This is a genomic window from Sphingomonas sp. SP1 (genome assembly GCF_058313395.1).
In genome coordinates this window covers 2,097,882-2,153,737 of record NZ_JBZFLC010000001.1, presented here as the reverse complement: position 1 = coordinate 2,153,737, position 55,856 = coordinate 2,097,882, and the positions used below count along the sequence as shown (strand labels likewise).

Annotated in this window: 57 protein-coding genes (2 of these 57 cut by a window edge); 26 read left to right on the top strand and 31 right to left on the bottom strand. The window is 65.4% G+C overall.

Annotated elements, in window-relative coordinates:
• The 3 genes in view from lexA to AC4GYS_RS10875 are tightly spaced (at most 55 nt apart) and all read right to left on the bottom strand, a layout consistent with a single transcriptional unit that may run on beyond the window.
• Positions 1-112, bottom strand: the beginning of a protein-coding gene (gene lexA / locus AC4GYS_RS10885; protein ID WP_491109098.1) for a transcriptional repressor LexA. 545 nt of this gene lie to the left of the window's left edge; the window shows 112 of its 657 coding nt (coding positions 1-112); its start codon is at positions 110-112; its stop codon lies beyond the left edge, outside the window.
• 55 nt (positions 113-167) lie between these two features.
• Positions 168-728, bottom strand: coding sequence for an anthranilate synthase component II (locus tag AC4GYS_RS10880; protein WP_491109409.1), 561 nt, complete (start codon positions 726-728; stop codon positions 168-170).
• 11 nt (positions 729-739) lie between these two features.
• On the bottom strand, positions 740-2,674 hold the full coding sequence (locus AC4GYS_RS10875) for a peptidylprolyl isomerase (protein ID WP_491109097.1): 1,935 nt from the start codon (positions 2,672-2,674) through the stop codon (positions 740-742).
• 110 nt (positions 2,675-2,784) lie between these two features.
• Between AC4GYS_RS10875 and tpiA the strand changes: the two genes are divergently transcribed.
• From tpiA to trxB, 4 genes are all read left to right on the top strand, one after another.
• Positions 2,785-3,561: a triose-phosphate isomerase gene (gene tpiA, locus AC4GYS_RS10870; RefSeq protein ID WP_491109096.1), complete on the top strand. Its 777-nt coding sequence runs from the start codon at positions 2,785-2,787 to the stop codon at positions 3,559-3,561.
• 38 nt (positions 3,562-3,599) lie between these two features.
• Positions 3,600-4,010 carry a preprotein translocase subunit SecG gene (gene secG / locus AC4GYS_RS10865; RefSeq protein ID WP_491109095.1) on the top strand — a complete coding sequence of 137 codons (411 nt, stop codon included), beginning with the start codon at positions 3,600-3,602 and terminating at the stop codon, positions 4,008-4,010.
• Positions 4,011-4,090: 80 nt separating this feature from the next.
• The gene (pyrG, locus tag AC4GYS_RS10860; protein ID WP_491109094.1) at positions 4,091-5,722 is read left to right on the top strand and encodes a CTP synthase; all 1,632 of its coding nucleotides are present in this window, start codon (positions 4,091-4,093) and stop codon (positions 5,720-5,722) included.
• 121 nt (positions 5,723-5,843) lie between these two features.
• Positions 5,844-6,809, top strand: coding sequence for a thioredoxin-disulfide reductase (gene trxB / locus AC4GYS_RS10855; RefSeq protein ID WP_491109093.1), 966 nt, complete (start codon positions 5,844-5,846; stop codon positions 6,807-6,809).
• 6 nt (positions 6,810-6,815) lie between these two features.
• On the opposite strand, the gene truA is transcribed toward trxB, so the two are convergent.
• Positions 6,816-7,556 carry a tRNA pseudouridine(38-40) synthase TruA gene (gene truA, locus AC4GYS_RS10850; RefSeq protein ID WP_491109092.1) on the bottom strand — a complete coding sequence of 247 codons (741 nt, stop codon included), beginning with the start codon at positions 7,554-7,556 and terminating at the stop codon, positions 6,816-6,818.
• The gene (gene fmt / locus AC4GYS_RS10845) at positions 7,553-8,458 is read right to left on the bottom strand and encodes a methionyl-tRNA formyltransferase (RefSeq protein WP_491109091.1); all 906 of its coding nucleotides are present in this window, start codon (positions 8,456-8,458) and stop codon (positions 7,553-7,555) included. The genes truA and fmt overlap by 4 nt, the downstream gene beginning before the upstream one ends.
• Positions 8,459-8,505: 47 nt before the next feature.
• Between fmt and recR the strand changes: the two genes are divergently transcribed.
• Positions 8,506-9,102 carry a recombination mediator RecR gene (gene recR, locus AC4GYS_RS10840; RefSeq protein WP_491109090.1) on the top strand — a complete coding sequence of 199 codons (597 nt, stop codon included), beginning with the start codon at positions 8,506-8,508 and terminating at the stop codon, positions 9,100-9,102.
• 32 nt (positions 9,103-9,134) lie between these two features.
• Positions 9,135-9,692, top strand: a complete 558-nt coding sequence (gene def, locus AC4GYS_RS10835) for a peptide deformylase (RefSeq protein WP_491109089.1) — start codon at positions 9,135-9,137, stop codon at positions 9,690-9,692.
• Positions 9,693-9,715: 23 nt separating this feature from the next.
• Here the strand turns inward: def and AC4GYS_RS10830 are convergent, their stop codons facing one another.
• Positions 9,716-10,108, bottom strand: a complete 393-nt coding sequence (locus AC4GYS_RS10830; protein ID WP_491109088.1) for a four-helix bundle copper-binding protein — start codon at positions 10,106-10,108, stop codon at positions 9,716-9,718.
• A gap of 109 nt (positions 10,109-10,217) precedes the next feature.
• Here AC4GYS_RS10830 and AC4GYS_RS10825 point away from each other — a divergent pair, with 109 nt between their 5' ends.
• Positions 10,218-11,711 (top strand): DNA recombination protein RmuC, encoded by a 1,494-nt coding sequence (locus AC4GYS_RS10825; RefSeq protein ID WP_491109087.1) that lies wholly within the window; start codon positions 10,218-10,220, stop codon positions 11,709-11,711.
• Between the two features lie 6 nt (positions 11,712-11,717).
• Here AC4GYS_RS10825 and AC4GYS_RS10820 read toward each other — a convergent pair whose 3' ends face one another.
• The 10 genes from AC4GYS_RS10820 to AC4GYS_RS10775 form a co-directional block, all read right to left on the bottom strand.
• Positions 11,718-12,113, bottom strand: a complete 396-nt coding sequence (locus tag AC4GYS_RS10820) for an META domain-containing protein (protein WP_491109086.1) — start codon at positions 12,111-12,113, stop codon at positions 11,718-11,720.
• Positions 12,114-12,169: 56 nt separating this feature from the next.
• Entirely contained in the window at positions 12,170-12,853 is a 684-nt protein-coding gene (locus AC4GYS_RS10815; protein WP_491109085.1) for an META domain-containing protein, read from the bottom strand.
• The gene (locus AC4GYS_RS10810) at positions 12,850-13,653 is read right to left on the bottom strand and encodes an META domain-containing protein (protein WP_491109084.1); all 804 of its coding nucleotides are present in this window, start codon (positions 13,651-13,653) and stop codon (positions 12,850-12,852) included. The genes AC4GYS_RS10815 and AC4GYS_RS10810 overlap by 4 nt, the downstream gene beginning before the upstream one ends.
• A gap of 69 nt (positions 13,654-13,722) precedes the next feature.
• Positions 13,723-14,541 carry a TrmH family RNA methyltransferase gene (locus tag AC4GYS_RS10805; RefSeq protein ID WP_491109083.1) on the bottom strand — a complete coding sequence of 273 codons (819 nt, stop codon included), beginning with the start codon at positions 14,539-14,541 and terminating at the stop codon, positions 13,723-13,725.
• Positions 14,542-14,583: 42 nt separating this feature from the next.
• Positions 14,584-14,856, bottom strand: a complete 273-nt coding sequence (locus tag AC4GYS_RS10800) for an HPr family phosphocarrier protein (RefSeq protein WP_491109082.1) — start codon at positions 14,854-14,856, stop codon at positions 14,584-14,586.
• Positions 14,853-15,260, bottom strand: coding sequence for a PTS sugar transporter subunit IIA (locus tag AC4GYS_RS10795; RefSeq protein ID WP_491109081.1), 408 nt, complete (start codon positions 15,258-15,260; stop codon positions 14,853-14,855). The genes AC4GYS_RS10800 and AC4GYS_RS10795 overlap by 4 nt, the downstream gene beginning before the upstream one ends.
• Before the next feature lie 14 nt (positions 15,261-15,274).
• On the bottom strand, positions 15,275-16,207 hold the full coding sequence (gene rapZ / locus AC4GYS_RS10790; protein ID WP_491109080.1) for an RNase adapter RapZ: 933 nt from the start codon (positions 16,205-16,207) through the stop codon (positions 15,275-15,277).
• Complete coding sequence (locus AC4GYS_RS10785) at positions 16,204-16,641, bottom strand: HPr kinase/phosphorylase (protein WP_491109079.1); 438 nt, start codon at positions 16,639-16,641, stop codon at positions 16,204-16,206. Before AC4GYS_RS10785 ends, rapZ begins: the two co-directional genes overlap by 4 nt.
• Positions 16,638-18,260, bottom strand: coding sequence for a sensor histidine kinase (locus AC4GYS_RS10780; RefSeq protein WP_491109078.1), 1,623 nt, complete (start codon positions 18,258-18,260; stop codon positions 16,638-16,640). Before AC4GYS_RS10780 ends, AC4GYS_RS10785 begins: the two co-directional genes overlap by 4 nt.
• Positions 18,211-18,933: a response regulator transcription factor gene (locus AC4GYS_RS10775; RefSeq protein ID WP_491109077.1), complete on the bottom strand. Its 723-nt coding sequence runs from the start codon at positions 18,931-18,933 to the stop codon at positions 18,211-18,213. Before AC4GYS_RS10775 ends, AC4GYS_RS10780 begins: the two co-directional genes overlap by 50 nt.
• Before the next feature lie 189 nt (positions 18,934-19,122).
• On the opposite strand from AC4GYS_RS10775, the gene AC4GYS_RS10770 reads away from it, so the two are divergent.
• Positions 19,123-20,733, top strand: coding sequence for a phosphoenolpyruvate carboxykinase (locus AC4GYS_RS10770; protein ID WP_491109076.1), 1,611 nt, complete (start codon positions 19,123-19,125; stop codon positions 20,731-20,733).
• A 95-nt stretch (positions 20,734-20,828) separates the two neighbouring features.
• On the top strand, positions 20,829-21,356 hold the full coding sequence (locus tag AC4GYS_RS10765) for a DUF937 domain-containing protein (protein ID WP_491109075.1): 528 nt from the start codon (positions 20,829-20,831) through the stop codon (positions 21,354-21,356).
• A gap of 41 nt (positions 21,357-21,397) precedes the next feature.
• Here AC4GYS_RS10765 and AC4GYS_RS10760 read toward each other — a convergent pair whose 3' ends face one another.
• Genes AC4GYS_RS10760 through AC4GYS_RS10745 form a run of 4 tightly spaced genes read right to left on the bottom strand, consistent with a single transcriptional unit; the run spans position 21,398 to position 25,601 of the window.
• Positions 21,398-22,267, bottom strand: a complete 870-nt coding sequence (locus AC4GYS_RS10760; RefSeq protein ID WP_491109074.1) for an outer membrane protein — start codon at positions 22,265-22,267, stop codon at positions 21,398-21,400.
• A 16-nt stretch (positions 22,268-22,283) separates the two neighbouring features.
• Positions 22,284-24,131: a DUF885 domain-containing protein gene (locus AC4GYS_RS10755; RefSeq protein ID WP_491109073.1), complete on the bottom strand. Its 1,848-nt coding sequence runs from the start codon at positions 24,129-24,131 to the stop codon at positions 22,284-22,286.
• 16 nt (positions 24,132-24,147) lie between these two features.
• Positions 24,148-24,603 (bottom strand): NfeD family protein, encoded by a 456-nt coding sequence (locus AC4GYS_RS10750; RefSeq protein ID WP_491109072.1) that lies wholly within the window; start codon positions 24,601-24,603, stop codon positions 24,148-24,150.
• Positions 24,603-25,601 (bottom strand): SPFH domain-containing protein, encoded by a 999-nt coding sequence (locus AC4GYS_RS10745; RefSeq protein ID WP_491109071.1) that lies wholly within the window; start codon positions 25,599-25,601, stop codon positions 24,603-24,605. Before AC4GYS_RS10745 ends, AC4GYS_RS10750 begins: the two co-directional genes overlap by 1 nt.
• A gap of 66 nt (positions 25,602-25,667) precedes the next feature.
• On the opposite strand from AC4GYS_RS10745, the gene AC4GYS_RS10740 reads away from it, so the two are divergent.
• From AC4GYS_RS10740 to AC4GYS_RS10725, 4 genes are read left to right on the top strand one after another with little or no spacing between them, the layout of a single operon-like run.
• Positions 25,668-26,462, top strand: coding sequence for an HpcH/HpaI aldolase/citrate lyase family protein (locus AC4GYS_RS10740; RefSeq protein WP_491109070.1), 795 nt, complete (start codon positions 25,668-25,670; stop codon positions 26,460-26,462).
• Between the two features lie 37 nt (positions 26,463-26,499).
• A complete protein-coding gene (gene guaB, locus AC4GYS_RS10735; RefSeq protein WP_491109069.1) occupies positions 26,500-27,978 on the top strand; it encodes an IMP dehydrogenase in 1,479 nt (492 codons plus the stop codon).
• A 3-nt stretch (positions 27,979-27,981) separates the two neighbouring features.
• Positions 27,982-29,127, top strand: coding sequence for an RsmB/NOP family class I SAM-dependent RNA methyltransferase (locus AC4GYS_RS10730; RefSeq protein ID WP_491109068.1), 1,146 nt, complete (start codon positions 27,982-27,984; stop codon positions 29,125-29,127).
• Position 29,128: 1 nt separating this feature from the next.
• Entirely contained in the window at positions 29,129-29,653 is a 525-nt protein-coding gene (locus AC4GYS_RS10725) for a tetratricopeptide repeat protein (protein WP_491109067.1), read from the top strand.
• On the opposite strand, the gene rsmA is transcribed toward AC4GYS_RS10725, so the two are convergent.
• From rsmA to AC4GYS_RS10705, 4 genes are all read right to left on the bottom strand, one after another.
• Positions 29,650-30,465 carry a 16S rRNA (adenine(1518)-N(6)/adenine(1519)-N(6))-dimethyltransferase RsmA gene (gene rsmA, locus AC4GYS_RS10720; protein WP_491109066.1) on the bottom strand — a complete coding sequence of 272 codons (816 nt, stop codon included), beginning with the start codon at positions 30,463-30,465 and terminating at the stop codon, positions 29,650-29,652. The two genes, AC4GYS_RS10725 and rsmA, sit on opposite strands and share 4 nt — an antisense overlap.
• A complete protein-coding gene (gene pdxA, locus AC4GYS_RS10715) occupies positions 30,462-31,484 on the bottom strand; it encodes a 4-hydroxythreonine-4-phosphate dehydrogenase PdxA (RefSeq protein WP_491109065.1) in 1,023 nt (340 codons plus the stop codon). The genes rsmA and pdxA overlap by 4 nt, the downstream gene beginning before the upstream one ends.
• Before the next feature lie 25 nt (positions 31,485-31,509).
• Positions 31,510-32,865 (bottom strand): peptidylprolyl isomerase, encoded by a 1,356-nt coding sequence (locus AC4GYS_RS10710; RefSeq protein WP_491109064.1) that lies wholly within the window; start codon positions 32,863-32,865, stop codon positions 31,510-31,512.
• A 78-nt stretch (positions 32,866-32,943) separates the two neighbouring features.
• Positions 32,944-35,151, bottom strand: a complete 2,208-nt coding sequence (locus AC4GYS_RS10705; RefSeq protein ID WP_491109063.1) for an LPS-assembly protein LptD — start codon at positions 35,149-35,151, stop codon at positions 32,944-32,946.
• Positions 35,152-35,301: 150 nt separating this feature from the next.
• Here AC4GYS_RS10705 and AC4GYS_RS10700 point away from each other — a divergent pair, with 150 nt between their 5' ends.
• The 3 genes from AC4GYS_RS10700 to ndk all read left to right on the top strand — a co-directional run bounded on the left by AC4GYS_RS10700 (position 35,302) and on the right by ndk (position 37,718).
• A complete protein-coding gene (locus AC4GYS_RS10700) occupies positions 35,302-36,771 on the top strand; it encodes a leucyl aminopeptidase (protein ID WP_491109062.1) in 1,470 nt (489 codons plus the stop codon).
• Between the two features lie 10 nt (positions 36,772-36,781).
• Positions 36,782-37,219 carry a DNA polymerase III subunit chi gene (locus tag AC4GYS_RS10695; protein WP_491109061.1) on the top strand — a complete coding sequence of 146 codons (438 nt, stop codon included), beginning with the start codon at positions 36,782-36,784 and terminating at the stop codon, positions 37,217-37,219.
• Positions 37,220-37,295: 76 nt separating this feature from the next.
• Positions 37,296-37,718, top strand: a complete 423-nt coding sequence (gene ndk / locus AC4GYS_RS10690) for a nucleoside-diphosphate kinase (RefSeq protein ID WP_491109060.1) — start codon at positions 37,296-37,298, stop codon at positions 37,716-37,718.
• A gap of 65 nt (positions 37,719-37,783) precedes the next feature.
• On the opposite strand, the gene AC4GYS_RS10685 is transcribed toward ndk, so the two are convergent.
• From AC4GYS_RS10685 to purM, 3 genes are read right to left on the bottom strand one after another with little or no spacing between them, the layout of a single operon-like run.
• Complete coding sequence (locus tag AC4GYS_RS10685; RefSeq protein WP_491109059.1) at positions 37,784-39,169, bottom strand: hypothetical protein; 1,386 nt, start codon at positions 39,167-39,169, stop codon at positions 37,784-37,786.
• A 33-nt stretch (positions 39,170-39,202) separates the two neighbouring features.
• Positions 39,203-40,159 carry a phosphoribosylglycinamide formyltransferase gene (purN, locus tag AC4GYS_RS10680; protein ID WP_491109058.1) on the bottom strand — a complete coding sequence of 319 codons (957 nt, stop codon included), beginning with the start codon at positions 40,157-40,159 and terminating at the stop codon, positions 39,203-39,205.
• Positions 40,152-41,237 carry a phosphoribosylformylglycinamidine cyclo-ligase gene (gene purM, locus AC4GYS_RS10675; protein WP_491109057.1) on the bottom strand — a complete coding sequence of 362 codons (1,086 nt, stop codon included), beginning with the start codon at positions 41,235-41,237 and terminating at the stop codon, positions 40,152-40,154. Before purM ends, purN begins: the two co-directional genes overlap by 8 nt.
• Before the next feature lie 63 nt (positions 41,238-41,300).
• Between purM and AC4GYS_RS10670 the strand changes: the two genes are divergently transcribed.
• Genes AC4GYS_RS10670 through AC4GYS_RS10655 form a run of 4 tightly spaced genes read left to right on the top strand, consistent with a single transcriptional unit; the run spans position 41,301 to position 46,809 of the window.
• The gene (locus AC4GYS_RS10670; protein ID WP_491109055.1) at positions 41,301-42,572 is read left to right on the top strand and encodes a heavy-metal-associated domain-containing protein; all 1,272 of its coding nucleotides are present in this window, start codon (positions 41,301-41,303) and stop codon (positions 42,570-42,572) included.
• On the top strand, positions 42,572-43,192 hold the full coding sequence (locus AC4GYS_RS10665; protein WP_491109054.1) for an HdaA/DnaA family protein: 621 nt from the start codon (positions 42,572-42,574) through the stop codon (positions 43,190-43,192). The genes AC4GYS_RS10670 and AC4GYS_RS10665 overlap by 1 nt, the downstream gene beginning before the upstream one ends.
• Before the next feature lie 21 nt (positions 43,193-43,213).
• Positions 43,214-45,346: an RNA degradosome polyphosphate kinase gene (locus AC4GYS_RS10660; protein WP_491109408.1), complete on the top strand. Its 2,133-nt coding sequence runs from the start codon at positions 43,214-43,216 to the stop codon at positions 45,344-45,346.
• Positions 45,346-46,809 (top strand): Ppx/GppA phosphatase family protein, encoded by a 1,464-nt coding sequence (locus AC4GYS_RS10655; RefSeq protein WP_491109053.1) that lies wholly within the window; start codon positions 45,346-45,348, stop codon positions 46,807-46,809. Before AC4GYS_RS10660 ends, AC4GYS_RS10655 begins: the two co-directional genes overlap by 1 nt.
• Before the next feature lie 3 nt (positions 46,810-46,812).
• Here AC4GYS_RS10655 and AC4GYS_RS10650 read toward each other — a convergent pair whose 3' ends face one another.
• Positions 46,813-47,103 carry an I78 family peptidase inhibitor gene (locus tag AC4GYS_RS10650; protein ID WP_491109052.1) on the bottom strand — a complete coding sequence of 97 codons (291 nt, stop codon included), beginning with the start codon at positions 47,101-47,103 and terminating at the stop codon, positions 46,813-46,815.
• Positions 47,096-48,280, bottom strand: a complete 1,185-nt coding sequence (rnd, locus tag AC4GYS_RS10645; protein WP_491109051.1) for a ribonuclease D — start codon at positions 48,278-48,280, stop codon at positions 47,096-47,098. The genes AC4GYS_RS10650 and rnd overlap by 8 nt, the downstream gene beginning before the upstream one ends.
• A 98-nt stretch (positions 48,281-48,378) precedes the next feature.
• Between rnd and aspS the strand changes: the two genes are divergently transcribed.
• A complete protein-coding gene (aspS, locus tag AC4GYS_RS10640) occupies positions 48,379-50,169 on the top strand; it encodes an aspartate--tRNA ligase (RefSeq protein WP_491109407.1) in 1,791 nt (596 codons plus the stop codon).
• A gap of 7 nt (positions 50,170-50,176) precedes the next feature.
• Positions 50,177-50,797: a hypothetical protein gene (locus tag AC4GYS_RS10635; RefSeq protein WP_491109050.1), complete on the top strand. Its 621-nt coding sequence runs from the start codon at positions 50,177-50,179 to the stop codon at positions 50,795-50,797.
• Here AC4GYS_RS10635 and greB read toward each other — a convergent pair.
• Together greB and AC4GYS_RS10625 are read right to left on the bottom strand one after the other, a co-directional pair.
• Positions 50,785-51,261, bottom strand: a complete 477-nt coding sequence (greB, locus tag AC4GYS_RS10630) for a transcription elongation factor GreB (protein WP_491109049.1) — start codon at positions 51,259-51,261, stop codon at positions 50,785-50,787. The genes AC4GYS_RS10635 and greB overlap by 13 nt on opposite strands.
• Positions 51,262-51,271: 10 nt before the next feature.
• A complete protein-coding gene (locus tag AC4GYS_RS10625) occupies positions 51,272-53,236 on the bottom strand; it encodes a lytic transglycosylase domain-containing protein (RefSeq protein WP_491109048.1) in 1,965 nt (654 codons plus the stop codon).
• Positions 53,237-53,333: 97 nt separating this feature from the next.
• On the opposite strand from AC4GYS_RS10625, the gene dapA reads away from it, so the two are divergent.
• The 4 genes in view from dapA to AC4GYS_RS10605 are tightly spaced (at most 40 nt apart) and all read left to right on the top strand, a layout consistent with a single transcriptional unit that may run on beyond the window.
• Positions 53,334-54,212, top strand: a complete 879-nt coding sequence (gene dapA, locus AC4GYS_RS10620) for a 4-hydroxy-tetrahydrodipicolinate synthase (RefSeq protein ID WP_491109406.1) — start codon at positions 53,334-53,336, stop codon at positions 54,210-54,212.
• Between the two features lie 40 nt (positions 54,213-54,252).
• A complete protein-coding gene (gene smpB, locus AC4GYS_RS10615) occupies positions 54,253-54,735 on the top strand; it encodes an SsrA-binding protein SmpB (protein WP_491109047.1) in 483 nt (160 codons plus the stop codon).
• On the top strand, positions 54,728-55,294 hold the full coding sequence (locus AC4GYS_RS10610; protein WP_491109046.1) for a DUF2062 domain-containing protein: 567 nt from the start codon (positions 54,728-54,730) through the stop codon (positions 55,292-55,294). The genes smpB and AC4GYS_RS10610 overlap by 8 nt, the downstream gene beginning before the upstream one ends.
• Before the next feature lie 24 nt (positions 55,295-55,318).
• A protein-coding gene (locus tag AC4GYS_RS10605; protein WP_491109045.1) for a M13 family metallopeptidase crosses the window boundary here: on the top strand, positions 55,319-55,856 show its beginning. The gene runs 1,529 nt beyond the window's last position; 538 of the gene's 2,067 nt are visible here — the first part of the coding sequence; it begins with the start codon at positions 55,319-55,321; the stop codon falls past the right edge of the window.

Below are 55,856 nucleotides of genomic sequence, written 5' to 3'. Positions count from 1 at the left end.
TGGACTTCAGCTCGAGCGCTTCCCGCATCTCGTCGAAGCTTGGACTGACGCCCGTCGCACTGACGCGGTCGTTGATGAATTGCAGAAGCTCGCGCTGCTTGGCCGTGAGCATGATCGGGCTCCATCGTGAACAGACGGAGAACAACTACAGAACGTTCCCGGTTCCGTCAACAGCAGATGGACAGGAAGCGAGCGAGAAGATCGTGGCCACGTTCCGACGCAACGCTTTCCGGGTGGAACTGCACGCCGTGAACGGGCGCCTCACTGTGTCGTAAACCCTGAATTCCGGCCGCGTCCCAAGCATTCGCCTGTAGGGAAGCGGGAATCGTCGTCACCATCAGGCTGTTGTAACGGGCGGCTTTGAACGGGGAGGGGAGGCTCTCGAACAACCCGGTTCGGTCATGGTTTATCTCGACTGCCTTGCCGTGCACAGGGCGACCTTGATCCACTGTGCCACCGGCCGCCACCGCGATTGCCTGGTGGCCAAGACAGACCCCTAGAAGGGGGCGCCTCGCTGTAATGCAGGCCCGGGCGAGGGCTACTGAAACACCCGCTGATTCGGGACGGCCAGGGCCAGGCGACAGGACGAAACCGTCGACCGGTTGGCCCAGCGCGCGGTCAAGAGACAAAGCATCGGCCCGCGCGACTTCAACCTTGGCGCCGAGTGTCAGGAAATAGTCGGCCAGAGTGAACGTGAAGCTGTCGTTGTTGTCGACGACCAGCAGCAGCGGCACCCCAGCTAGCCGCCGGTTGTGAAGCGGGCGCGCGCGGCTTGGATTGCAGCGTCGTTGCGTTCGATGCCCAATTCCTTCTGAGCGGCGGAGAGGAACTGCAAGGCGAGTTCCTCTCCGGACGCCCGATTGAAATCGGTCTGGACCTGCGCGACGAGGGTCGGCTGCGTCGATGCGTCGCCCGGCGTGATCCGGTTGAGCTTGACCAGGAAATAGCCTTCATTGTTCGGGGCCGGCACCAGCCGCACCTTCCCCTGGGCAAGGCTGAAGAGCATTTGCAGCGGGGCCGGCACCTCGCCCTGCACTTGGGCAAGCTGAAGGCGACGGACCTTCAGCGGAGCCGGAGCCGGAGCGCCAGTAATTTGCGTTTCCCGCATCGCCTGAGCGATCGGCATGCCGGCTGAAACCTTCGTCACCACGCTATTGCCCGCGGCCCGGGCTCGGTCGAGCGCGCGCCTCGCAGCGAAGTCGGCCGCGACACGATCCCGGATCCGAGCCAGCGGCGCGGGTGCGGAGGGCGTGACGTCGCCGACCGCAAGCAGCGCGTACCCAGCGTCGTTGGGGAGGGTTTCCACAACCGGATCGTCGGAGGGCGACATCTGGAAACCGTCGCGCACTAACTGCGCGTATTCCGTCGGTAGTTTGAAGGACGGGTCAGCCGACGACTGGCCACCAGCGGTGATTGGCGGCGTCTGCGTCACCTGCAACCGATTGGCCTGCGCCACTTCGGCGAAGTTACGTCCGTCCGCGATCTGGTCCTCGATCCTGGTCACGAGGTCGGCCATCGCGTTCTTGCGCTTTTCCGCGGTCAGCTTCTCGACGATTTCGGCGCGCGCGGCCGCCAGCGTGCGACCGGCGGCCCGATTGACGCTTTCGACCTTGATGACGTCCCAGCCGGTGCTGGACTGGATCGGCCCGACAACGGCTCCCGCCGGCGCCCCGAACACCTGGGCGGCGACCTGCGCGCCGGCCAATCCGGACAACTCCGTACGATTCTGCGGCCCCAGACTTACATCGGCGGCGGAGAAGCCGGCTGGCGCGGCGGCGGCGGCGAAGCTGCCGCCGGCTTTCGCGCGGGCGGCGATCTGGGCGGCCTGGGCCTGGTCTCCGACCGAAGCCCGGCTGAGCACTCTGGTCTCGGTGCCACCATAGGTTGCCTGATTGGCGTTGTAGTAAGCGGTGATTTCCTGCTCGGTCGGAGCAATATTGCCAAGTTGCGCGTCGGAAATGCGGGCGATGCGCAGGACGCGTTGTTCCGGGACCATATAGCGCTGGCGATTCTGCCCATAGAAGCGCTGCAGGTCGGCATCGGTCGGCGCCGGACCGGCGGTGAAGGCTGCCGCGGGGATCAATGCGATTTCCCCTTCGCGCTCCTCGAGCAGCATGGAAGCGTAAGGACGCGCGACCCCGACTGGAATGCGCGTATTCGCGACCAGGGGCGATAGCACCAGGCGCTGCAACAACATGGTGGTAATCTCGTCGCGAACCTGCGCATCGGTCAGCCGCTGCGACTGCAGAAAGCTTTGGTAGGCCGCTTCGCTGAACCGTCCGTCGAGGCCGCGAACGCCCGGAATTTTTACGATCTCACTGTCGATTAACTTCTTGGAGGGCATCAGGCCGTGCTCGATCGCGTATGCCTTGAGCGTCTTCTGCTGGATGAGGCTGTCGACAATGGCGTTGAACTGCGGCGCCAGGTCCGCATAGGTCGCATCGGGCTTTTGTTCGCGCAGCCGCGCGAGCTCACGCTGCATCACGCTGGACAGTTCGGCCTCGGTCACCTGCTCGGAACCCACCTTCGCCAGCACGCCCTGGCTCAGGCTTCCACCCTGTCGAAAGTTGCTGAGATCGGCCAGTGCGAAGCTGGCAAGGATGGTCAGCAGAAACACGACCACGATCACGGTGCCGACCTTGGATTTCGAAAGGCGGCGGAAGGTTGCAAACATGGTCGTCGATGATCCTGCGAACTGTTGTGAGGAGCGCGTGTAGGGGCGCGAGCGCTTCCCATCAATATGCATGGGCGCTAGGCGGCTCTCCGCTAACTGGAGGTGAATGAATGACCAAGGCCGTGAAGCTCGTCGCTGGCAATTGGAAGATGCACGGCACCTCGGCCGACCTCGCCGAAGTGGAGGCCATTGCCGCCGCCGCGCAACAGCTGGCCGGGCGCGTGGACGTGGCCCTGTGCTTGCCGGCAACATTGATCCATCGAGCGGCCGAGCAGGTGCCCGGTTTCAAGGTCGGCGCGCAGGATATCCACATGGCCGACAAGGGCGCCCATACCGGAGACGTCTGTGCGGCCATGTTACACGACGCCGGGGCGTCACTGGTAATCGTCGGCCATAGCGAGCGACGCGAAGCTCATCGCGAGGACGACGCCACCGTTCGGGCGAAGGCCGAGGCGGCGCTTCGCTCCGGGCTCGATGTCATTCTGTGCATCGGGGAGAGCGATACGGAGCGGGAAGCGGGACGGGCGGTCGAGGTGGTCACGGCGCAGCTTCGCAAATCACTGCCGACGGAAGGCGGCTCCGCTCACAAACTCGCAATCGCTTATGAGCCGATATGGGCGATCGGAACGGGCAAGGTTCCCTCGACGGGCGACATCGGCGAAATGCACACTGCTCTTCGCCAGACGCTGATCGAAGAGCTGGGGCAGCCGGGCAGCGACCTGCGCATCCTTTATGGCGGCTCCGTCAAGGGCTCGAACGCTGCGGAAATCTTTGCGGTCTTGGATGTCGATGGCGCTCTTGTCGGCGGGGCAAGCCTCAAGGCGGCCGACTTCCTGCCGATCGTGGCGGCCGCGGCCGGCGTTGAAACGGACACGCTCGCCCGCTAAGTGCCTGCGCGAAACCTTATCCGAAAGCTTGCCGTCCCATGTTCACCTTCCTCCTGATCCTCGAAGCATTGGTGGCCTTCGCCCTGTGCGCGGTCATCCTGATGCAGCGTTCGGAAGGCGGCGGGCTTGGCGTCGGCGGCAGTTCGGCCGGCCTCATGACGGCACGCGGGGCGGCCGACTTCCTGACCCGCGCGACCTCCATCCTTGGTGCTGTATTCGTCATCTTGTGCATTGCACTCGCGGCAGTGGCGGGCACTCGCGGAGCCAGCCAGTCGGTTGATGCGTCGGTTGCCAACCAGGTCGCTCCGGCGGCGCCGATCAGCCCGCTCGAGCCTGGTGGCAATCCGTTGAGCGCGCCCCCCGCCGGCCCGAACACGGCGCCGCCAGACAACGCGGAGCCCGGGACTCAGCAGCCGGCCGACAACGGCGCCGTTCCGCTCGCCCAATAGGTCACAGGCGACGGAAATGTTCGCTTCGAGCGGGAAACCGCTTGCTTGTTCCTGCGCGTAACTCTTAAGGCCCGACTCCCATGGCGCGGTTTATTTTTGTTACCGGCGGCGTGGTCTCCAGCCTCGGCAAAGGTCTTCTCTCGGCATCGCTTGCAGCCTTGCTGCAGGCGCGCGGCTACAAGTGCCGCATCCGCAAATTCGACCCTTATCTGAATGTCGATCCGGGGACGATGAGCCCCTATCAGCACGGCGAGGTCTATGTGACCGACGACGGTGCGGAGACCGACCTTGACCTCGGTCACTACGAGCGCTTCAGCGGTGTGTCGGCGCGGCAGTCGGACAACATCACGACCGGTCGGATTTACCGCGACATTATCGCAAAGGAACGGCGCGGCGACTATCTCGGCGCCACGGTGCAGGTCGTGCCGCACGTCACCAATGCGATCAAGGAGTTCGCATTGGCGGAAACCGACGGCCTGGATTTCGTGATCTGCGAAATCGGCGGCACCGTCGGTGACATCGAGAGCCTGCCGTTCATCGAGGCGCTTCGCCAGCTTCGCAATGACCTCGGCCGGGGCAACACGGTCAGTGTCCACACCACATTGGTGCCATGGATCAAGGCCGCCGGCGAACTCAAGACCAAGCCGACCCAGCATTCGGTCCGCGAAATTTCCAGCCTCGGGGTTCAACCCGACGTGCTGCTGTGCCGCGCAGAGATGCCGATCCCGGACAGCGACAAGGCCAAGATCGCGCAGTTCTGCAACGTGCCCAAGTCCGCCGTCATCGAGGCGCTGGACGCCCGGTCGATCTACGACGTGCCGTTGCAATATCACCGCGAGGGCCTCGACGACGAGGTCCTTGCCGCTTTCGGAATCACCGACGCGCCCGCACCTGAGCTCACCCGCTGGGAGGAGATCATGGATCGCCTCGACCATCCGGAAGGGGAGGTCACGATCGGTGTGGTCGGCAAATATGTCGGCCTGCCCGACGCCTATAAATCGCTGCGTGAGGCACTGGTCCACGGAGGCATCGCCAACCGGGTCAAGGTCAACATCAAGTGGCTCGACGCCGAACTGTTCGAGAAGGGTGATGACCTCGCCGGCGAGCTTGAGCCCATGCACGCGATTCTCGTCCCCGGCGGCTTTGGCGAGCGCGGTTCCGAGGGCAAGATTGCATCCGTCAGGTTCGCCCGTGAGCGGAAGGTGCCTTTCTTTGGCATCTGCCTTGGTATGCAGATGGCCTGCATAGAGGGTGCCCGGAACACGGCCGGGATCGCCCAGGCATCAACCACCGAATTCGGGGATACGCCCGAACCGGTGGTCGGGCTCATTACCGAGTGGATGAGCAAGGAGGGGCTTGAGCAGCGGGCTGCTGACGGTGACTTGGGCGGCACCATGCGGCTGGGCGCCTATGAGGCGGTGCTTGGCGGCAACAGTCATGTCGCGGCCATCTATGGGACGACGGAAATCATCGAGCGCCACCGCCACCGCTACGAGGTTAACGCGCATTACAAGGACGCGCTGGAGCAGGGCGGCCTGGTTTTCAGCGGCATGTCCCCCGACGGGCGGTTGCCCGAAATCGTCGAGCGGCCAGATCACCCCTGGTTCGTCGGGGTCCAATTCCATCCCGAGCTCAAGAGCCGTCCGTTCGAGCCGCATCCGCTTTTCGCCAGCTTCATCGAAGCGGCGGTGAAGCAGAGCCGGCTCGTTTGAAATGCTTCGTCATTGCGAGCGCAGCGAAGCAATCCAGCAGCACAAGATGGATTGCTTCGCCTGCGGCTCGCAATGAGGAGGGAGGCTTGAAGCCCTTTTATCAAGAGACCACAACCAGACCATGAGCGACACTCTCCACACTCGCATGGCCGTGCTCGGCTCCGGCCCGGCCGGCCTGACCGCCGCCATCTATGCCGCGCGCGCCGGGCTTCAGCCGATCGTCATCCAGGGTATCCAGCCTGGCGGGCAGCTGACGACCACGACCGACGTGGAGAACTACCCGGGCTTCCGCGACGTCATCCAGGGCCCGTGGCTGATGGAGGAGATGCAGGCCCAGGCCGAGCATGTCGGAACCCGCATGGTGTGGGACCACATCAGCGAGGTCGACCTTTCCCGTCGCCCGTTCCGGCTGATCGGCGATAGCGGGACCGTCACCACCGCCGACACGCTGGTGATCGCCACCGGCGCCCAGGCAAAGTGGCTCGGCCTTCCGTCGGAAGAGCATATGAAGGGGAAGGGCGCGAGCGCCTGCGCGACCTGCGACGGCTTCTTCTATCGCGGCAAGAAGGTGGCAGTGATCGGCGGTGGCAACACCGCGGTGGAAGAGGCGCTCTACCTCACCAACCACTCCCAGGATGTTACCCTGATCCACCGCCGCGATTCGCTGCGGGCCGAGCGCATCCTGCAGGACCGACTGTTCGCCAACCCGCACATCAAGGTCATCTGGAACCACGAAGTGGAGGAGTTCCTTTCCGGTGGCGAGCCCGAGGCACTGACCGGTCTTCGTCTCAAGGACCGCCTTACTGGCGCGAGCCAGGATATCGAGGTTGATGGCGCCTTTGTCGCTATCGGCCACAAGCCAGCCACCGAGCTTTTCCAAGGCAAGCTCAAGCTCGACTTAGAAGGCTATATCGAAGTGGAGACCGGCACCACGCGAACCAGCGTCGATGGCGTGTTCGCCTGTGGTGACGTGATGGATAAGATCTATCGCCAAGCGGTCACGGCTGCCGGAACGGGCTGTATGGCAGCGCTGGACGCGGAGAAATATTTGGCCGCGCAGGAATATGAGGCAATCGCGGCGGAATAGCTTCGCTCAAGGGTAAACGGCCTCGACGAAGTACAAGCCGTCAGGCGGAGCGTTGAAGCCGAGAGCCGCCCGATCGCGTGCCTCTAGCGCCTGCCGCATCTGCTCCGGCCGCCACTGGCCTTGGCCGACCAGCGCCAGGCATCCCACCATGGAACGGACCTGATGGTGAAGGAAGCTCCGTGCCGCCGCATGGATGCGGATCTCTTCCCCGATGTGCTCTACGTCCAGCCGATCTAGCGTTTTCAACGGGCTGTCTGATTGGCAATGGACCGAGCGGAAGGTGGTGAAATCGTGCCTGCCGACCAGCATGGCGGCAGATTCCTGCATGGCGGCGATATTGAGGTCGGGTCCGATTCGCCATGCCTTGCCCCGCTCCAGCGTAAGCGGTGCGCGGCGGTTGACGATGCGATACAGGTAGCGTCGACCGACGCAGGAAAATCGCGCATGCCAGTCGGCCGCAACAGGGTGCGCGCTCAACACCGCCACTGGATCGGGCCGCAGGAGCGCATTGAGGCCCTCTCTCAAGCGGTGCGGAGTCATGTCTTTGGCGAGCTCAAGGTGCGCCGCCATGCCGAGGGCATGCACGCCGGCATCGGTCCTTCCTGCGGCGTGAGCGGTGATGTCTTCACCGCTAATGGCTTTGGCAGCGCGTTCCAGCGACGCCTGGACTGACGGGCCGTGGTCCTGCCGCTGCCAGCCCATGAACGGCGCGCCGTCCCACTCAAGGATCAGCTTCCAGCGCGTCACGCCAGCAGGGTACCCTTGGGCACCGGGAAACCGCGTAACAGTTCGGCGGGGTTCATCGGCCCCCGGCCGGCGCGTTGCACGAGCTCGGGGCGGATGGAGTCCTTGCCGCAGGCCACGGTCAACCGGTCATCCAGCACCTCGCCCGGGCTACCCGTTTCCGTTGCGATCTGCGCTGCGAGCAGCTTCACGCGTTCGCCATTTGCCTCGAACCAGGCACCTGGAACGGGCGCGAAGGCGCGCACCTGCCGCTCGATCTGCACGGCCGGCTGGCTCCAGTCGATCCGCGCCTCCGCCTTGTCGATCTTGGGGGCATAGGTGACGCCGTGCTGCGGCTGTAACTCGGGGGGCGAATTGGCCGGGTCTGCGAGATAGTCGAGCATCAGTCCGGCACCGAGTTTCGCAAGATCTTCCGTCAGTTCGCCGGCGTTCCTGCGACCTACTGAAAGTTCGGCGCGCATCAGCATGGGGCCGGTGTCCAGGCCGGCCTGCATCTGCATAATGGTGACGCCCGTGACCTCATCGCCGGCCAGGATCGCGCGGTGGATCGGCGCCGCCCCGCGCCATCTCGGCAGCAAGGATGCGTGCACGTTCACGCAACCCCTGGGTGGAGCGTCCAGAACCGGCTGCGGCAGGATCAAGCCATATGCCGCGACTACTGCGATGTCAGCGTTGAGAGCGGCAAAGGCCTCCTGTTCGGCGGCGTCGCGTAGCCGGGCGGGGGTCCGAACCGGCAGGCCCAGCTCTTCAGCCCGCTGCTGCACCGCGGTCGGCTGCAGTCTCTTGCCACGCTGGGCCGGGCGCGGCGGCTGGCAATATACCGCCAGCACGTCGTGGCCCGCCTCGACCAGAGCGTCCAATGTGGGCACGGCGAAGCCCGGCGATCCCATGAAAATCACCCGCATGGCGCGCCTATGGCCTAGCGCGCCGGAAATTCCTATCTGCCGTTCACATGGCTTCTCAGGAAATCGAGGCATTGGCCGGCGCGCTCGCCCGGCTCCCCGGACTTGGCCCCCGGTCGGCTCGGCGCGCGGTGCTGCACCTGATGAAGCGCCGGGAAAGCGCGCTCGAACCACTGCTGGCGGCACTGCAGACTGTCGCGGGCAAGCTTTCCACCTGTTCGACCTGCGGGAACGTCGACACCGCCGATCCCTGCACCATCTGCCGCGATCCCCGTCGCGACGAGCGTAGCCTTTGCGTGGTCGAGGAGGTGTCTGACCTGTGGGCCCTGGATCGGTCGCGGCTGTTTCCCGGAAGGTACCACGTCCTTGGCGGCCGGCTATCAGCGCTGGAAGGTGTCAGGCCCGAGGATCTCCACATCGACACCCTCATGCGGCGTGTTGCGGCCGGGGGCATCGACGAGGTGGTTCTGGCCATGAACGCCACGCTGGAAGGGCAGACCACCGCCCACTACCTGTCGGAGCGGCTGGAGAAATATCCGGTGCGGCTGACCCAATTGGCTCACGGACTCCCGGTTGGCGGCGAGCTCGATTATCTCGACGAGGGGACGCTGGCGCAGGCGCTCAGGGCGCGGCGGCCGATTGCTTGAACGGATGCCGCTAACGGCCTAACGCGCGCGCCATGTCCTTGCTGCCGATCATCGAAGTCCCAGATCCGATCCTCCGCGCGCCGTCCGCCCCTGTCGAGCGGGTGGACGATGAGCTGCAGCGCCTGATCGCCGACATGTTCGAGACCATGTACAGAGCGCCGGGCATTGGCTTGGCGGCCGTACAGGTTGCCGTTCCGCGCCGCTTGGTCGTGATCGACCTTCAGGACCCGGAACCAGCCGGAGAAGGCGAGGAGGAGGGGCCGCCCGTCAAGCGCCCCCATGTGTTCATCAATCCGGAAATCCTGCACCGCTCCGATGCACGCAAGATCTACAATGAGGGCTGCCTGTCGATCCCGGAGCAATATGCCGAGATCGAGCGGCCCGACAGCATCCGCCTCAAGTGGCTCGACGAGAAGGGCGCCACCCAGCAAGGCGAGTTCGACGGGTTGATGTCTGTTTGCCTGCAGCACGAGGTTGATCACCTCGATGGCGTGTTGTTCATCGACTACCTGTCCCGCCTGAAGCGCGACATGATCGTCAAGAAGGTAGTGAAAAGCCGCCGCGATCGCGAGAAGGCGGCCGTTCTTTAAGGGTCAGGCCGCCAGGCGCGTTCTCAGGCAAGGGATTGGGCTGCATTCCGGCAATCCGCCGCGCATTCGCGGCAGATCTGGGCGCACAGCTTGCAATGCTCGTGATCGTGCCGCTCGCATTCGGCCGCGCATTGATCGCACATGCGGGCGCACAGATCGAGCAGTTCGCGCAGAATCAGATTGTCCTCGCCGGTCCGCCGAGTTCCCAGACGCGCCGTCGCCTCGCAAATGTCGCTGCAGTCGGAGCAGAGGCGGATGCACTGGGTCATGTCATGCCCGCTTTCCGCCAGACAAGCGTCCGCACAGGACAGGCACATCTTGGCGCAATACATCAAGTGGTGAACGGCATCGCCCAGCGCCTGATTGTAGTGAGAAGCGCTGTTGGGATGCAGCGAGATCATCTTGCGGATGGACATGGAATCTCCTTGGGTCTTGTAGTGGGAGTGTGAGCGCAAGGAAGCGCTTGAGCAAGCCGGGAAGCACGTTTAAGGTTCGCACTTTGTTCCTGTGGGGTGCGTAACGGCGATGGATGCGATGCTGATGGTCGGGGCTGCGATCCTTGCACTGGTCGCCGGGGTCGTGCTCGGCTGGGTGCTGGGAAAACAGTCAAGCGCGCCACTTCGAACCGAAATCGGGGGACTTCGTGAGCGCTGCACGACGGCGGAGCAGGAGCTTGCCGTCACCGCCGAGCGTGCCCGGCGCCTGCAGCAGGCCGAGGAAATGTTGAAGGCGGTCACCGACGAGCGGGACGAGGTCCGTCAGCACCTCGCCGCGGCGAGCGAGCGAGCAGCGCGCGTCGATCAGCTTGGCGAGCGGCTGAACGCCGTGACGCTGGAGCGCGATGAAGCGCTGCGGGGAAAGGCGGCGCTGGAGGCGGACGTGCGCAACTTCGACAAGCAGTTGAGGCTGCTGCAGGACTCCAAGGAGCAGCTGGTCACGCAGTTTCGCGAGGTCGGAGACAAGCTGCTGGAAAAGGCGCAGTCCGAATTTCTCGCCAAGGCTGATGACCGGCTGGCCAAGGCCGATCAGGAACAAAGCGCCAAGCTCAAGCACCTGCTGCAGCCGGTCGAGACCACGCTGAAGCGTTATGAAGAAGGATTGCAGCGCGTCGAGAAAGAGCGGGTCGACCATTATGCTGGCCTTCGCGAGGCCGTCGAACTGGTCCGGGCGGGCCAGGGACAGGTTCGCGACGAGGCCCGGCGACTCGTGACGGCGCTTACGTCGTCGCCCAAGCAGCGCGGTCGGTGGGGCGAGAAGAGTCTCGAAAACGTGCTGACCCAAGCCGGCCTGGTGAAGGGCGTCGATTTCCGCATGGAAGTGTCGGTCGAGGCGGAAGAGGGGCGGCTCCGTCCCGACGCGGTCGTCAATCTGCCCGACGGACGCAAGCTGATCATTGACGCGAAATGCTCATTGAACGCCTATCTCGACGGCTGCGACGAGGTCGACGACGACAAGCGCACCGCCTGCTTTAAGGCGCATCTGGCTTCGATCGTGCGCCACGCGCAGCAGCTCGGTAGCAAGAATTACTGGGCGCAGTTCGGCGACTCGGCCGACTATGTCGTCATGTACATTCCCGGTGAGCACTTCCTCTCCGCTGCGCTGGAGCAGGATCCTGACCTGTGGGAAAAGGCGCACAAGGACCGGGTGCTGCTGGCAACCCCGACGAACCTAGTGGCGATCGCCCGCACGGTGGCCAGTATGTGGAAGCAGGAGAAGCTGGCTCGCGATCACCAGGAAATTGCTTCGCTCGGCAAGGAGTTGCACTCCCGCCTGGCGACGATGGCCGGGCACATCCAGCGAATGGGCAACAATCTTGCCACCGCCAATACGGCCTACAATCAGATGGTCGGCAGTTTCGAAAGCCAGGTGTTCACCCAGGCGCGGCGGTTCGAAGGACTGGGTGCCGGCAGCGCCAAGGAGATTGCAACTCCGCCGATGGTTGAAGTCAGCCCGCGTCCGATGACCAAGCTGCCCGCACCCGCGACATCGGAACAGCCGCCGCAGATCGCGGCCGAGTGAGCGTGCTCAGGGCAGGCGCCTCAGAGTTAGACTACCCGCACGATTGCTGAGGCTGAGCAGGTTGCCGACCATCTCCATTTTCATGGGTCGGCTCAGAATACGGAAGCCCCGTTCTTCGAATCGCATCGGGTCGGGCGCGCCGGGCCGCGGGTCGTAGCAGCCACGTTCGGTGTTCATGCTGCCGGTCAGGATGAGTTGGTCTGCTCGAACAACGTAGGTTCCCCGCAACTCGTTACACCCGAGGTTGGCGCGCAAGCCGTTCCCCTCGAAGCTGATAACGTAGTGCCCTCGTCCTCCAGTCCCCTCACCACCCACCGCCATTGCCTCCCAACTGGTGCCGTCGAGCGAAAACGCCACCTCGGGCGGCGGAACCGGTACGCTGGCCACCTCCGGGCTCGACACACCCCCGCAACCCGCCAGAGTAATCGCAAGCGCAACCGCAAGCCCGGCCGACCGCATCAATACTGCCGCCGCAAGGTGATGCTGCCCGCCGCATTGCTCATCGCCAGCGTGTCGCCCGGCAGCATGCTGAGCTGAACCGGTTGCTCCAGAATCCGCGCAGCTTGGGTTTCGAAGCTCATGTCCGGGCACGCCATGCGGGTCATGGCCAGGTTGCCGGCGGTCAGCGTCATGCCTGCCACATTGTAAGCGCCCGATACTCGGTTGCAGCCGAATTGCCCACTCATCCGCTCGGTCTCGAAGCGCAGCTGGAACCGCTCTCCGCCGCCGGTCGGGCGACCGTTGACGGCTTCCACCGTCCAACTGCTGTTCGCCAGGTTCGCAGGTGCTATCGGCTCCCCTCCGCATCCCTCGAATGCCCGATCGTCGATCCTCACCTGCACCTTGTCGGGGTAGATGCGATCACTCATGCCGTCGCTGCAGCGGGCGTGGACGATGTTCACGTTGATGCGAGCCGTCTGGTAGATTTCGCCGGCGATGCCGATGATCGGCCGCGGACGGGCCTGAACGATGCGAGCGCCAGGTGCATTCGCCTCCTCGAAGACCAGCGAGCGTTGGTCGATGGTCAGGCTCCAGAACGGTTCGGTCCCAAGGGCCCGATAGACGTCGTCGTTGGCCGGCGGCGGTGATACGGTCGTGCAACCGGCGAGCATCACGCCCAAGAGGGGAAGGAAGCGCTTCATGCCGTGGGAACCTCCTGTTGTGGCGGCGTTAATTCGATCACGCCGGCCTCGCTGACCAGCCGGACGACGCCGCCGACTTTCTCGATTCGTGGGCCCGAGCTTAGAACTCGCTGGGCCGCCCTTTCCCATGCCTCGGTTGCCGGGCAGCCCATAAGGTTTTGAGCAAAGTCGCCACCGGTCAACGAAAGATGGTCCCCGTTCCGGCTGTAACCGCTGGTGAAGACATTGCAGCCGAACTGGCCGGTCACCTGCCCATTGGCGAAGCCCAGCCACCAGTTGCCACGAGTTCGGATTGGCGCACCGTTGATTGCGCTGACGCGAAATCGGGTTCCTTCGATGGCATTGGGATCCTCGACTGCAAGCAGTCCGCCGCCGCACCCGCGCACCGTCGCTCCGCCGGCGACGGCCACCGTCACCCTGTCACGCCAGCGATGGTTGCTCATCCCGTCACTGCACGGACCGCGTGCGATGCTGACCGTCAGCCGGCCCGAGCGGATGGATCCGGGTCCGGGTGTGAAGCCGGGCGGACTGGCCTCAACGATTCGGAGCGCACCATAATTTCCCTGGTACAGCATCGCGCCTTGCCGGATGACGAGTGACCATCCCGGTTCGGTCCCAAGCGCCTTGTAAAGGATGTCGCCGATGTCCGAAGGAAGGTCGGCCGGAAGCTCCCCCCCGGATGGCGGCACGATCAGCTCATTGTCTCCCTGCGCGGCCCGGGCGGCAGCCTGCTCGTCGGTCAGGCGATCGCGATTCTCGCATCCGGCAAGCAGAACCAAGGCCAAAAGCGGAACCGCCACGCGTCTCATGATCGGCAATACCCCGGACCCATCGCGAATGTTCCTGCCGCGCAACGGATGAATATGAGCTTAGGCAGGGCAGGGCGCTGCACTGCGCCAATTCGCCTTGACCTGGAACGCCATGACGGCGGCCGCGATGGCGGCATTAAGGCTGTCGGCGCGGCCTGCCATCGGGATCTTCACCAGCAAATCGCATTCGGATTCATACTCGGCGGGCAAGCCGGCCTGTTCGTTGCCGATCAGCAGGAAGCAGGGACGGCGATAATCTGCCGCAAGATAGTCGGTCTGCGTACGCAGGCTGGTCCCGACCAGTTGGCCCGAGCCGCTGCGAAGCCATGGCAGCAATTCGCTCCAGGAAGCCTGGACAACCGACTGCGTGAACAGCGCACCCATCGAGGCCCGCACAGCCTCGACCGAATAAGGATCGGCGCAATCGTCGACCAGGATCAGTCCGCCCGCGCCGACTGCATCGCCCGTGCGCAGGATTGTGCCGATATTGCCGGGATCGCGCAGGCGTTCGGCCACGAACCAGAGGTCCGCCGTCGATCGGTCGAGATCAGCCAGGGTGCGCCGCGGCTGCCGGTAAGCGGCCAGCAGCATCTGCGGATTGTCCTTGCCGCTCATCTTCGAAAGGATGTCCGGCGTGGTTTCAATGGCGTCGCCGCCCGCAATCTCGGTCGCCTCGACGATTTCTGCCGCGAGGGGATGGAGGCCGGGGCCGGCCGCGTAAGCGATGATTTCCGGCAGCACGCCCGAATCACGAGCCTCCGCGATGATGCGCAGCCCCTCGGCCAGAAACAGGCCTTCGGCCCGGCGCGCTTTCTTGTCACGCAGGGCCCGAAGCCGCTTGACCGTGTCGTTCGAAAAGGAAGTGATCAGACGGGGCATGATCGCGCACTAGCGGAAGCCGACCGCGCTGAGTAGCGGGGCCTAATCCTCGCCGAACCGGTCTTCCACCAGCGCGACCAGCTGGGCGAGCGCATCGTCGGCGCCGTCGCCGCTGGCACGGATGACGATCAGGTCGCCCTTGGCGGCACCCAGCATCATCAGACCCATGATCGACGTGCCGCAGACCGCATTGCCGTCCTTCGCCACCTCGATCTCGGCGGAGAGCTGACTTGCCAGGTTGACGAATTTAGCGCTGGCGCGTGCGTGCAGTCCCCGCTTGTTGTCGATCCGGACTTCCTGCGCGAGCGGGCTCAAGCGGCGGCCTCGCCCAAAATCTCGCTGGCGACGGAGATGTATTTGCGGCCCGCCTCCCGGGCTGCGGCGACGGCGGCGCGAACGCTCATCACCTTGCGGGCGCCTTCCAGGCGGATCAGCATCGGCAGGTTCACGCCGGCGATCACCTCCACATTCTCGCTCTTCATCAGGCTGATGGCGAGGTTTGAGGGAGTGCCGCCGAAGAGGTCGGTCAGAACAATGACGCCCTGGCCGCGATCGACGTGCGCGATGGCGTCGGCGATATCCTTGCGCCGCCCTTCCATGTCGTCATCGGGTCCGATGCAGACGGCCTCGATCGCTTCCTGCGGGCCGACCACATGTTCCATCGCAACGACGAACTCCGCGGCCAGACGACCGTGGGTCACCAATACCAATCCGATCATTCAGTCACTCTGTTTCAGATCCGGGCGCCCGGTTCGAACGCCATATCGTCCTCGATGGAATCGCTGGGTCGCAGCGATAAGTCGCGGTGCCGGATATTCGGCGAAAAGCCGCGGGCGCGCAACCGTTCGCCCATTTCGGTGGCGGCGGCCACGGAACGGTGCCGCCCGCCCGTGCAGCCGAAGGCGACCCCGACATAGGCCTTACCGCCCCGCCAGTAGCGCGGAATGAGGTCCGCCAGCAATTCTTCGACGCGGTCCAGCGTGGACGACCACCCGTCCTGCGCAGCGACATATTCGCGTACCGGCCGATCCACCCCGGTCAATGGGCGCAGGTTATCCACCCAATGCGGATTGGGGATGAAGCGCAGGTCGAAGACAAGGTCGGCGGTGCGGCTGATCCCGCGCGCGAAGCCGAAGCTGGTGATGGTGATGACCGGTTCGTCGCGGTCTTCGCCGAAGCGGCGGCGGAGTTCGTCACGCAACTCGGCGGGCTTGAGGTCAGTCGTATCGAGCACAGAGTCGGCCGCAAGCCGAAGTGCGGACGTCAGGTTGCGCTCACGCGCGATCCCGTCTTCCGCCGGCCGATCAGGCGCCAGCGGGTGCCGGCGCCGCGTTTCGTCGTAGCGGCGCATCAGCTCGGCGCCCGATGCGTCCAGGTACAGGATCTCCGGCGTAACGCCTTCCACGCCCCGGATGATGTCGGGCAGGCGATGGGCGTCGAACCCGCGGCTGCGCGAATCCATTCCGATCGCGACATGGGCATCGGGCCGGCCGCGGTCGGCGCCGTGAACAAACTCCTGGAGAAGGGCGGTGGGAAGATTGTCGACCGTGTCCCAGCCCATGTCCTCCAGCGCGTCGAGCACCGACGACTTGCCCGCGCCCGACATGCCGGTGACCAGCAACAGGCGCGGCAGCCTTCTGCCGGAGGTCCGCGCCTCGTCACTCATCGGGAAAGCCCCATCCGCTCCAGCGCCATCGCGACCTTGATCGCGGCCGAGGACGTGCGGGCGTCGATGGAGACGAGCGGGACGGCGGTACCCAGGATTGAACGTTCTCGCGAATCATCGGGCAGGCGCTGGAACTCGCTCGCCAGCTCTACCACCAGCGCGACGGGCATGTCGGACACGGTCGGCATTTCGACGATGCCGATGCCACGAATTTCCAGCTTGCCGGCGATCGTGCTGGGCGCCGAGGCCAGCAAGCGTGAACCAGCCTTACGAACGATGGTCTGGTCGTCGCTCACGAGCGCGAAACCGCGATCGATGAGACGCAGGGCGAGGTCGGACTTCCCCGAGCCCGACGCCCCGGTCAGCAGCACCGCACGCCCGTCCGTTGCAACGCAGGTGGCATGAATGGTCTCGGAGGACAGGCGCAGGTTCATTGGGGCACCTCGGCCGTCTCCGGCGCGGCCCGCAGGCAAATGGTAAAGCGCGCTCCCGACGGCGCATCGTCCCGGTCCGCCACATCAATCTCCCCATTGTGGCCCTTCACGATCGCCCGGGCGATCGCGAGGCCAAGGCCCGAATGGCGACCGAACTGGTCGCTGTCCGGCCGTACTGAGTGAAATCGGTTAAAGATGGCCTCACGCGCGTCCGGAGGGACGCCCGGGCCCTCGTCGTCGATGCGGATGCGGACCATGTCGCCGACCCGGGCGACAGCCACTTCCACCAGGCCGCCGGCCGGGGAGAAGCTGATGGCGTTGTCGATAATATTATCGATGGCGCGCGCCAGCCGGTTGGGCTCGCCGAGAACGATCGCGCTTTGGGCCCGGGGTCGGGCGAAGGCGATGCGTACGTCGCCAGCCAGGCGCTGGCTTTCCCAGCCATGGACCAGCTGCCCGATCATCTCGCCCAGGTCGACCGATTCGAAGCGGGCGCGGGCGAGTTCCGCGTCGGTGCGGGCCGCCTCGCCGATATCGCCGATCAGCCGGTCGAGCCGAAGCACATCCTGGCGCACGATATCGAGCAGCTGCCGCTTGAGGTCCGGGTCGTCGATCCGTTCCAGTCCGTCGACCGCGCTGCGCAGCGAGGCCAGCGGGTTCTTGAGTTCATGCGTAACGTCGGCCGCGAACGCCTCGATATTGTCGATCCGCTGCCGCAGCGCCTGGCTCATGTCGCTGACCGATCGGGCCAACAGGCCGATTTCGTCTCGCCGGGAAGGCAGGCGCGGAACTTTGACCTCGCGCGCCCGACCCTGCCGAACCCGGTGAGCCGCAAGCGCGAGACGGCGGAGCGGGCGGGCGATCGTCCTGGCCAGGAACAGCGACAGGAGAACGGACAGAACGGTCGCGACGGCAAGCCCCACGGCCAGCTTGCGCCGTTCCAGTCGAACAGTGCGCGTGAAATTGCGGTCGTTGTAAGTGACCAGCATGATCCGGCCGTCGCTGACCGGCGCGGCGGTCGAGATTACGGGTGTCAGGTCCGGCGCGTTGCGGACCTCGGTGACCGGCCGGCCCCGCTCCGCCGCGCGGGTCGCTTCCGGCCATGCCTGCAGGCGGTCGGCCGCGGGCTCCGCGAAATCGACGGGCGTGCGCTCGCCGACGATGGCGTTGAAGCCGCGATCGAGCGAGCGGGCGATCGACTTGGTCCACGGCTGCTCGGACGGGTAGCGGAGGCGATAGGTCGGCCCGGTGGTGCGCCAACTGTCCTGCAACAGCGCACCATCGGCATCGTACAGCCGAAAGCGGCTATCGCTCGCCCGCCCGATCCGCTGCAGGTAGGGCGGTATCTCGGCCGGCGAAAGTTCGGACAAGGCCGCCGCCGCGAGCGTCGCTTCGCGTGCAACCTGTCGCTCGCGTTCGTCGAGCAGCTGGTTGCGGAAACTGTCCAGGAACAGGATGGCCAGCCCGACCACGACCAGGGCGAGCACATTCACCGCGAGGATTCGGCCGGTCAGCGACCAGCGCCGCGACCAGCCGAGGCTCAGGTCGCGCTCGGCCGCATCGACCGGTTCACTCTTCGCCAAAACGATACCCGACGCCGTAGAGGGTCTCGATGCCATCGAAATGGGCATCCACCGCGCGAAACTTGCGGCGGATGCGCTTGATATGGCTGTCGATGGTCCGGTCATCGACATAAACGTCATCCTGATAGGCAATGTCGAGCAGCTGGTTGCGGCTTTTCACCACTCCCGGGCGGCTGGCGAGCGCCTCCAGGATCAGGAATTCCGTGACGGTCAACGTTACTGGCTTGCCGTCCCACAGCACCTTGTGGCGCGCGGGATCCATCGACAGCCGGCCGCGGTCGAGCACTTCGAGCTTTTGCTCATCGTCGCCGCTGTCCCCCGGTCCGCGTGCCATTTCGGCGCGGCGCAGGATGGCCCGGATGCGGGCGATGAGCAGCCGCTGGCTGAACGGCTTGGCGATGTAATCGTCCGCGCCCATGGCCAGGCCGAGCGCCTCGTCCAACTCGTCGTCCTTGGAGGTGAGGAAGATGACCGGCATCAGGGCCGTCCGCTCGCCGCTTTCCCGCAGCCGGCGGAGCAATTCCATCCCGTCCATTCCCGGCATCTTGATATCGAGGACGCCAAGATCGGCCGGATTTTCCGTCAGCGCCTTCAGCGCGCTGGCGCCATCGGTGTAGACGCGGGCCACGAAGCCTTCGGCCTGCAACGCGATCGATACGGAAGTCAGGATATTGCGGTCGTCGTCGACCAGCGCGATCACCTGGCTCATCAGGCCCTTTCCCCAACGGACGATCCGATTACCGGCGGCGCCAGGCAGACACAAGCCGGACCGCTGCCACTTTGACCGCGTGCAACCGCAACGGTATAGCAGCCGTTACGAAGCGAAGCGGCGGCAGCTCACCGGTTGCGGAGGGCTCTGCCGCCGTTTGTGTTTTTGAAGCAACAAGGGGAAGAGCGAGTGGCAGACCGGATTCCGCAGCATGGACTTGAAGCGCAGGGCATCAGGACCAATGCCGAAATTTTCTGGAATCTGACCACCGCCCCGCTCGTCGAACAGGCCGTCAGCCGGGGCGAGGGGCTGCTGGCCAAGGACGGGCCGATCGTGGTCAAGACCGGTCGTCACACCGGCCGCTCCGCCCAGGACCGCTTCGTCGTCCGCGACGAGACGACCGAGAACACCGTCTGGTGGGGCAAGTCGAACAAGCCGATGGACCCGACTGCCTTTGACCGGCTCTACGTCGATTTCCTGAAGGCGCTGGCGGAAAAGCCGACGCTGTTCGTGGCGGACCTGTATGGCGGTTCCCAGCCGGAGCACCGGGTCAAGGTGCGGGTCGTCAACGAATATGCCTGGCACAATCTGTTCATTCGCACGATGCTGGTCCGGCCGGAGACACAGGAGCTGGCAAGCTTCCTGCCCGATTACACGATCATCGATTTGCCCAGCTTCAAGGCCGACCCGGATAAGCACGGCTGCCGTTCCGAAACCGTCATCGCCATCAACCTGACCCGCAAACTGATCCTGATCGGCGGCACGGAATATGGCGGCGAGATGAAGAAGAGTGTCTTTGGACTGCTCAACTTCCTGCTGCCGGAGCAGGGGATCATGCCGATGCACTGCTCGGCCAACATTGGCCCCAAGGGTGACACGGCAGTGTTCTTCGGCCTGTCCGGCACCGGCAAGACCACCCTCTCGGCCGACCCGAGTCGCACCCTGATCGGTGACGACGAACATGGCTGGTCCGACACGGCCGTCTTCAACTTCGAGGGCGGCTGCTATGCCAAGATGATCCGGCTGTCGGCCGAGGCGGAGCCGGAGATCTACGCAACCACCAAGCGGTTCGGCACGGTGCTGGAAAACGTGGTCATGGACCCGGTGACGCGTGAACTGGACCTCGACGACAATAGCCTCGCCGAAAACAGCCGCGGCGCCTATCCGATCGACTTCATCCCCAACAGCAGCGAGCAGAACCTCGGCCCGGTGCCTAAGAACATCATCATGCTGACCGCCGACGCGTTCGGCGTCCTGCCACCGATCGCGCGGCTGACGCCTGATCAGGCGATGTTCCATTTCCTGTCGGGTTACACGGCCAAGGTGGCGGGCACGGAAATTGGCGTGACCGAGCCGGAGGCGACCTTCTCGACCTGCTTTGGCGCTCCGTTCATGCCTCGCCACCCGTCCGTCTACGGCAATCTGCTAAAGGAGCGGATCGCGCGGGGCGGGGTGACCTGCTGGCTGGTCAACACCGGCTGGACCGGCGGCAAGTACGGCACCGGCAAGCGGATGCCGATCAAGGCTACCCGTGCGCTGCTGAATGCCGCGCTGGATGGCAGCCTCAACAGCGCGGAGTTCCGCAAGGATCCCTATTTCGGCTTCGAAGTGCCGGTCAGCGTTCCGGGGGTCGACAGCGTCATCCTCGACCCGCGTCAGACCTGGGCCGACAAGGACGAGTTCGACCGCACCGCGGCCAAGCTCGTCGACCTGTTCTGCGAGAATTTCGAACAGTTCGCGGAGCATGTGGACGAAGGCGTGCGGCAGTGCGCGCCAACGGCGGCGATCGCCGCGGCCTGATCTTCGGGCGGAGCGGCGCGTCCGGCGGATTCATCCGGAACGAACCGCTCCGCCCGGCCATTACCTTCCTGACTTCATAAACAGGAGAGTTCCCCATGAGCATGCTCGACGCGCTTTTGCAGCAGGGCGCTGCGCAGTCGGTCAGCCGTGATCTCGGCGTCGATCCGCAAACCGCGCAGACCGGCATCGCCGCACTGCTGCCCGCGGTGCTTGGCGGGATGCAGAACCAGGCCCAGGCGCAGCCCCAGGGACTGGGCGGGCTTGCGGGCATGCTCGGCGGTCTTGGCGGAGGCGGCTTGCTCGACAATGTGCTCGGGTCTCAGCCGACGGACGTCGGACAGGGCAACCAAGTCCTTGGGGAGATCTTCGGATCGAAGGACACCAGCCGAACGGTCGCAACCCACGCGGCGCAGCAGACCGGTCTGTCGCCCGACCTGTTGAAGAAGATGCTACCGATCGTTGCCATGCTCGCCGCAGGTTATCTCGCGCGGCAGTCGAGCACCGGGCAGGGCGGAGCGGGCGGGCTGGGCGATCTGATCGGCGGTATGCTGGGCGGCGGTCGAAGCTCCGGCGGCAATCCCCTCAACGACATATTGGGCGGCCTGATGGGCGGGCGCCGGTAAAGCGACGGCGGAGCGATGAGGCTGGCCTTCGCCTTTCGTCCTTATCGTCCGAAATTATAGGTCAGCCCGACCAGCAGCGTGCGAGAACGATACTCGCCTTCGATGTCGGACAGGATGCGGGCGGAGGTGGTCCGATCGACGACCGTTGTGCCGCCGCTGCCGTCGGGGACGCTCAACCGGTCGGGATTGCCGGCGAACTCGAACGCACGGTCGTCGAATTTCAGAATGCCGGAATTGAAGTAACGGTATTTGACCCCGAGTTCGAGCGCCGAGGTGAGCGGCAAGCGCGCGCCGATCATATATTGGCCCGCCAGCTTCGACTGGTCCTTGTCGCCGAAAGCCCGGCCGAATGTCTTGCCCAGCCCGCCGCCTGCGGACAGGGTCACCCTTCCGACCGGAATATCGAACATCAGGTTGGCCATCACGTTCAACAGGCGCACGCTGCCGCGGCTCTGAAAGTCATCCAGCGTCAGCGGGGTTCGCCCCGGAGCGCCTGGATCGGGTGAGGCAGAGGGCCGGTTGAGCGCCTGGTTGACGCCGGCAAGAAAGTCGATCGTGCCGTCGTCGGCCTGGATCTCCCGCACGCCCGCACGCTTGTGGCTTAGCTCGATCTCGGGGCGGAACCAGCCGAAGTCGTAGCCGGCGGCCAGGCCCAGATTGCGCTCCCGGCCATAATCGACACCGAAGACGTCGTCGATGAACCCACCGGTGACCGACGGCGGCGCAATCGGCGCGGCTGGGGTCTGGATCGTCGAGAAATCAACCGTCTCGTCGACGTCATTGCCGCGGACTTTGCCAATGCCGGCTTCGACGCTGACGTAGGGATTGCCTGCCCATGCCGGGGTCGAGCATGCCAAAGCCGCTGCCGCGCCGGTTCGGAGGACATTCTTCATCATATGCTGCCTGCTCACTTCGTCCTGACTGAGGTTAGCCCCGGGTCGAGGCGATATATTGATCCACGTTCCGGGCCAGCACGTCCATCGGCACGTTGCCGCCCAGCACCACGGCATCGTTGAAGTCGCGCAGGTCGTAGCGAGTACCGAGCGCCGCCTGGGCCCGACCGCGCTGGCGAACGATTTCCTGGTGGCCGACCTCATAGCCGCAGGCCTGGCCCGGCCAGGAGCAATAGCGATCGACCTCGCTCGCCACTTCCAGCGGGTTGGACCCATTCTCCTCGACGAAGAAGCGCACGGCCTGCTCGCGGGTCCAGCGCTTGTGGTGGAGCCCGGTGTCCACGACCAGCCGGACGGCGCGAAAGGCGATCGATTGCAGGTAGCCGAGGCGATAAGCGGGCTCGCGATCGAAGACGCCAAGCTCGTCCGCCAATTGCTCCGCATAGAGCGCCCAGCCCTCGGAATAGGCGTTGAACGCCAGGATCGAACGAATGAGCGGCAGCTTCTGGGCATATTCGCCCTGCCAGACATGGCCCGGGATAGCCTCGTGATGGGTCAGGTCGGGCAAGCTGTACTTGCTGTGGAGGTCCGTCGTTCGCAGGTTGATCCAGAACTTGCCGGGAATGGTGCCGTCGATGGAGCCGGGACCGCCGTAGGCACCCGGCGCGCCGGGCTCCTCCTCGGGCGGCAGGCGCTTCACTTCCAGGTTGCCGCGGGTGAGGGTGCGGAAAGCACGCGGCATCTGCGCGCGGATGATGCGCAGCCGTTCCTCGATGAAGGCCATGATCTCGGCCCGGCCCTTGTCGCCCTCGCTGAACTGGTAGCGCGGGTCCTTGGCAAGCGCCTGCATCCGCGTGCCGACCGAGCCCTGCGTCAGCCCGAGTTGGCGGAGGATCGGGTCCATCCGGCCCTGCAGCGAACGGAGGGTGTCGAGCCCAAGCTGGTGCACTTCGTCGGGCGTCATCGTCGTGGTGGTGGAGGCCTTGAGCGCCCAGCGGTAATATTCGGCGCCGCCCGGCCTGGCCCACATGCCCGCATCGTTGCTGGCGAGCGGCCGCTGCGCCTGAAGCTCCGCGATCTGGCGCGTAAGCGCCGGGGCCACCTGCCCGGTGACGATCGAACGGGCGCGCGCCTCCCAATCGCCGGGGATGTCCCGCGTCTTGGTCTTCACCAGTTCGACCAGCGATCCGCCGGAGCGAGCGCTGGCCAGGCTCTGGCCCATCTGGGTAAGCGCCTTGTCGATCAGAAAGGCGGGGGGAACGAGACCCTTGGCGCGGGCGTCACGGATGCGGCCGAGTTCGCCGTCGAGCACCGCGGGATATTGCGCGAGCCGGCTCATCAACGCCTCGGCGTCCGCCGCGGTCTTCACCTGATGCTCGGAATCGAGGAAGCGCGGGATGTCGAGGTAGGCGCCGACGTTCTGGATCACGACATAGGGTGTGTTGCGCCAGCCGCCGACCGCCACGTCGCCATAGGGTAGCGCAAAGCCTTCGAGCGCGGTGCGATAGGCGCTGCGCACCACCTCCACGCTGGTGCGGGTGGAATGGGTCAGAGCGGAGGTCTCGATCCCTTCCGCCCTGGCGAGATCGGCACGAAGGGTGGCGGCGATGCGAAACTGGCCGGCAGCCGAGCGGTCGCCGAGCAGGCTGCGTAGTCCGGCCAGCGCATTCTTGTCGACGCCAAGGCTGGTCGCGGTCTCCGGTTGCAGGCGGAGGAGATTGTCGGCGGCTGCGGCGAGGAAGGCATTAGCGCCAGCCTCCTGCAGAGGAGCTTGGCCGACAGTTGGCGTGGAAACCAACGTCGGCGCGGTGGTCGTGCAGCCCGCCAACGCGGCTGAGGAGCCAAGCGTGGCCAGGGTTTCGCGGCGGGTCAGAGCGGTCATGAACTCTCCGGCAGGTTCAGGCGGATGGAAGTTGACGTTCGGCTTCGACGGTCAGGCAATTGCCGTCAACTCCGGTAATGCGGACGCGCTCTCCGGCAGCGGCAGGACCGCCCCGGGCGCTCCACTCACTGTCGCCGACGCGCACTCGTCCGCCACGCTCGTCGATCGGCGACACGGCCTCCACGCTGCGCCCGATCAATCGCGCGGAACGGTCGTTGAGATGGGGGTCGCTGGTGGCGACGGGTCGCGCGGCATAGACCTTTCGGCCAATCATCACCGCCACGATCGTGTAGATCACGAACAACGCGAGCGCCGGGGCTGGCCCGAGGTCGAACAGCAAAACGAATGCGCCCGTCACCATGGCGGCGGCGCCGATGAACAGCAGGAAGAAGCCCGGCGCGACGACCTCGGCGATCAGCATCACCAGTCCCGCGATGAGCCATAGCCAACCGGGCTGAAGATCGTCCAGCATCAGCCCTGGACCCGCGGCACGCCCGACGTCGCTGCCGCTGCGCCGCGCTCTGCGGTGAGGTCGCGCTTTTGCTGCTGCGGAGAGCTTTCATCCTTGCCGAATGCCGAGCGCGCCAGCTCGCCGATCCCGCCCAGTGAGCCGATCAACTGGGTGGCTTCGACCGGGAACAGGATGGTCTTGGCGTTCGGCGAATTGGCAAACATGCCAAGCGCCTCGACGTACTTCTGCGCGATGAAATAGTTGATCGCCTGCGTGTTGCCGTCCTGAATCGCGTCGCTGACCGACTTGGTCGCGGCGGCTTCAGCCTGGGCCGCGCGTTCGCGGGCCTCGGCGTTCCGAAAGGCAGCTTCCTTGCGGCCTTCGGCTTCTAGGATCTGGGCCTGCTTCTCGCCCTCCGCCCGCAGAATTTCGGAGGCGCGCATGCCTTCGCTCTCGAGGATCGCGGCGCGTTTTTCGCGCTCGGCCTTCATCTGTCGGGTCATGGCGTTGACGATGTCGGACGGTGGGCGGATGTCTTTCAGTTCAACGCGGGTGATCTTGACGCCCCAGGCTTCGGTGGCGTGATCGACCACGCTGAGCAGCCGGGCATTGATCTCATCGCGCTTGGACAAGGTTTCGTCGAGGTCCATCGAGCCCATGACCGTGCGCAGGTTGGTGGTCGAAAGGGCCAGGATCGAGGTGTAAAGCTCGCTCACCTCATAGGCGGCCTTGGCCGGGTCAAGCACCTGGAAGAACACGACGCCGTCGACCGCGACCATGGCGTTGTCCTTGGTGATGATCTCCTGCCCCGGGATGTCGAGGACCTGCTCCATCATGTTGATCTTGCGCCCGACCCGGTAGAAGAAGGCGGGCACGAAATTGAAGCCGGGATCGGCAACGCGCACGAACCGGCCGAAGTGCTCGATCGTGTAGCGAAAGCCCTGGTGCACGATCTTGATGCTCATCATCATGTAGAGCACCACCAGCGCAGCCAGGATGAGCATGAAGGTCGTAAGCATGTCTTCCCCCGATGATTCTGCCGCGGACAATGCGATGTTCTCAGCCTCGTGCGAAGCGAAATCGGCATGACGCTCAATCTCTTCGGCAGACGGTCGGCCCTCTTCCTGCCCGCGAGCAATGCTCGGGCTATCGCCAAGGCGCGTGAAGCCGGTGCCGACCTCGTGATCCTGGACCTTGAGGATGCGGTCAGGCCAGATGCCAAGGACGCGGCGCGACAGGCTGCCGTAGAGGCTGTGGCGCAGTCGTGGCCTTGCCCCGTCGCCATTCGGGTAAACGGCCTCACCAGCGAGTGGCACCGCGCCGATGAGGCGGCGGTGCAGGGTTCCAACGCGGATCTTGTCGTGCTGCCCCGGTGCGAGGACGAAGCGCAGCTTCGGCTGGTTCATGAGCGGACCGGCAAGCCTTGCGCGGCGATGATCGAAACGCCGGCAGGGGTGCTCGCCTCACCCGGCATCGCGCGCGCGGCGGCCGCCTTGATCGCTGGCACCAACGACCTCAGGGCGGGCCTGCGACTACCGGCGGGGGCGGGGCGCGAGCGGATCAGCGCCTCGCTGCAGCTGATCGTTCTTTCCGCGCGGGCCGCCGGGGTCCCGGCCTTCGACGGGGTCTTCAACGGCCTGGAGGACGCCGACGGATTCGCCGCCGAAGCGCGAGACGGACGCGAACTCGGGTTCGACGGCAAGACCCTGATCCATCCCGACCAGATCGCGCCCTGCCACCAGGCCTGGGCGCCGAGCGCGGAGGAATTGGCTCGGGCCGGGCGGCTCGTAGCGGCGGCCCAGGGTGGCGCCGAACGCTTCGAAGGCGAGATGATAGAGCGCATGCATGTGGAGGCCGCGCGACGCCTGCTTGGCCGCTAGCACTTGCCGAATCGCCGCTCCCCGGTCAAAGGCGCGCATGGCCGATATCCTCGACGCTCCCGACATTCCGCTTGGTCTGACCTTCGATGACGTGCTTCTCCAGCCGCTGGAGTCGAGCGTGTTGCCGAGCCAGGCCGATACCCGCACGTTCCTGACCCGCGACATCCCCTTGTGCATCCCGATCCTGTCGTCCGCGATGGACACGGTAACTGAAGCGGACATGGCGATTGCCATGGCGCAACTGGGCGGCATCGGCGTCCTTCATCGCAACCTGACCATTGAGGAGCAGGCCAGCGCCGTCCGTCAGGTCAAGCGCTTCGAAAGCGGGATGGTGGTGAACCCCATCACCATGACCCCCGACCAGACGCTGGCCGAAGCGCTGGAACTGATGCGCGCCAACCGGATCAGCGGCATTCCGATCGTCGAGCGCTCTGGCAAGCTGGCTGGAATTCTGACCAACCGCGACGTCCGCTTTGCCGAAAATCCGCGCCAGCCGGTCGCGGAGTTGATGACCAAGGAAAACCTCGCCACCGTTCCGACCGGGACCAGCCAGGAAGATGCTCGCCGTTTGCTGCACCAGCGGCGGATCGAGAAGCTGCTGGTGGTCGACAATGCCGGCCATTGCGTCGGCCTGATCACCGTCAAGGACATCGAGAAGGCGGTCGCGTCCCCGAACGCAACCAAGGACGGGGAAGGGCGGCTGCGCGTTGCCGCGGCGAGTACGGTGGGGGACACCGGCTGGGAGCGATCGCAGGCCTTGATGGACGCCGGGGTGGACTGCCTGGTGATCGACACGGCCCACGGTCACAATGTCGAGGTGAGCCGCGCCGTGGAGCGGGCCAAGGCCGCTTCCAACCGGGTCCAGGTCATTGCCGGCAATGTCGCGACCGCCGACGCCGCCAAGGCGCTGGCCGATGCCGGCGCGGATGCGATCAAGGTCGGCATCGGCCCGGGATCGATCTGTACCACCCGGATCGTTGCGGGGGTCGGCGTGCCGCAGTTGTCGGCAGTGATGAGCGCGGCTTCCGCCGCCGCGAAAAAGGGCGTGCCGGTGATCGCCGACGGCGGCATCCGCACCTCGGGCGACATCGCCAAGGCGCTGGCCGCCGGCGCCTCGACGGTGATGGTCGGATCGCTTCTTGCCGGAACCGAGGAAGCTCCTGGCGAGACATTTCTCTACCAGGGCCGTTCCTACAAGTCGTACCGCGGCATGGGCAGTGTCGGGGCGATGGCCCGCGGCTCGGCCGACCGCTATTTTCAACAGGACATCAAGGACCAGATGAAGCTGGTCCCGGAAGGCATCGAAGGCCAGGTGCCCTACAAAGGGCCGACATCGGCGATCGTTCACCAGCTGGTGGGCGGGGTGAAGGCGGCGATGGGGTATACCGGCGCGACCAGTATTGCCGAACTGCAAAAGCGGGCGCGGTTTGTCCGGATCACCAATGCTGGCCTCAGCGAAAGTCATGTGCACGACGTCGCGATCACTCGCGAGGCGCCCAATTACCCGTCGCGCTAGGTCATGACTCCTTCGGCCCGTGCTCAGGCGGCGATCGAGATCCTCGATCAGGTGATCGCTTCAGCGACGAACGACGGCCCGCCGGCGGATGCGCTGGTGAGCGCCTATTTCAAGACCCGCCGCTATGCCGGATCAAAGGACCGCCGGGCAGTGCGGGAGCTGGTGTTCGCTGCCGTCCGCCACAGCGCGGAGCGACCGGCCAGCGGCCGATCGGCCTTGCTACCGATCGCATCCGAACTGTTCGACGGCTCGCCGCACGGGCCGGCGACAGTGGGCCCGAACGAGGCGGGCGCGATCCCCGGGATCGTGCCGCAATGGCTGGTCCCCGAATTATCGCCATTGGTGGAGGTGGGCGCAACGCTGGTTGCCCGGGCCCCGCTCGACGTTCGAGTCACCCGGGACCGGGAGTCGATGCTTGCGGAATTGCCAGGCGCCGAGCTTTCGCCGCACAGCCCCTGGGGATTGCGACTGCCTTCCGACAGCAAGGTTTCCGACCACCCGGCTTACCGGGAAGGCCGGCTGGAGGTGCAGGACGAGGGCAGCCAGCTGGTTGCGCTGGCGTGCGCTCCGGCCAATGGGGAATTGCTGCTCGATCTTTGTGCAGGGGCGGGGGGCAAATCGCTCGCACTCGCGGCCGCGGCGCCGGGCGCCACAATCATCGCCTGCGACACCAACCGGCAGCGCCTGTCGCGCTTGCAGCCGCGGGCCGACCGGGCGGGGGCAAGGATCGAGACCCGACTACTGAACGCGCCGCGCGAGCTTGATGCCCTTAGCGAATTCGAAGGCCGCTGCGATCTGGTATTGGTGGACGCGCCATGTTCGGGGTCGGGAACGTGGCGGCGCAATCCGGAAGGGCGCTGGCGTCTGACCCCCGAACGGCTTGAGCGGTTGCTGGCGTTGCAGGCGCGGGTGCTCGACCTCGCGGCTCCATTGGCCAAACCGGGCGGCAGGCTGGTGTACGCTGTCTGCTCTTTGCTGACCCGCGAAGGGGCGGGCCAGGCGGAGGCTTTCCTCAGCCGACATTCAGCTTACAAAGCCAAGGATACAGGGATAGCGGCTGGGCGTTACGATGGTCTCGGAAAGCTTCTCACACCGGGACACGACGAGACGGACGGCTTTTTTGTTGCACGGTTCGACCGTAACGCGTGAAATGCGGGTCGACTGGCTGGAGATGACGATGCGGATATTGCCAATTGCGGGTGCCCTGGGGATTGCTGCGGCGCTGGTGGCGAGCAGCGGTCAAAGCCAGACTCCGGACAGTCAGCTTAACCCGACCTCCGTTTCGTTGCAGAAGCAGGGTGAGGCCGCGTTGGCGGCTGGCAACTTCACGGCTGCCGACGATGCGCTTGAGACTGCGCTGGCGGTCGATCCGCGCAATCGGCAGGCGTTCGTTGCCCTGGCGAGGGTCGCGCAACGGCAAAAGCTTTACGGGCAGGCCGTGCGCTACACCAACAAGGCGCTGGCGCTGGAACCGAACGATATCAACGCCTTGACGGTCCAGGGCGAAGCCATGGTCGAGATGGGGGCAGGCGCCCGCGCGCAACAGAACCTGACCAAGGTCAAGCAGCTGTGCGGCGCCAACACTTGCGTCCAAGCCACCCAGTTGGCCGCCGCGATTGCCCGCGGCCCGGCGGTGGCGCAGAAGACCACGCCGGCCCCAGCCAAGCAGAACTAGCTCAGCGCCCGAGCCACTGCGACCCATTCGTCGACGCTGACCGTCTCGGCGCGGCGATCGGCCGCGATGCCCATCTGCGCCAGCGCGTCCAGCGCGTTGGGGACGGCCTTCACGCTTTGACGAAGCATCTTCCGGCGCTGACCGAACGCTGCTGCGGTCAATTGCTCGAGCACTCGTGGACTCACGCCATCAGGCTGTTCGGCGGGTACGATGTGAACCACCGCGCTCGCAACTTTCGGCGGAGGCGTGAACGCGGAGCGGTGGACGGGCAGGGCCAGGCGCGGACTGCATCGCCACTGCGCCGCGACCGCCAGCCGCCCGTAATGCTCGCTGCCCGGTGCCGCGACGATGCGCTCAGCTACCTCCCGCTGGAACATGAGGGTGAGCGAACGCCACCAGGGCGGCCACTGCTCTGTGCCTAGCCAGCGAAGCAACAGGGCTGTGCCGACATTGTAGGGCAGGTTGGAGATGATATGCGCCCCGACGCCGACCAGCGCAGGCTCATCGATCTTGAGGGCATCATCTTCGACCAGCGTCAGCTTGCCGGGAAACGCGTCCTGCAGCTCGGACAGGGCCGGCAGACAACGGCGATCCCGCTCGACCGCAGTCACGGAAGCGCCCGCTTCAAGCAATGCAGCGGTCAGGCCCCCGGGACCAGGTCCGACCTCGTAAACCCGCTCGCCGGCCAGCGAACCGGGGATGGCGGCGATGCGAGCGAGCAACTGGCGGTCGAGGATGAAATTTTGGCCGAGCGCTTTCGACGCGCTGAGCCCGTGCCGCGCGATCACTTCGCGGAGGGGCGGGAGGGTCACAGTCCGGGAGAGGGCGGGTTGGCCGCGCGATGGGCCGCGCAACTGGCGGCCATCGTGATCGCAGCGGCCATGGCGCGCGGGTCGGCCCGGTCCTCTCCGGCGATGTCGAACGCCGTGCCATGGTCTGGCGCGGTGCGGACGATTGGCAGGCCGAGCGTGATGTTGACGCCCTCTTCGAAATGCAGCGCCTTCAGTGGGATCAGCGCCTGGTCATGATACATGCAGAGCGCGGCGTCGTAGCGTGCGCGGGCGCTGCCGTGGAACATGGTGTCGGGCGGCAGCGGGCCGTGGACGCGCCAGCCTTCGGCGCGCAGGGCCTCGATCGCCGGTGCGATGATGTCGATCTCTTCCCGGCCGAGAGCGCCGCCCTCGCCCGCGTGAGGGTTGAACCCGGCCACTGCGAGAACCGGCTCGGCGATGCCGAAATTCCGCTGAAGGCCCCGCAAGGCCGCGCGCCCGCGGGCCTCGATCAGCTGTGAGGTCAAATGGGTCGCCACGTCGGCGAGCGGCATGTGAGTGGTGACCGGGACGGTCCGGAGGCTTGGCCCTGCCAGCATCATCGCGACATTGGTCGGCGCGACGCCGCATCGCTCGGCGACGAACTCGGTCTGTCCAGGGTGCGAAAAGCCGATTGCGTAAAGCTGTTGCTTGCTGACTGGACCCGTCGTCACGGCCGTTACCGAGCCGGACCTTGCCAACCCGACGGCAATTTCCAAGCTGTCCAGCGAGCAATGCGCGCCGGCGACCGTTGGGCAGCCGGCGATGCCACTTTCGGCCGCCGGCACCGCCAGCAGCGGCAACCCGATGTCGAAAGCCGATTCCGCATCCCGCGGATCGTCGATCACCGCGATCTCTCCGTCCCAGACCTGCGACAAGGAACGCGGATCGCCGACCGCGACGAACGGCGGCAGATTGAACCGATCGCGCGCGTCCCAGCATTTGGCGACGACTTCCGGACCGATCCCGGCCGGGTCGCCAAGCGAGACTGCGATGGGGGAAAGCGAAGGGGAGGCCACCATGGGTGCCTCCCCTTAGCCGCTGATCCTAGCGAAAGTCGATGACCGCATCGCGCCGCAGATCACGCAGGTAACGACGAGCGATCCGGTCGACGCGCTCTTCCGTCAGCTGGGCAAAGACCTGGTCGGTGCTCGGCGCCTCGCCGCCGGTGCCCTCGTCGCGACCGCAGATCACGAGGACCCGCACACCGTCGTCCAGGCTGCCGAAGGGGCGGGTGGATTGACCGACCTGCATCGGCAGCATCATCTGCTGGAGCGCGGGCGGCAGATCGCGCAGCTTGACGCCGTCCGAGCTCACCACCTCGCCGCGGAAGTCGGCGGCCAGCTTGTCCGCGCCACCGCAACCCCCGACGTTCTGCGCAGCGGCGGCGAACCGCGCCAAAACCGGTTCGGCCTGCGCCCGATTGGTGCCGGCCGGGAAGCTAATGGAAACCTGCTTGAGGCTCAGCTCCGCATCGCGCGGATCGGCCATTGCCACCTTGCGCATGTCCTGAACGGCGATGATCGAGATGCCGCCCGGCACGGGAATTGGCTGGCTGAGCTGGCCGGGCCCCATCTGACGGAGCACGTTCGCCAGCGAATCGGGCAATTGCTCGGGCCGCAGCCAGCCGAGATCGCCACCCACCGCCGCGGCGGTCGACTGGCCGAACTGGCGGGCATAGCCGGCGAAGGACGCGCCCTGTTGCAGGGCCGCGACGATCTTCTGAGCGTTGGCCTGGACCTCGGCCTGATTGGCCGGCGTGGCGGCGAGGAAGATTTCGCCGACGCGATATTCCTGCGTCCCCTTGGCTGCATTCAACCGGTCGATGACGGCCTTGACCTCCTCATCCCCGACGCTGACCCGGCTTTCGATCTTGGCGCGCTGCAGGCGCTGCCAGGCGATCTCGCCTTCGATCTGCCGGCGCATGGTACGGATCGAACTGCCGCGCGAGCGAAGGAACTCGGTCAGCTGCTCGGGGGTCTGCTTGTTGGTCCCGGCTACCCGCGCGACCGTGCGGTCGATATCCGCCGGCGTCACCGTGATCTCCGCCGCCTTGGCCGCCTGCACCTGCAATGTTTCGTCGATCAGGTTGCGCAGCACCTGAACGCGCAGCCGCTCCATCTCCTCCGCGGGGATCTTTCCGCCCTGCGAGATGGCCAGCAAAGCCAGCCGCTGATCAATGTCGGTCTGAGTGATGACCTCGCCATTCACGATCGCGCTGGCCTTGACCACCGAAGGGATCGCGCCGCCGAACACGGTGACGTCGGTCGGCAGGCGAAGGCCGGCGGTGGTGCTTGGCGTCGCCGGACGGGGAGCGGCGGGCTGCGCCGTCTGCGCCACCGCCATCGTCGCGCCGGTCACTGCCGCCGCGGCTGCCAGATACTTGCTGAAGCGAGCTGCCACTTGTATCTCAATCCCTTGTTATTTCAGCGAATAAGTCGCTTTGTTGCATCGCCGCTGAACCCGCGATGAGCGAGAGGGTCATCGACCGAGGCCCTTGAGCGCCAGCCGGAACTGAAAGGTGTTGCCCTCCCGAAGCGAACCGAACCGCTCATAGTCGCGCCGCCAGGATATGCCAATCGCCAGGCAATCGTCCTCATAATCCAGGCTGAGCCGGTGCCGGACCGGGTCCAAGCCGTCGGCCACCGACAGCGGGTCTTCAGCCTGGTCGGTCAAGTCCACCACGGTGGAACCGAAGACGGACCAATAGCGGCGGAATTGCCAGCGGCCCGCAAGCCGCACCTCTTCCTTGTCGCGCAAATCCTCGACCGAAGGATCGACGTTGCGGTTGAGCCTCAGATAGCCGACCCGCGCGTAGGTGTTGGTGGTGCCGAGCGTCAGGTCCAACTCGTTGCGGCGAACGACGAAGCCGTCCTTGTCGAGTCGGAAGCGATGGGTGAGGTCGACGAGGCGCCCGAACTGAAAGCGGGTGCGCCCGACGATGTCGGACCAGCGATCGGTAAGGCCCGTCCCGTCGGGAAAGATGCGCTCGTCCCGGTTGAGGCGATAGCTTTGCCCGATGGTCGTCGCGATGGCGAGGTTGGGACGGTCGTAGGCCCAGTCCAGCCCATAGGTCAGCCGCGAACCGTCTTCCCACCGGTCGTATCCGGGAAAGCGGTTGAGCGCGAATAGGTTGCTATCCTCAAGGTCGACCGCGCGGGAATCCTCATTGGGTATGCTGAAGTTCTTGCTCGGCGGCGTGAGGACCAGTTGCAGCCGCGGCGTGACCCGCTGGATGCCGCCGGCAAGGCCGCCGATGAGGGGCCAGCGTGCTTCGGCTGCCGCCGCAAAGATGCTGCGGGTGTGCCATCCGTCGTTTCCTCGATAGATGGCGGCGGAAGTCTTCGCGGTTTCGTCGGTATGATAAACGTCCGCGCGAGCGTAGCCCGTCAACAGCAATTCCTGCCCCATCGCGGTAAGGAATCGGCGGTCCCAGCGCGCGCCTGCGAATGCCCGTTGCGTGTCTTGTCCGTCGCGGCGAAGAACGGCCAGGCTGTTTGCCTGCAGTTCCACCCGCCCGCCGATCGCCGGTGGTACCAGTCGCCAGCGTGCATCGACTGCCGGCAGGGCGATCGGGATTCGCTGTTGCCGATCGGTCTCGCGAAGTCCCTGGAAGGACCAGCCGGCGATCGAGATATAGCTGTCGAAGTCGATCCGCTCGAGATTGAAGAATGAGCGGAGCTTGTCTTCGCGGGTGATGTCGTACCGGCGAGCCACCGTCTTGTCGGTCGCACGGCGCAACTGTCCAGTCAGCGACCAACGCGGTGTAAACTGAAATTTGCCGTTGGCGTCGATATAGGCCCTGAGGCCATTGTCCGAACCCGGATCGTCGTCGTTGCGGTCGCCATAGGTGACGAAGCCGCCTATCTGAAACGCGCCCAGACGGTTCAGATCGCGATACTTCAGGTCCAGACCGGGCAGCGATCCGCTGTAGATATGCGGCGTCAACGTCAGGTCGCGGTTGGGCGCAATGGCGAAGTGAACGGGAACGGAGACTTCGAAACCGTTCCGCCCCGACAATTTGATGTCCGGGAACAGCACGCCCGTCACGCCCTGCGAGCCCTGGCCCGTGCCGATGCTGAAGATCGGGATCAACGGCAACGGGATACCCAGAATCTCGAGCCGGCCGCGCTGGAAGCGGACGCGATCGCGGGCGCTGTCATACGTGACCCGCGCGGCCGTCACCTTCCAGCTAGGACGGCGTGGGCAACCGCTTTCGGTCGTCACCGGACAGGGGGAATAGACCGCGTTTTCAAGCGTGGTGACATCGCCGGTGCGCGTTGCCCGCTCGGCCGCCAGTCGGCCACCGCTTTCCAACACGACCAGCAGATTTTCGACCGTCGCGTCCCGAATGTCGTCGGTCAACACTGCGCGGTCGCCGACGAACTTGTCGCCTTCCGGGTTGGTGACGACCACATTGCCGGTGGCGACGACCTGACCGGTGCTGCGGGTCCAGATCACCTGGTCGGCGGCGACATAATTGCCGTCCTTTGCCAATCGGACCTGCCCCTGGGCAGTCACCACCTCGTTATCGCTGTCATAGGTGACGGTATCGGCGCTGAACGAGACTGCGTCGGCATCGGGAACGACGCTTGGTTCGGTCGAAGACGGAGCCGCCTGCTCCTGCGCGAGCGCGGGCGTGGCGAGCGCAAAAATCAGCGGCAACGCCGTCCAGCCAGTGAAACGCACCCGCAAGTTCCCCGCCGCCCTTTTGCCCTTGTTCCCGAAGAGCCCGGCCTATCGCACCTCGGGGGTCCAGCGGCAATGCCTTGCAAGCCACGCCTGACCGCTTAAGAGCCCCGATCAACCCTTTGCGCCAATTTCTCGAGGTTTCCACCCATGCAGATCCGCTTCGCTTCAAGCCGTCCGGCCGGTAGCCATGCAACTATCCTTCCCGTCGCCGGTGCCGATCGTTCGGTTCTCGCTTCGCTGGGCGCGGAGCAGGCGCAGGTTGAGGCGGCTGCGCGGCTGCAACGGTTCGAGGGCGAGGCGGGGGGCGTTGCCGAAACCTATGTCGCTGGTGAAAACGGCGCAGCCCGCCGGCTGGTGCTGATCGGGATTGGCGCGAAGGGCGATGAGGCGGCGGAAAAGCTGGGTGGCACGGCCGTCGCACGGCTGCTGACGTCGGGCGAGACGATCGCGGTGCTGGACGTCTCCAGTGCCGGCCTGTCGGCGGACGGAGTAGCCAAGGTCGCGCTGGCCGCGGCTCTTCGGTCATGGCGCCATGACCGTTACCGGACCAGACTCAAGGAGAAGCAAAAGCCGACCCTTGCCGAACTGGTGATCGTTGGCGCCCCCGACGATGCAGAGGCGCGGTGGACCGGCCGCTACCAGGCCGTCCTCAAGGGTGTGCAACTTACGCGTGAACTGGTCGCCGAACCGGCCAACATCATCTACCCCGAAACGTTCGTCGAGCGTTGCCGCCAGGCGATGGAGGGCACAGGTCTCGAGATCGAGGTCCTCGATGGGCCGGCGATGGAGAAGCTGGGCATGGGCGCGCTGCTGGGCGTTGCCATGGGTTCGGTCCGCGAGCCGCGCCTGCTGATCATGAAATGGAACGGCGGCGAGGCGAATGCCGCCCCGATCAGCCTGATCGGCAAGGGCGTGACCTTCGATACCGGCGGGATTTCGATCAAGCCGGCGGCCGGCATGGAGTCGATGAAATGGGACATGGGCGGCGCTGGCGCGGTCGCCGGCGCCATGCTCGCCATTGCCGGGCGCAAGGCCAAGGCGAACGTGATCGGCGTCTGCGGCCTGGTCGAGAACATGCCGGACGGCAAGGCGCAGCGCCCGGGCGACGTGGTCACTTCCATGAGCGGACAGACCATCGAGGTGATCAACACGGACGCCGAAGGCCGCCTCGTGCTTTGCGATGCCATCACCTACGTCCAGCGCACCTTCGCGCCGCGGCTGATGGTGGATCTCGCCACGCTGACCGGGGCCATGGTCATCGGCCTGGGACACGAATATGCCGGCGTTTTCTCCAACGACGATGGGTTGGCCAACGACCTGATCGCGGCGGGCACCGCGACCGGCGACAAGTTGTGGCGGATGCCGTTGGGCGATGCCTACGACCGCCTGATCGACTCGCCGATCGCCGACATCAAGAATGTCGGTCCGCGCGAGGGCGGCTCGATCACGGCCGCGCAGTTCCTCCACCGCTTCGTCAAAGACGGAATTAAATGGGCGCATCTGGACGTGGCCGGCGTCGTATGGAGCGACAAGCCGGGAACCACCTACGACAAGGGCGCGACCGGCTTCGGCGTACGCCTGCTCGACCAGTTCGTGGAGGCTTCGGCGGAGCGATGAACCAACGCCCGTGAAGGTCGATTTCTATCAGCTTGGCGGCATGCCGGTGGACGAGGTGATTGCGTCGCTCGCCGCCAAGCTGCTGGCGGAAGACGGGCGTTTGCTGGTGGTCGCCGCCGATGAGGGCGCGCTGGCCCGGCTCGACCGGCAATTGTGGGACCAGGGGCCGACAAGCTTTCTGCCGCACGGAATTGCCGGCGGGACCGATGATCCGCGCCAGCCGATCCTTCTGTCGACCACTCCGGACGCACCGAACCTTGCCCGCAATCTGGCCATCGCCGACGGCGAATGGCGGGAGGCGGCGCTGGCATTCGATCGCGCTTTCTATCTCTTCGACGAGGCGCACCTGCAGGGCGCGCGACTGGCCTGGAAGCTGCTGTCCGGGCGGGAAGGAGTGGAGCGCCGCTATTGGGCGCGTGAAGACGGACGCTGGATCCACAAGGCCTGACCTTGCCCTTTGTTGGTCTGCTCGCTAGGGGCGCGGCCAACCCGAACAATCCACCCATACAGGAGATCGCCCGGTCATGGCCGTGACGCGCACCTTTTCGATCATCAAGCCCGACGCCACCCGCCGCAACCTGACCGGTGCGGTCACCAAGATGCTGGAGGAAGCGGGTCTTCGCGTCGTCGCTTCCAAGCGCATCCAGATGACCCGCGAGCAGGCCGAGGGTTTCTACGGCGTCCATCGCGAGCGCCCCTTCTTCAACGACCTCGTCAGCTTCATGACCAGCGGCCCCGTGGTCGTGCAGGTGCTGGAAGGTGAAGACGCCGTGAAGCGCAACCGCGACATCATGGGCGCCACCAACCCGGAAAATGCCGAGCCCGGCACGATCCGCAAGGAATTGGCGGAATCCATCGAGGCCAATTCGGTCCATGGTTCGGACAGCGATGAAAACGCCAGGATCGAGATCGACTATTTCTTCAAGCCGGAAGAAATCGTCGGCTGAACTGGTCCAGCTTCATTGACTATCCCGCATTGGGCCGCCGGAGTGATCCGGCGGCCCTTTTGCGCTCAGCCAATCGGTTGTGCGGCGCCCGGCGAGCTTTCGCGAGTGGCCCGTTCGCCCAGCCAACGGGATACCAGAAGACCGATCGAGAGCACTCCCGCCCAAGCGAGCGTACGATTCATGAAGCTCGTATGGACAATGCCATGACTCACGAACAGCAAGTGCCATCCGAATATCACCACAAGCGGCGACAGGGTCAGCGCCGTTCCCAGCCAAGCGGCCTTTCCATGCAGCCGACGGAGCAGCGTGATGCCCACCAAAAGCGCCGGAACCAGGATCATGACGCCCGCGCCAAGGATCCGCGACCCCATCATGTAGGGCGAGTGATAGACCATCTTGGCGATGTTGTAGCCGAAGCCGAGCAGACGACTGTCCTTGATCTGTTCCGGCGAGATCCCCAGCCGCTCTAAGGTCAGCGCGTTTTCGGGTGCGATGTCCCATTGGTCGATCGACATCCATTTTGCGAGGCGACCTGCCGCCTCCTGCCCGATGGCAGGTTCAGTGCTAAGCGCGACGAGCAGGAATTTCGCAGCAAACATCGTGAGGAACGCAAGCGAAAAGCACCATATCGCCAGCCCGACCCGCCGCCATTCGAGGCTTCTCTCGATAGCGAAGATCGCAAGGATCAGGGCGAGTGCGATTGGCACGTAGCCGGTCAGGAACTCGAACGCGGCAACGCCTGCTCCAAAGAGGGCCGTGGCCGTCGCCAGGCGGGCTTTCGATATTTCCGCCAAGCTGTTTCGGGCGGCAAACAGCAGGAACCCGAGCAGGGTGAGATCGCCGAACGAAAAGGACGGCGACCAGCCGAAGGAATGCATTCCGGTGAAGAGGAATGCCCCCGTGCCAAGTGCCGCGTAGGGGAATCCGGCCTCGCGCGGTCGACGGATCAGTCCGGACCAGACGATCAGGCCCGCCAGGACGAGATTAAAGCCATAAAGCAGGGCTGTCGCGACGCCGAAGTCAAACGGAATGAGGAGCAATCCGATTCCGGTGACATAGCCATGAATGTACCGATGATAGGGCATGATGGCGCCTGAGCGGCCCGACGCCGATTCAATCATGTTGGCACATAGGTCCGGCCCCATGTTCGAGTAGCTCCGGAGGCTCCTCGACAAGGAATTGGATCGCTGTTCCAGGTTTGCAGTTGGCCTGGTGACGAGCATGTCGAGGACAAGGCAATCGTTGCCGTTGTAGCGGGGGCTTGCGAACTCCACGCCCTTCAGCGCCGGGAAAAGTCGAGGAAGGACCCCCCGGTCGACGGCAGCAAGAATTCGCTGCTGATACAAGCTTACCGGCATTGCGCGAACGACCATGGTCGCCGCCAGGACGGCGCCAAGACACGACAGCGCGACCAGGACGGTACGGCCACTCAAACCCAATAGATCACGCACGCTCTGGAGACCCCTTGCAAACGGTGAGCCTGACTAAAAAAGATCGGCGGTGCGCATCAGCTTCGTCAGTCTTGTCGGCGCGCAGGACCGCCAGCTGCGTTCCAGCCAATTGGCCACCTGGTCCCAGTCCACGTCGCGGCGATTCAGCTTGAGCCCCAACCAGCCGCTCGCGCCGTAATATTTGGGCCAGTAGTAAAGGTCCGGCTGCGCTTCGATCAGCCCGGCCATCTCGTCAGGACCGCTGGCTTTGACCAGTAGGCCGACCGCGTCTTCGCCGTGGTGACGATCGGCGATGATGGCGAACAGCTTGCCATTCTTCTCACCGCCGACCGCCCAGCCGGGTGAACCGTGGCTGGTCTTGCGCGTGACTTCCGGCAGCCGGCCGGCGAGCGCGTCGACCTGGCGCTCGATCCAGCCGGCGTCGAATGGGCGTGCTGCGAAGTCGGCAAGGACGCGGGGATAAAGCTGGTGCTCCGCGATCCTCACCCGCTCGGCCAGCGTTTCGGGCGTGTCTCCGGGCATGATCGCGACAGCAACCTGCCCAAGGACTTCGCCGGCGTCCACTTCGGGGGTCACGAGGTGAACGGAGGCGCCACCATGGGTGTCGCCGGCGTCAATCGCTCGGGCATGCGTATGGAGGCCGCGATACTTGGGCAGGAGCGAGGGATGAATGTTGAGAAGCTTTCCTTCCCACGCGCCGACAAACCGGGCGGGAAGAATGCGCATGAAGCCGGCGAGGGCGACAAGATCGGGCTGGGCATCGCGCAAGGTGCTGTCCAGCCGCTCGAAGAAATCTGTCTTGTTGAACGGCAAGCGAACGACCGAGACGCCTTCGGCCTCGGCCAGCGCGAGGCCGGGCGCGTCCGGCGTGTCTCCGCTGACCAGGACGATCTCGTAGGGGCAGTTGGCCGCCCGTGCGGCATAGATGAGGGCGGCCATATTGCTGCCGGTCCCGGACACGAGGACGGCGACGCGCGCCTTGTCACCCATGATGGTGCGTGGCGCTCCAGCAGCCTTGAGCGCTCCACGTCTCATCGGAGCCGCGCACGGTGCAGCCGCGGATGCCTGCCTCGATGCGACCGATCTGGTGAATCGTCTCGCCCGAAGCCTGCAGGTTGGCTGCGACCTCTTGCGCCGTCTCGGCAGCGACAATCGCGACCATTCCGATGCCGCAGTTGAACGTCCGCGCGAGTTCTTCCGGCTCGATGCCACCGCCAGCCTGAAGCCAGGCGAAGAGGCGAGGAAGGTCCCAGCTGTCGGCATCGACCACTGCGTGCGCGCCGTTGGGCAACACGCGCGGAATATTCTCCAGCAGACCGCCACCTGTAATGTGCGCAAGACCCTTGATCCGCCCGGCGCGAATCTCGGGAAGAAGCGACTTCACGTAGATCCGCGTGGGCTCCAGCAGCGCATCGCCGAGCAATCGTTCCGGATAGAACCGAGCGGGGCGATCGAGCTTCCAGTCCCGATCGGCGACGATGCGGCGGACGAGGCTGAAACCATTGCTGTGCACGCCGGAACTGGCGAGCCCAAGGATAAGGTCGCCCGGCGCGATGGTCTCTCCGGTCAGGGACTGCCCGCGCTCGACCGCGCCGACGCAAAAGCCCGCGAGATCGTAGTCGCCGGGGGCGTACATACCCGGCATCTCGGCCGTTTCGCCGCCGATCAGTGCGCAGCCGGCTTGGCGGCACCCCTCGGCGATCGACGCCACGACCTCTTCCGCTACCGCGTTGTCGAGCTTCCCGGTGGCGAAATAGTCGAGGAAGAATAACGGCTCTGCGCCCTGAACAACCAGATCGTTGGCGCACATGGCGACCAGGTCAATGCCGGCACCCCCGTGCTTGCCCGTATCGATCGCGAGTTTCAGCTTGGTGCCCACACCGTCGTTAGCCGCGACCAGCAGCGGGTCGGAGTAGCCGGCCGCCCTGAGGTCGAAAAAGCCGCCGAAGCCGCCCAACTCCGCGTCCGCGCCCGGCCGGCGGGTGGATTTGGCGAGCGGTCCGATTGCCTTCACCAAGGCGTTGCCGGCGGCGATGTTCACCCCGGCCTGTTCATATGTCAGCCCCATGGATTGATGCCGTAGCCGAGAAGGCGCTTGGAAATCCACGCCGTTGTCGCCAGAAGGCGGCTCATGCTGCCCAACCGGACGGTCCGTTTCCTTGGCTTCGCGCTCCTCCTCTCCGCCATCGGTGGCGGTGCGGTGTGGGCCCAGCTCGAATCCGGGGATCGCGGAATCCTGCCTCTCGACAGTTCCAACACGCTGGAAGTCGGCGGGATCAAGGTCGACGTCGGCGGCAAGACCGCGGACGAGGCGCGCTATGCCGGGTGGCGCATTGCCCAGCGCGAAGGCTTCAGGAAACTTTGGGCTCAGACCAATCGACGCCCGATCAGCGAAGCGCCGAACCTGCCGGATTCGACGCTGGACGGGCTGGTCAGCTCGATCATCGTCGAACAGGAGCAGATCGGGCCCACCCGCTACATCGCCAGCCTTGGCGTGCTGTTCGACCGCGCGCGGGCAGGGGAGCTGCTGGGCGTGGCGGGCCGGATCCGGCGCTCGGCCCCGATGCTGCTGATCCCGGTGACGGTCAGCGGCGGCACGATGACCAGCGTCGAGACCCGCAATGCATGGCAGCGCGCCTGGGCCGAATTCCGCACCTCGCAAAGCCCGATCGATTATGTCCGCGTCTCCGGCATGGGCATCGACCCGCTGCTGATCAACGCCGCGCAGACCAGGCGCCCGGGGCGGGGCTGGTGGCGCAACATCATCGATCTCTACGGCGCCGCCGACGTGCTGGTGGCCGAAGTGCAGGTTCGGCGCATCTATCCCGGCGGCCCCGCTGCCGCGACGTTTGTCGGTTACTTCGGCGCCGACCGGAAGCCGCTCGGCACCTTCACCTTGACCGCGCAGAACAGTGCCGAACTGCAGGGGATGATGAATGAGGGCGCGCAGCGAATGGATGCGCTGTTCGCCCGATATCAGGCGGCGGGCCTGCTGCAACCCGATCGCAGCCTGATCGTATTCGAACCGCCGCCCGTGGTGGAAGAGGAAACGCCAAACGAGCAGGAGCGCCAGACGGAGGCGCCGATCCGCACCATCCAGATCGTGGTGACAAGTCCCTACTCGCCAGTGGGCTGGCTCCGCTCGATCCCCGGCGTGACCGGGGTGCAGGAATTCGGCCGCGCCGTGCTGGCGGTGACTTATCGGGGCACACAGGGGCAGCTCGCGGCCGCACTCAATGCGCGCGGCTGGACCACGGACGTGGCGGAGGGCGGCGTGTTCCGGATCACCGGCTACCGTGCCGCGCCGACTCCCGCGCCCGCGCCTCAGCCGGCGCCTGCTCCACCGCAGCCCGCGCCGCCGCCGGCTCAACCGCAGCCGCAGCCGCAGGGCCAGAGCGACTGATGCGGCCGCCGGACCAGATCGCGCTTCCGCTCGACTGGCCGCAAGGGGGCGACGAAAGCCGGTTCATCCTGGGAGCGGCCAATAGCGAGGCATGGGAGCATTTTCGCCGCTGGAGCATGTGGCCGGTCAAGGCTACGATCCTGACCGGCCCCCGGCGGTCCGGCCGCTCGCTGCTTGCCCGCGGGTTCGTCGCCCGAGTCGGCGGGCGCCTGTTTGACGATGCCCAGTCACACGATGAAGAGGCGCTGTTCCACGCGTGGAACGCGGCGCAAGAAAGCGGCCGCCCGTTGGTGATCGTCGCGGATGAGGCGCCCCCGGCGTGGCAGCCGACACTGCCGGACCTCCGCACCCGGCTGGCGGTCACCCCTGTGGCGCGGATCTTTCCACCCGATGACCAGCTGTTCGCGGCGATCCTGCGGCGGCTATTTGCTGACCGGGGACTGCATCTTCCGGATGAGGCGATGCGTTATGTCGTGGCGCGGGTCACGCGCGACTACTGGACGGCGGAGCGGATCGTCGAAGCGATCGACCGTTTTGCCATTGCCGAACGGGCGCGTCTGACCCTGCCGACCGTCAAGCGGGCGCTGGTCGCGGGCGGCCTGATCGATGGAGGAAGTTGAGCCGTGAATGCGCCGGTTGACATCAAGGCGTCACGGGGCGGCCCCAAGCCCGGCACCGTGTCACCCTATTTTAATCGGGAACTCAGCTGGCTGGCCTTCAACCGGCGCGTGCTGGAGGAGGCAGCGAACCTCGCCCACCCCCTGCTGGAACGGCTCCGCTTCCTGTCCATCAGCGGATCCAACCTTGATGAATTCTTCATGGTCCGGGTGGCCGGCCTCAAGGAACAGCAGCTGGAAGGCGTGGACGAGCCGTCCAAGGATGGGCTCACGCCCGGCCAGCAGCTGACCCTGATCAGCGGGGAAGCCGACCGGTTGGTCAGTGAGCAGCAGGCCGCATGGAGTGAGCTGTCTGCACTGCTGGCCGCGGAAGGGCTGGCAGTGATCACTCCGGCCGACCTTGAGGATGCGGAGCGGGCGTGGCTTCGTGACTGGTTTGCCCAGCAGATCCTGCCGGTGCTGACGCCGCTGGCAATCGATCCGTCGCATCCCTTTCCGTTCATTCCCAACGGTGGCTTCAGCCTGATTTTCGCAATGGTCGACCCGTCCGACGGGGAGCTGGTCAACGAAGTCGTGATGATCCCGGCCTCCATCCCGCGCTTCGTCCGCCTGCCCGGCGACAAGGCCCGGTTCGTTGCAATCGATGCGGTGGTCGCAGCGCACCTCGACCTGCTGTTCCCGGGCTTCGAGCTGCTGGGCGCGGGTGCCTTCCGAGTGCTGCGGGACAGCGATATCGAGATCGAGGAAGACGCCGAGGACCTTGTCCGTCACTTTCGCTCCGCATTGAAGGAGCGTCGGCGCGGCCGGGTAATCCGGCTGGAATTCAGTGCCGACGCGCCCGCCGAGCTGGAACTGCTGGTGCGCATGGGCCTCAAGGCGGAACATGCGATCATCGCGGAAAGCGGCGGCTTCATCGGCATCGCGGACCTGGGTCAGCTGGTCGAGGAGGAGCGACCGGACCTCAAATTCACGCCCTACCAGCCCCGCTTCCCCGAACGGATCGTCGAATATGGCGGTGATTGCTTTGCCGCGATCCGCGCCAAGGACATCGTCATCCATCACCCGTTCGAAAGTTTCGACGTGGTGGTCGCCTTTCTGCGGCAGGCGGCGAGCGATCCGGACGTCGTCGCGATCAAGCAAACGCTTTACCGCGCCGGCAAACAGTCGGCGATCATCGATGCTTTGGTGGCAGCGGCGGAAGCTGGAAAGTCGGTCACCGCGGTGGTCGAACTGAAGGCTCGCTTCGACGAGGAGCAGAACTTGCTGTGGGCTTCGCGCCTCGAGCGAGCGGGCGTGCAGGTCGTGTATGGCTTCGTCGAATGGAAGACCCACGCCAAGGTGTCGATGGTAGTCCGGCGCGAGGGCGAGATCTTTCGCACCTACTGCCATTTCGGTACCGGCAACTACCACCCGACCACGACCAAGGTGTACACCGACCTCAGCTTCTTCACCGCCTCGCGACGGGCGGCGCGGGATGCGGCCAAACTGTTCAATTATGTGTCCGGCTACGTACCGCCCAAGGGGCTGGAACTGATCACCATGAGCCCGCTCGCGCTGCGGCAGAAGCTGCTGAGCCTGATCGACAGCGAGATTGCGAACGCCAAGGCGGGCAAACCAGCGGCGATCTGGGCCAAGATGAATAGCGTGGTCGACGGCCAGGTCATCGACAAGCTGTACGAGGCCAGTTCGGCCGGGGTGTCGATCGACCTCGTCATCCGGGGAGTCTGCTGTCTTCGCCCGGGTGTGCCAGGCCTGTCCGAGAACATCCGGGTAAAGAGCATCGTCGGCCGCTTCCTGGAGCATAGCCGGATCTGGGCGTTCGCCAACGGCGCCAAGATGCCGCACCGCAAGGCGAAGGTCTTCATTTCCTCCGCCGACTGGATGCCGCGCAACCTGGATCGCCGAGTGGAGGTGGCCGTGCCGCTGGAAAATGCCACGGTGCACGCGCAGGTGCTGGACCAGATCATGGTCGCCAACCTCATCGATAATCAGCAAAGCTGGGTCCTCGACGGGGACGGGCGTTACACCCGGGTGGTTCCCGGCAAGAAGAGCTTCAACCTGCACCGCTATTTCATGACCAACCCCTCTCTCTCCGGCAGGGGCCAGGCGCTGGGCGGCAAGGCGGTGCCCAAGCTGCGCCTGGACCAGGGCGGTTGATGACCTCGTCCCGGCCGTTCGGCCCCGTCGGCATCATCGACATCGGCTCAAACTCGGTCCGCTTCGTCGCCTATGGCGGATCGGAGCGAGTGCCGAGCACACTTTTCAACGAAAAGGTGATGGCCGGCCTTGGCCGCGAACTCGACGAGAGCGGCAAGATGTCCGACAAGTCGATGAACGCGGCGCTGGAGGCGCTGGCCCGCTTCAGGCTTCTGGCCAGGGAAATGAAGCTCAAGAAGCTTCACGCCGTTGCAACCGCCGCCGTGCGGGACGCGTCCAACGGACCTGATTTCCTCAAGCGGGCGGAAAAAGCCGGGATCAAGCCCGAGCTGATCAGCGGCGAAGAGGAGGCGAGGATTTCGGCCCTGGGCGTAATCTCCGCCATTCCGCAAGCGCATGGCCTGGTTGCGGATCTGGGTGGCGGCAGCCTGGAACTGACCCCCGTGAGCGACGGAGTTCCGGCACGCGGCGTTTCCCTCCCGCTTGGCGTCTTGCGACTTGGTGACAAGGCCAGTGCCCGTGCAATCAGCGAAGCGCTTCGCAAGGGCATCCCGCCCGAAATCCGTCGCGCCGCGCGCGAGGGTAGCCTGTATCTCGTGGGAGGCTCATTCCGGGCCTTTGTACAACTCGATCAGCATCTTACGGGGCACCCGCTGCCGATCATCCACCAGCACCAGCTCGAACCGGAGCGGGTGCGCGAATTGCGGCAACTTGTCCGAAGCAGCAGCGTGGACGAGTTGCGTGACCGGATGGGGTTCCAATCCTCGCGCCTGCAGACCTTGCCGGCCGCGGCGGCCGTTCTCGATGCGCTGTGCCGAGTGCTCCAGCCGGGGCGGATCGTCGCGAGCGCCTTTGGGCTGCGCGAGGGCATCTTGTTCGACAATTTGTCGCCGGAGATGAAGGCGGAAGACCCGCTGATGGCGGCTGCGCTGGAGGTCGGCGAGCGGCTTGGCAGGTTCGGCGACCATGGGCATCTGCTCGACCGCTGGATCGCGCCGCTCTTCCCCGACGACAGCCGCGAGGATGCCCGGCTACGGCTTGCGTCCTGTCTGTTGGCCGACGTCGCCTGGAACGCTCACCCGGACTTTCGCGCCGAATGGGCCGTCGACATGGGCGTGCATGGCAATTGGGTCGGGATCGACGCGGAGGGCCGGGCGATCCTGGGTCGCGCACTGTGCAGCGCGTTCGGCGGCGACGGCGCCTATGATCCCAATGTGGGCACGCTGGTCGAGGAACGGGTGCTGGAGCACGCTGACCGCTGGGGCCGCGCCATCCGTCTCGCGCAGCGGCTCAGCGGCGGAACGGCAAGCCTGTTGAAGCGCACTGCCTTGTCGGTCGACGGCGAACGGCTGCTATTGTCGTTCAAGGCAAGCGATCGCGCGCTTTACTCTGATACGGTGCGCAAGCGCTTCCGTCAGCTTGCCGCCGCCCTCGGCCTTGAGCCGGTTCTCGCCAATTCCTGACGCTTAGCCGCAGCGGGCGCGCTCGACCCGGTTGTTCGCATCCAGGCTGACGCGGAGCCGGTCGGAGCGGAACTCCATCGTCACCATCATTCCCTGCGGAATCCATTGCAGCGTCCGAGCTCCGGAGACCCGCAGCATTTCCGCGCCGAGCTCAGCCGTCGCGGGCTGACCGGTGAAGCGCTCCAAGCCTTCGTTGCGGCACTCCCCGACACCGACCCGCGCGACGGGTTCGTCGCCCGGCATCGCGGCACAGGCGGCAAGGGGAATCAGCGTCAAGCCGATCAATTTACGCATCCACAGGTTCCTTTGCCGTCCGGGTCATCTTGAGCTTGCCGTTCTCCGTCGCGAACGCGAGCCGGCCTTCGACCAGATCCAGTGCGTCATGTCCGAATTGGTCGAACCGCCAACCGGACAGGATCGCCAGCCCGTCGCGAACGCCCGCCGCCAGCATCTCCAGCTCGTCTGAACGAGCGATGAGCTTGGGCGCGACGCCGACCTCCTTGGCCCGGATCTTGAGCAGCAGCTTGAGGAGATCGCTGACCAGCGCGGCATCCTTGGTCAGGCCGGGCCGGCGCGGTTCCCGGTCCGGCAGATCGGCGCCGCCCAATGGCTCCGCCTCGGCCAGCGCGGTCATCAGCCTGGCCCCGATGTCGTTGTTTCGCCAGCCTGCCGACAGGCCGCGAACGCGACCAAGATCGTCCTGCGACTTGGGCGGATGAGCCGCCAACTCGTTAAGAGTGTCGTCCTTGATGATCCGGCCGCGCGGCAGGTTTTTTCCCCGGGCTTCGGTCTCGCGCCACGCGGCCAGCGCCTTCAGCCGGCCCAAGACCGCCGGATTGCGCGACGGCAGCTTCAGCCGCTTCCACGCGTCCTCGGCCGCAAAAGCGAAGGAAGAGGGGTCCGCCAGCCGCTCCATTTCCTCGTCGAGCCAGTCGCCCCGACGCTGACGGCGCAGCTTTTCCACCATGCGGGGGAAAATCGTCGCCAGATGGGTGACATCCCCGATCGCGTAATCGATCTGACGCTTGTCGAGCGGGCGGCGGCTCCAGTCGGTGAAGCGAGCGCCCTTGTCGAGACTGTGGCCAAGCATGGATTCGATCAGATTGGAATATCCGACCTGCTCGCCGAACCCCAGCGCCATTGCCGCTATCTGGGTGTCGAACAGCGGGTGGGGCACCTTGCCCGTCATGTTGTGCACGATTTCGAGGTCCTGCCCGCCGGCGTGGAAGACCTTGAGCACCTCCTCGTTGGCTACCAACAGGTCCCACAGCGGCGTCAGGTCCAGCCCTTCCGCCTTGGGATCGATGGCGGCGGCCTCGTCCGGCGAGGCGATCTGCAGCAGGCACAGGTCGGGCCAGTAGGTATTCTCGCGCATGAACTCGGTATCGACCGCGACGAATGGGTGTTGGGCGAGGCGGCTCACCAGCGCGGCCAGACTGGCGCTGTCGGTAATCAGCGGATGAATATGCATGTTGCCGTAGCCCTTAGCGCCGGGCGCGCGGGTTGACAAAGCGGGAGGGGGAGGGGAAGCGCGCCGCGTTCCTCCTTACCCAATCGGACAAGCGAAACATGCACGCCTATCGCACCCACAACTGCGCCCAGCTTCGCGGCGAAAATGTCGGCGAGACCGTCCGGCTGTCGGGCTGGATCCACCGCAAGCGCGATCATGGCGGGGTGCTTTTCGTCGACCTGCGCGACCATTACGGCCTTACCCAGATCGTGGCCGACACGGACAGTCCGGCGCTGCCGATCCTTGATCGCCTGCGGGTCGAATCGGTCGTGACGATCGACGGTACCGTGAAGGCCCGCGCCGAGGGCACGACCAACGCCAACCTGCCCACCGGTGAGATTGAGGTCTTCGCGCGCGGAGTGACGGTGCAGAGCCAGGCGTCCGAACTGCCGATGCCGGTGGCGGGCGAGCAGGAGTATCCCGAGGATATCCGGCTGAAATACCGTTATCTCGATTTGCGCCGCGAAAAGGTGCACGCGAACATGATGCTTCGTTCGGAGGTCATTGCCTCCGTACGGCGGCGCATGATCGAGCAGGGCTTCACCGAGTTCCAGACGCCGATCCTGACCGCCTCGTCACCGGAAGGCGCGCGCGATTATCTGGTGCCCAGCCGGGTGCACCCGGGCAAGTTCTACGCGCTGCCGCAGGCGCCGCAGATGTTCAAGCAGCTGCTGATGGTGGCCGGGTTCGACCGCTATTTCCAGATTGCGCCTTGCTTCCGCGACGAGGATGCGCGTGCGGATCGCTCGCCGGGCGAGTTCTACCAGCTCGACTTCGAGATGAGCTTCGTCACCCAGGACGACGTGTTCAACGCGATCGAGCCGGTCCTTGCCGGCCTGTTCCGCCAATTCGCCAAGGGGCGTTCGGTGACCGAAGGCGCCTTCCCGCGCATCCCCTACAAGGAGGCGATGCTCAAGTACGGGAATGACAAGCCGGACCTGCGCAATCCGCTGATCATCGCCGATGTTGGCGACCACTTCCGCGGCTCGGGCTTCGGCCTGTTCGCCGGCTTGGTGGAAAAGGGCGCCGTCGTGCGCGCCATCCCGGCGCCGAACACGGCCGACAGGAGCCGCAAATTCTTCGACGACATGAACGACTGGGCTCGCAGCGAAGGCTTCGCGGGCCTGGGTTACGCCACCCGTAAGGGCGGTGAGTGGGGCGGCCCCATCGCCAAGAATCACGGAACGGACGGCATGGACAAGCTTGCTGCCGACCTCGGCCTCGGACCGGACGACGGCATCTTCTTCGCCGCCGGCAAGGAAGCTGAAGCCGCCAAGCTTGCCGGCCTGGCCCGGACGCGCGTCGGCCATAGCCTTGGCCTCATTGACGAGAACAGGTTCGAGTTCTGTTGGATCGTCGACTTTCCGATGTTCGAATATGACGAGGACGCGAAGAAGATCGACTTCAGCCACAACCCCTTCTCCATGCCGCAGGGCGAGTTGGAGGCGCTGGAGACCCAGGATCCGCTCGACATCCTAGCGTGGCAGTATGACATCGTCTGCAACGGCGTGGAGCTTTCCTCCGGCGCGATCCGGAACCACCGGCCGGACATCATGTATAAGGCCTTCGAGATCGCCGGCTATACGCAGGAAGAAGTCGACACCAACTTCTCCGGCATGATTAATGCCTTCAAGTTCGGCGCTCCGCCCCACGGCGGTTCGGCGCCGGGCATCGACCGGATCGTCATGCTGCTTGCCGGCGAACCCAACATCCGCGAGGTCGTGGTCTTCCCGATGAACCAGAAGGCCGAGGATCTGATGATGAACGCCCCGGCTCCTGTCACCGCCAGGCAGCTCAAGGAGCTTTCGATCAAGGTGACGGGGGAGGCGGCCGCGCAGCCGGTCGGCTGACCGTCCGGTGTCCGACTGGTACCGCAACACCGACTGGAACAACGACGTCGCAGCAGCCTTCGAAGCCAAGCTCTGTCGGGCGAAGGCACAGAAGGCACAATATCTCCGCATCCAAGGTTCACTGCTGAAGGACACGCACCCGGCCGTTGCGATCGACCTGCTCGGCCGGTGCGTCGAAATGGGTGACCCCATGTTCGTGGCGCACGCGCTGCTCGACATTGCCCATGCACGATATGTGTCGGGTGATGTCGATCAAGCGCTCGACACGCTCGAAATGTTGCTGGAGCAGCAGCGTCGAGAGCCCCGCTATCGCACCAGTGTGGAGTTCGATTACCCGTTTTTGGTCGCCATTCACGGCCTAACAGAGCGCTACGATCGGGCGCTGGGCGTCCTGAAGGGCCCGGGTGATGCGCTGTTCCCTGGAATGGAGTTCGAACAGGCTTCCGCCTGGGCAATCATCTCGCTGAAGCAAGGCGACCGTGTGCTTGCGGCTGAAGCAGCAAAGCTCGCCCTGCTAAGTTGCGAACAGGACGGATGGCTTCCCGGCTTCGCGGCGGTGGGAACGGTGCCAATGACCGAGCATCCGCTGTTCGAGCGACTTCGGGGCATTGCCGCTCAGGCCGGATAATCGATCGCCACCACCTCGTAGCTCTTCTCTCCACTCGGCAACCGCACGACCCGCTCGTCGCCGACTCTTGCCCCGACCAGAGCGCGAGCGATCGGTGAGTTCCAGCTGATCCGGCCGTTGGTGGCGTCCGCCTCGTCCTCGCCGACCAGCGTCAGGACGCGGCGGTTATCTCCGTCGTCGGCCAGCTCCACCGTTGCCCCGAAGCGGACCTCGTCCCGGCTATCCTGGCGGGCGGGATCCACCACCCTTGCGGTCTTCATCACCTTGGATAGGTAGCCCAGCCGCCGATCGATCTCGCGCAGTCGCTTGCGACCGTAGATGTAGTCGCCGTTCTCTGAACGATCTCCGTTTCCGGCCGCCCAGCTGATCACCTCGACCAGTTTCGGCCGTTCCTCGCCGAACAGTTTTTCATATTCGGCCCGGATGCCCGCAAAGCCCGCCGGCGTGATGAAGCGGTCGGCCATGCCCCGGCCCCTAGCCGAGGTTGTTCTTCCGAAGGAAGTAGCTGAGCTGCCGCGGCTGGCGCGACGCGGGCGGGTTCAGCCGGTCGTAGACCACCGTGTTTTCCAGCACGCGCTGGACATAGCCGCGGGTTTCAAGGAACGGGATATCCTCGATCCAGGCGACGATGTCCGCCCCTTGCCGCCGCGGATCGCCGTTGGCGTTGATCCACTTTCGCACATTGCCGGCACCCGCATTGTAGCTGGCGATGGCGAGGGGATAATTCCCGTCCCAGGTGTTAAGAAGCCGCCGGAAATAGGCCGAGCCAAGCATCACATTATACGCCGGGTCCGACGTCAACCGATTAAAATCATAGCCATAGCCCATCTTGCCCGACTGTTCCCGGGCAGTCCCCGGCATCAGCTGCATCAGGCCTCGGGCGCCGGCGTGGCTGACGGCGGAGCGGTCGAAGCTCGATTCCTGACGGGTGATTCCATGCGCCAGCGACCACAGGCTGGCATCGGCCAGCGGCGCGCCGATGACCGGGTAGGCCTGACGGACATAGAAGGCAGTGCCGTCGTTGCGGGCCGACCGCGCCGTCCAGACGGCAAGGTCCTGGCGCCCGATCTGGGCTGCGAGTTCGGTCGCCAGTTGCCGGTCGGCGTCGTTATGCACGGACTCGCTCAGGGCGCGGGCGAAGAGGGCGGCTTCCTGCCGATAGCCACCGGCGTTCAGTGCCTGCAGGGCCCGCACGAGGCGGCGGGTCTGGAACGCCTGTCGCTGCAACGGCGTGGGAATCACCGCTGATCCTTGCGGCGCCGGGACTGCACGACCCAGCCGCTCGAGGGCCAACTGGCCGTAGAACAGTTCGGGATAGATGGCGGCGCGCCCGAAATAGCCGGTCGCCTCGGCAAATCGGCCTGCCTGCGTCGCGGCGCGTCCCGCCCAGTAATTGCCCTTGGATGAGACTTGCAGTGAGCGGCCGCCACGGGCGTAACGGTCGAACATGGCCACGGCATCTCCGGGCCGGTTGAGGCCGCGCAGCGCGGTCGTGCCCGCCAGCCAGGTCAACGAGGTGTATTTGTCGCGGATGCCAAGCGGTTGAAGGCTCAGGTTCGCACCGGCCGGCAGCGCATCGTCGACCTGTCGCGCGATATTGTAAGCCAAGGTCAATTGACCATCGCGAGCCGCTCCCTGAGCCACGGACAGCAGCAATTCATACCATTTGTCGGCGTCGACCGGACGATGGACGAAGCCGTGCGGACGGGCGAGCAGCTGACGCGCGGCGGCATCCCAATTGGCCTCGCGCAGATAGCGGGCCCGATCCTGCATGAGGCCGGCGTCTTGCGTCACCTGGCCCATCACCCGGTTGTAGCGGGCTTCGACATCCGGCAGTCGAAGCTGCATCGCGACCCGGGCCTCGAACGCGGGGCGGCGCGCAGGGCTGGCGGACACCAGCATGCGCTGGGCATTCTGCGGGTCGCGGTCGATCAGCAGCCGATCGACCCGGCGGTCATGGTCGGCGCTTGTGAAGGTGGTGCCGAACCGTTGGAACAGGGCGTATTCATCGGTTGCGCTGAGATTCGGCGCGGCCCACGCCTCCCGAGCGGCGGCTATCGCTTCCGCCTGCCGTCCTTGCGCCAGCAGGCTTTCGGCAAGCCGCGCCCAGCCGGCGCCCGTGGTTGGCTTCTCGGTTGCGAAGAAGGCCGCCACGGTCGCCGGGTTCTCGCCGGCCCGCATTTGCCGTTCCGCGTTGCGGCGCATCGCGCTTTCGCCCGGCCAATCGGGGTTGGCGATGAGGAAGCGCGCATAGTCGGCAAAGCTGTATCCGTTGGACGCCCGCAGCCGGCGCCAGTCGGTGATCGCCCAGTTGACGTCACCCGCCGCGCCCGGCGCCGGCGTGTAGGCCAGGCGGGTCTGAACGGGTACCAGCTGGGTCGAGCTCGCCATCGCGGCCGATCCGAGCACCAGGGGGAGCAGAAAAGCCACGTTCCTCATGCTGGACATACTCCGCCACTCGTCCTTATCAGCTGATGAATAGCATTTAACTATCACCAATGCGCTTCGATTGAATCCCCTCGTGAAGGAAATGCCGATGTTTTCCGGGTCGATCCCCGCACTTGTGACACCGTTCACCGCAGGAAAGGTCGACGAGGGTGCATTTCGCGAATTCGTGGAGTGGCAGATCGCCGAGGGCACGGACGGCCTGGTGGCCTGCGGAACGACCGGGGAATCGGCGACCCTGAGCGATGAAGAACATCGCCGCCTGATCGCCTTCACCGTGGAGATTGCCGATGGCCGGGTCCCGGTGATCGCCGGCTGCGGTTCCAACGTCACCGATCATGCCGTCGCGCTGACCCGCGCCGCCAGGGACGCCGGCGCTGCCGCCGCGCTCCATGTTCCGCCCTACTATAATCGCCCGAACCAGGAGGGCATCTATCTCCACCTGTCGAAGGTGGCCGAAGTCGGCATACCGATCGTCCTTTATAATGTGCCGGCCCGAACCGTGACCGACATCGCGGTCGAGACGATGGGCCGGCTGGCCAAGCTGCCCAATGTCGTTGCGGTGAAGGATGCGACCGGAGCGATCGGCCGGGTATCCGCGCAGCGGGCAGCGTGCGGCGCTGACTTCGTCCAGTTGTCGGGCAACGACGACATGGCGCTGGCATTCAACGCCATGGGCGGGCGCGGCTGCATCAGCGTCACGGCCAATGTTGCGCCCCGGCTCTGTGCAGAGTTTCAGGAGGCTACGCTGGCCGGGAACTATGCCCGCGCGTTGGAACTCCAGGATCGGCTTTATCCGCTTCATACGGCACTATTCACCGACGCCTCGCCCGGGCCGGTCAAATACGCCCTCAGCCGGGTCCGCCCTGGCTTTCCGCAGGACCTTCGCGCTCCGATGACTCGCGCCGGCGACGCGAGCCGCCGGGAAGTGGATCAGGCGCTGGAGCATGCAGGGCTCCTAACGCACTAGTAAGTTCGGCGCGGCCCCTCTACTTGCCCATCGACACGTCATGGCCAAGCCACTTCCCGCACCATTCGACAAGCACAAGGTCGTCGCTGAGAACCGGCGCGCCCGCTTCGATTATTTTGTCGAGGACCGGTTCGAGGCGGGTATCGCGCTACAGGGCACCGAGGTGAAGTCACTGCGCATCGGCGAAGGGTCTATCGCGGAAAGCTATGCAACCGTGGAGGGAGACGAGATCTTCCTGATCAACTCGTCCATCCCGCAATATGGCGCTGGCAGCTGGATGAATCATGAGCCGCGGCGACGGCGCAAACTGCTCCTCAAAGCGCGGGAAATCGGGCGGCTGCAGGGCGCGATCACCCGGCAAGGGCTGACGGTGGTGCCGCTCAGCATCTACTTCAATTCGGCCGGCAAGGCGAAGGTCGAACTGGCACTTGCCCGCGGCAAGAAGGTCCATGACAAGCGCGCAACCATCAAGGAACGCGACTGGAAGCGTGAACAGGGGCGCTTGCTGCGCAACAATGGCTGATCGCTCGACCTGGTTCTCACGGCTCGCCGCCAGGGCCACCCCCTCTCGCGAGGAAGTGCTGGAAAGCCGCTGGCTGCGGCCGTTCGGGGAGCGGGTCCGTCATTCTGAGCTGTGGCGGTTCACTCGGCGCTCGGTCCCGCGCGGCGTCTTTGCCGGCCTGTTCATCGGCATCTTCCTCATGGTCCCGGGCCTGCAGATCGTCGGCGCCGCGCTGTTGTCGATCCCGCTCCGGGCCAACATCCCGATCGCGGCGGCCATGACGTTCCTATCGAATCCGGCGACCACGCCCTTTTTTCTGGTGGCCTCGATCTGGGTCGGCAATCGTCTGGGATTCCACGCCGACCTGGCAGCATTCGAAGCTCTCTACACCAGCGGCGCGTCCGTTAGCCGCTGGGTCTCCTGGCTACTGTCCGATGCGGCTCCCTCGATGATCTCCGGCCTGTTCATCATCGCGATCGTGAGTGCGTTGGTCGGCTATGGCGTGTCGATGGTCGTTTGGCGCTGGTGGGTCGGGGCCAAATGGCGCAGGCGCACGCGTCCGGAATTGTTCAAACATTAAGTCTCAATCTGGAGAGGTAACCTGATGAAGCGTATCGCTTTCCTGCTTTCGGCGAGCACCATCCTGGCCGGCTGCGCAACCACTCCGTCGGCAATCGAAACGGCGGCTCCGGTCGACACTGCGCCCGCGGTTGCCGAGGCGGCTCCGGCAAAGCCGGCACTCGGTACCTTCGGCTTCGACACGACCGGCATGGACACCTCTGTCCGGCCGGGCGACAATTTTTACACCTATTCCAACGGGACCTGGGCGAAGAACACGCCCATCCCGGCCGACAAGTCCAACTACGGAATGTTCGGCGCGCTTGACGACCTGTCGCGGGAACGGACGCGGACGCTGATCGAGGAAGCGTCCAAGGACCCGAACAGCCGCATCGGCGCGGCCTTCGCCAGCTTCATGGACGAAGCCGCGATCGAGACCAAGGGCCTCGCCCCGTTCCAGCCGTGGCTCGACCAGGTCAAAGGCGTCCCCGGCAAGGCCCAGCTCCCCGCGCTCTACGCCGAGGCCGCCAGGATGGGCGTTTCGACCCCGTTCGGCGCTTATGTCGGGCAGGACGACAAGAACC

Coding starts and splice junctions, on each gene's coding strand:
- AC4GYS_RS10730 (WP_491109068.1), top strand. CDS start 27,982: ATGACTCCTTCGGCCCGTGCTCAGGCGGCGATCGAGATCCTCGATCAG.
- AC4GYS_RS10780 (WP_491109078.1), bottom strand. CDS start 18,260: ATGGCATCGAGACCCTCTACGGCGTCGGGTATCGTTTTGGCGAAGAGT.
- ndk (WP_491109060.1), top strand. CDS start 37,296: ATGGCCGTGACGCGCACCTTTTCGATCATCAAGCCCGACGCCACCCGC.
- aspS (WP_491109407.1), top strand. CDS start 48,379: ATGCACGCCTATCGCACCCACAACTGCGCCCAGCTTCGCGGCGAAAAT.
- rnd (WP_491109051.1), bottom strand. CDS start 48,280: ATGCATATTCATCCGCTGATTACCGACAGCGCCAGTCTGGCCGCGCTG.
- AC4GYS_RS10665 (WP_491109054.1), top strand. CDS start 42,572: ATGCGGCCGCCGGACCAGATCGCGCTTCCGCTCGACTGGCCGCAAGGG.
- greB (WP_491109049.1), bottom strand. CDS start 51,261: ATGGCCGACCGCTTCATCACGCCGGCGGGCTTTGCGGGCATCCGGGCC.
- AC4GYS_RS10725 (WP_491109067.1), top strand. CDS start 29,129: ATGCGGGTCGACTGGCTGGAGATGACGATGCGGATATTGCCAATTGCG.
- trxB (WP_491109093.1), top strand. CDS start 5,844: ATGAGCGACACTCTCCACACTCGCATGGCCGTGCTCGGCTCCGGCCCG.
- pyrG (WP_491109094.1), top strand. CDS start 4,091: ATGGCGCGGTTTATTTTTGTTACCGGCGGCGTGGTCTCCAGCCTCGGC.
- guaB (WP_491109069.1), top strand. CDS start 26,500: ATGGCCGATATCCTCGACGCTCCCGACATTCCGCTTGGTCTGACCTTC.
- purM (WP_491109057.1), bottom strand. CDS start 41,237: ATGGGGCTGACATATGAACAGGCCGGGGTGAACATCGCCGCCGGCAAC.
- AC4GYS_RS10745 (WP_491109071.1), bottom strand. CDS start 25,601: ATGCTTACGACCTTCATGCTCATCCTGGCTGCGCTGGTGGTGCTCTAC.
- AC4GYS_RS10625 (WP_491109048.1), bottom strand. CDS start 53,236: ATGAGGAACGTGGCTTTTCTGCTCCCCCTGGTGCTCGGATCGGCCGCG.
- AC4GYS_RS10750 (WP_491109072.1), bottom strand. CDS start 24,603: ATGCTGGACGATCTTCAGCCCGGTTGGCTATGGCTCATCGCGGGACTG.
- dapA (WP_491109406.1), top strand. CDS start 53,334: ATGTTTTCCGGGTCGATCCCCGCACTTGTGACACCGTTCACCGCAGGA.
- def (WP_491109089.1), top strand. CDS start 9,135: ATGTCCTTGCTGCCGATCATCGAAGTCCCAGATCCGATCCTCCGCGCG.
- AC4GYS_RS10775 (WP_491109077.1), bottom strand. CDS start 18,933: ATGAGCCAGGTGATCGCGCTGGTCGACGACGACCGCAATATCCTGACT.
- AC4GYS_RS10650 (WP_491109052.1), bottom strand. CDS start 47,103: ATGCGTAAATTGATCGGCTTGACGCTGATTCCCCTTGCCGCCTGTGCC.
- AC4GYS_RS10805 (WP_491109083.1), bottom strand. CDS start 14,541: ATGCCCCGTCTGATCACTTCCTTTTCGAACGACACGGTCAAGCGGCTT.
- secG (WP_491109095.1), top strand. CDS start 3,600: ATGTTCACCTTCCTCCTGATCCTCGAAGCATTGGTGGCCTTCGCCCTG.
- AC4GYS_RS10670 (WP_491109055.1), top strand. CDS start 41,301: ATGCTGCCCAACCGGACGGTCCGTTTCCTTGGCTTCGCGCTCCTCCTC.
- AC4GYS_RS10755 (WP_491109073.1), bottom strand. CDS start 24,131: ATGACCGCTCTGACCCGCCGCGAAACCCTGGCCACGCTTGGCTCCTCA.
- AC4GYS_RS10815 (WP_491109085.1), bottom strand. CDS start 12,853: ATGAAGCGCTTCCTTCCCCTCTTGGGCGTGATGCTCGCCGGTTGCACG.
- AC4GYS_RS10765 (WP_491109075.1), top strand. CDS start 20,829: ATGAGCATGCTCGACGCGCTTTTGCAGCAGGGCGCTGCGCAGTCGGTC.
- AC4GYS_RS10740 (WP_491109070.1), top strand. CDS start 25,668: ATGACGCTCAATCTCTTCGGCAGACGGTCGGCCCTCTTCCTGCCCGCG.
- purN (WP_491109058.1), bottom strand. CDS start 40,159: ATGGGTGACAAGGCGCGCGTCGCCGTCCTCGTGTCCGGGACCGGCAGC.
- rapZ (WP_491109080.1), bottom strand. CDS start 16,207: ATGAGTGACGAGGCGCGGACCTCCGGCAGAAGGCTGCCGCGCCTGTTG.
- AC4GYS_RS10610 (WP_491109046.1), top strand. CDS start 54,728: ATGGCTGATCGCTCGACCTGGTTCTCACGGCTCGCCGCCAGGGCCACC.
- AC4GYS_RS10795 (WP_491109081.1), bottom strand. CDS start 15,260: ATGATCGGATTGGTATTGGTGACCCACGGTCGTCTGGCCGCGGAGTTC.
- pdxA (WP_491109065.1), bottom strand. CDS start 31,484: ATGGTGGCCTCCCCTTCGCTTTCCCCCATCGCAGTCTCGCTTGGCGAC.
- AC4GYS_RS10830 (WP_491109088.1), bottom strand. CDS start 10,108: ATGTCCATCCGCAAGATGATCTCGCTGCATCCCAACAGCGCTTCTCAC.
- smpB (WP_491109047.1), top strand. CDS start 54,253: ATGGCCAAGCCACTTCCCGCACCATTCGACAAGCACAAGGTCGTCGCT.
- AC4GYS_RS10875 (WP_491109097.1), bottom strand. CDS start 2,674: ATGTTTGCAACCTTCCGCCGCCTTTCGAAATCCAAGGTCGGCACCGTG.
- AC4GYS_RS10785 (WP_491109079.1), bottom strand. CDS start 16,641: ATGAACCTGCGCCTGTCCTCCGAGACCATTCATGCCACCTGCGTTGCA.
- fmt (WP_491109091.1), bottom strand. CDS start 8,458: ATGCGGGTGATTTTCATGGGATCGCCGGGCTTCGCCGTGCCCACATTG.
- recR (WP_491109090.1), top strand. CDS start 8,506: ATGGCTTCTCAGGAAATCGAGGCATTGGCCGGCGCGCTCGCCCGGCTC.
- AC4GYS_RS10825 (WP_491109087.1), top strand. CDS start 10,218: ATGGATGCGATGCTGATGGTCGGGGCTGCGATCCTTGCACTGGTCGCC.
- tpiA (WP_491109096.1), top strand. CDS start 2,785: ATGACCAAGGCCGTGAAGCTCGTCGCTGGCAATTGGAAGATGCACGGC.
- AC4GYS_RS10700 (WP_491109062.1), top strand. CDS start 35,302: ATGCAGATCCGCTTCGCTTCAAGCCGTCCGGCCGGTAGCCATGCAACT.
- AC4GYS_RS10655 (WP_491109053.1), top strand. CDS start 45,346: ATGACCTCGTCCCGGCCGTTCGGCCCCGTCGGCATCATCGACATCGGC.